Origin of the sequence: Agarivorans sp. Alg241-V36, from assembly GCF_900537085.1 — a bacterium.
Classification (GTDB): domain Bacteria; phylum Pseudomonadota; class Gammaproteobacteria; order Enterobacterales; family Celerinatantimonadaceae; genus Agarivorans.
In genome coordinates, this window is record NZ_UNRE01000001.1 from 865071 (window position 1) to 922181 (window position 57111).

60 protein-coding genes and 1 riboswitch (2 of these 61 running past the window's edge) are annotated in these 57111 nt (G+C 43.7%); of the genes, 36 read left to right on the forward strand and 24 right to left on the reverse strand.

All coding sequences use genetic code 11. From position 1 onward, the window contains the following. The 3 genes from flgN to flgA form a co-directional block, all read right to left on the reverse strand. Positions 1 to 93: the 5' portion of a flagellar export chaperone FlgN gene (flgN, locus tag G6R11_RS04120; RefSeq protein WP_163131716.1), read on the reverse strand. Its footprint begins 327 nt before the window's first position; 93 of the gene's 420 nt are visible here — the first part of the coding sequence; its start codon is at positions 91 to 93; its stop codon lies off the left edge, out of view. Between the two features lie 7 nt (positions 94 to 100). Then, positions 101 to 424 (reverse strand): flagellar biosynthesis anti-sigma factor FlgM, encoded by a 324-nt coding sequence (flgM, locus tag G6R11_RS04125; protein ID WP_016402483.1) that lies wholly within the window; start codon positions 422 to 424, stop codon positions 101 to 103. 77 nt (positions 425 to 501) lie between these two features. Continuing rightward, complete coding sequence (gene flgA / locus G6R11_RS04130) at positions 502 to 1182, reverse strand: flagellar basal body P-ring formation chaperone FlgA (protein WP_163131717.1); 681 nt, start codon at positions 1180 to 1182, stop codon at positions 502 to 504. Positions 1183 to 1350: 168 nt separating this feature from the next. Here flgA and G6R11_RS04135 point away from each other — a divergent pair, with 168 nt between their 5' ends. From G6R11_RS04135 to flgE, 6 genes are all read left to right on the forward strand, one after another. Beyond that, a complete protein-coding gene (locus tag G6R11_RS04135) occupies positions 1351 to 2262 on the forward strand; it encodes a chemotaxis protein CheV (RefSeq protein WP_016402481.1) in 912 nt (303 codons plus the stop codon). Between the two features lie 12 nt (positions 2263 to 2274). Further along, the gene (locus tag G6R11_RS04140; RefSeq protein WP_163131718.1) at positions 2275 to 3099 is read left to right on the forward strand and encodes a protein-glutamate O-methyltransferase CheR; all 825 of its coding nucleotides are present in this window, start codon (positions 2275 to 2277) and stop codon (positions 3097 to 3099) included. Between the two features lie 182 nt (positions 3100 to 3281). Next, entirely contained in the window at positions 3282 to 3680 is a 399-nt protein-coding gene (gene flgB, locus G6R11_RS04145) for a flagellar basal body rod protein FlgB (protein ID WP_163131719.1), read from the forward strand. Continuing rightward, a complete protein-coding gene (flgC, locus tag G6R11_RS04150; RefSeq protein WP_163131720.1) occupies positions 3680 to 4099 on the forward strand; it encodes a flagellar basal body rod protein FlgC in 420 nt (139 codons plus the stop codon). Before flgB ends, flgC begins: the two co-directional genes overlap by 1 nt. A 10-nt stretch (positions 4100 to 4109) precedes the next feature. Then, positions 4110 to 4781: a flagellar hook assembly protein FlgD gene (locus tag G6R11_RS04155; RefSeq protein ID WP_163131722.1), complete on the forward strand. Its 672-nt coding sequence runs from the start codon at positions 4110 to 4112 to the stop codon at positions 4779 to 4781. A 32-nt stretch (positions 4782 to 4813) separates the two neighbouring features. Further along, positions 4814 to 6151, forward strand: coding sequence for a flagellar hook protein FlgE (gene flgE, locus G6R11_RS04160; RefSeq protein WP_163131724.1), 1338 nt, complete (start codon positions 4814 to 4816; stop codon positions 6149 to 6151). Here the strand turns inward: flgE and G6R11_RS04165 are convergent. Continuing rightward, positions 6135 to 6275, reverse strand: coding sequence for a hypothetical protein (locus G6R11_RS04165; RefSeq protein ID WP_163131725.1), 141 nt, complete (start codon positions 6273 to 6275; stop codon positions 6135 to 6137). The genes flgE and G6R11_RS04165 overlap by 17 nt on opposite strands. Before the next feature lie 30 nt (positions 6276 to 6305). Between G6R11_RS04165 and flgF the strand changes: the two genes are divergently transcribed. The 16 genes from flgF to rffA all read left to right on the forward strand — a co-directional run bounded on the left by flgF (position 6306) and on the right by rffA (position 24791). Continuing rightward, positions 6306 to 7052 carry a flagellar basal-body rod protein FlgF gene (gene flgF / locus G6R11_RS04170; protein WP_163131726.1) on the forward strand — a complete coding sequence of 249 codons (747 nt, stop codon included), beginning with the start codon at positions 6306 to 6308 and terminating at the stop codon, positions 7050 to 7052. A gap of 16 nt (positions 7053 to 7068) precedes the next feature. Further along, on the forward strand, positions 7069 to 7857 hold the full coding sequence (flgG, locus tag G6R11_RS04175) for a flagellar basal-body rod protein FlgG (protein ID WP_163131728.1): 789 nt from the start codon (positions 7069 to 7071) through the stop codon (positions 7855 to 7857). Positions 7858 to 7883: 26 nt separating this feature from the next. Next, positions 7884 to 8558, forward strand: a complete 675-nt coding sequence (gene flgH, locus G6R11_RS04180) for a flagellar basal body L-ring protein FlgH (protein ID WP_163131730.1) — start codon at positions 7884 to 7886, stop codon at positions 8556 to 8558. 24 nt (positions 8559 to 8582) lie between these two features. Next, positions 8583 to 9683: a flagellar basal body P-ring protein FlgI gene (locus tag G6R11_RS04185; protein WP_163131732.1), complete on the forward strand. Its 1101-nt coding sequence runs from the start codon at positions 8583 to 8585 to the stop codon at positions 9681 to 9683. A gap of 7 nt (positions 9684 to 9690) precedes the next feature. Beyond that, positions 9691 to 10695, forward strand: coding sequence for a flagellar assembly peptidoglycan hydrolase FlgJ (flgJ, locus tag G6R11_RS04190; protein ID WP_163131734.1), 1005 nt, complete (start codon positions 9691 to 9693; stop codon positions 10693 to 10695). A gap of 7 nt (positions 10696 to 10702) precedes the next feature. Beyond that, positions 10703 to 12676 (forward strand): flagellar hook-associated protein FlgK, encoded by a 1974-nt coding sequence (flgK, locus tag G6R11_RS04195; RefSeq protein WP_163131736.1) that lies wholly within the window; start codon positions 10703 to 10705, stop codon positions 12674 to 12676. 6 nt (positions 12677 to 12682) lie between these two features. Continuing rightward, complete coding sequence (gene flgL, locus G6R11_RS04200; protein WP_240352395.1) at positions 12683 to 13897, forward strand: flagellar hook-associated protein FlgL; 1215 nt, start codon at positions 12683 to 12685, stop codon at positions 13895 to 13897. A 215-nt stretch (positions 13898 to 14112) separates the two neighbouring features. Then, complete coding sequence (locus G6R11_RS04205; RefSeq protein WP_163131739.1) at positions 14113 to 14931, forward strand: flagellin; 819 nt, start codon at positions 14113 to 14115, stop codon at positions 14929 to 14931. Between the two features lie 558 nt (positions 14932 to 15489). Continuing rightward, positions 15490 to 16305 (forward strand): flagellin, encoded by an 816-nt coding sequence (locus G6R11_RS04210; RefSeq protein ID WP_163131740.1) that lies wholly within the window; start codon positions 15490 to 15492, stop codon positions 16303 to 16305. A 78-nt stretch (positions 16306 to 16383) separates the two neighbouring features. Then, positions 16384 to 16806: a flagellar protein FlaG gene (locus G6R11_RS04215; protein WP_163131742.1), complete on the forward strand. Its 423-nt coding sequence runs from the start codon at positions 16384 to 16386 to the stop codon at positions 16804 to 16806. 20 nt (positions 16807 to 16826) lie between these two features. Then, complete coding sequence (fliD, locus tag G6R11_RS04220) at positions 16827 to 18254, forward strand: flagellar filament capping protein FliD (RefSeq protein WP_163131744.1); 1428 nt, start codon at positions 16827 to 16829, stop codon at positions 18252 to 18254. Between the two features lie 20 nt (positions 18255 to 18274). Continuing rightward, positions 18275 to 18682, forward strand: a complete 408-nt coding sequence (gene fliS / locus G6R11_RS04225) for a flagellar export chaperone FliS (RefSeq protein WP_163131745.1) — start codon at positions 18275 to 18277, stop codon at positions 18680 to 18682. Continuing rightward, positions 18679 to 19008, forward strand: a complete 330-nt coding sequence (locus G6R11_RS04230; RefSeq protein WP_163131747.1) for a hypothetical protein — start codon at positions 18679 to 18681, stop codon at positions 19006 to 19008. The genes fliS and G6R11_RS04230 overlap by 4 nt, the downstream gene beginning before the upstream one ends. Before the next feature lie 12 nt (positions 19009 to 19020). Continuing rightward, on the forward strand, positions 19021 to 21894 hold the full coding sequence (locus G6R11_RS04235; RefSeq protein ID WP_163131749.1) for a 6-hydroxymethylpterin diphosphokinase MptE-like protein: 2874 nt from the start codon (positions 19021 to 19023) through the stop codon (positions 21892 to 21894). Positions 21895 to 21954: 60 nt separating this feature from the next. After that, a complete protein-coding gene (locus G6R11_RS04240; RefSeq protein ID WP_163131751.1) occupies positions 21955 to 23640 on the forward strand; it encodes a glycosyltransferase in 1686 nt (561 codons plus the stop codon). Beyond that, positions 23637 to 24791 carry a dTDP-4-amino-4,6-dideoxygalactose transaminase gene (gene rffA / locus G6R11_RS04245; protein ID WP_163131752.1) on the forward strand — a complete coding sequence of 385 codons (1155 nt, stop codon included), beginning with the start codon at positions 23637 to 23639 and terminating at the stop codon, positions 24789 to 24791. The genes G6R11_RS04240 and rffA overlap by 4 nt, the downstream gene beginning before the upstream one ends. Here rffA and G6R11_RS04250 read toward each other — a convergent pair. Genes G6R11_RS04250 through pseB form a run of 10 tightly spaced genes read right to left on the reverse strand, consistent with a single transcriptional unit; the run spans position 24748 to position 33591 of the window. Next, positions 24748 to 25440 (reverse strand): WbqC family protein, encoded by a 693-nt coding sequence (locus tag G6R11_RS04250; RefSeq protein WP_163131754.1) that lies wholly within the window; start codon positions 25438 to 25440, stop codon positions 24748 to 24750. The two genes, rffA and G6R11_RS04250, sit on opposite strands and share 44 nt — an antisense overlap. Further along, on the reverse strand, positions 25437 to 26096 hold the full coding sequence (locus G6R11_RS04255; RefSeq protein ID WP_163131756.1) for a hypothetical protein: 660 nt from the start codon (positions 26094 to 26096) through the stop codon (positions 25437 to 25439). Before G6R11_RS04255 ends, G6R11_RS04250 begins: the two co-directional genes overlap by 4 nt. Before the next feature lie 5 nt (positions 26097 to 26101). After that, positions 26102 to 26866: a phytanoyl-CoA dioxygenase family protein gene (locus G6R11_RS04260; RefSeq protein WP_163131757.1), complete on the reverse strand. Its 765-nt coding sequence runs from the start codon at positions 26864 to 26866 to the stop codon at positions 26102 to 26104. Further along, a complete protein-coding gene (locus G6R11_RS04265) occupies positions 26866 to 27705 on the reverse strand; it encodes a class I SAM-dependent methyltransferase (RefSeq protein ID WP_163131758.1) in 840 nt (279 codons plus the stop codon). The genes G6R11_RS04260 and G6R11_RS04265 overlap by 1 nt, the downstream gene beginning before the upstream one ends. A gap of 43 nt (positions 27706 to 27748) precedes the next feature. Continuing rightward, positions 27749 to 28162: a hypothetical protein gene (locus G6R11_RS04270; RefSeq protein WP_163131760.1), complete on the reverse strand. Its 414-nt coding sequence runs from the start codon at positions 28160 to 28162 to the stop codon at positions 27749 to 27751. A gap of 22 nt (positions 28163 to 28184) precedes the next feature. Then, positions 28185 to 29231, reverse strand: coding sequence for a pseudaminic acid synthase (gene pseI, locus G6R11_RS04275; protein ID WP_163131762.1), 1047 nt, complete (start codon positions 29229 to 29231; stop codon positions 28185 to 28187). A 3-nt stretch (positions 29232 to 29234) separates the two neighbouring features. Further along, positions 29235 to 30752, reverse strand: a complete 1518-nt coding sequence (gene pseG, locus G6R11_RS04280) for a UDP-2,4-diacetamido-2,4,6-trideoxy-beta-L-altropyranose hydrolase (protein WP_163131764.1) — start codon at positions 30750 to 30752, stop codon at positions 29235 to 29237. Next, positions 30753 to 31448 carry a pseudaminic acid cytidylyltransferase gene (pseF, locus tag G6R11_RS04285; protein WP_163131765.1) on the reverse strand — a complete coding sequence of 232 codons (696 nt, stop codon included), beginning with the start codon at positions 31446 to 31448 and terminating at the stop codon, positions 30753 to 30755. Then, positions 31445 to 32593: a UDP-4-amino-4,6-dideoxy-N-acetyl-beta-L-altrosamine transaminase gene (pseC, locus tag G6R11_RS04290; RefSeq protein WP_205472578.1), complete on the reverse strand. Its 1149-nt coding sequence runs from the start codon at positions 32591 to 32593 to the stop codon at positions 31445 to 31447. Before pseC ends, pseF begins: the two co-directional genes overlap by 4 nt. After that, positions 32590 to 33591 (reverse strand): UDP-N-acetylglucosamine 4,6-dehydratase (inverting), encoded by a 1002-nt coding sequence (gene pseB, locus G6R11_RS04295; protein ID WP_163131767.1) that lies wholly within the window; start codon positions 33589 to 33591, stop codon positions 32590 to 32592. The genes pseC and pseB overlap by 4 nt, the downstream gene beginning before the upstream one ends. Before the next feature lie 325 nt (positions 33592 to 33916). On the opposite strand from pseB, the gene G6R11_RS04300 reads away from it, so the two are divergent. The 9 genes from G6R11_RS04300 to pyrF all read left to right on the forward strand — a co-directional run bounded on the left by G6R11_RS04300 (position 33917) and on the right by pyrF (position 43207). Further along, on the forward strand, positions 33917 to 35398 hold the full coding sequence (locus G6R11_RS04300; protein WP_163131768.1) for a sigma-54 dependent transcriptional regulator: 1482 nt from the start codon (positions 33917 to 33919) through the stop codon (positions 35396 to 35398). Positions 35399 to 35503: 105 nt separating this feature from the next. Next, positions 35504 to 36547 (forward strand): PAS domain-containing sensor histidine kinase, encoded by a 1044-nt coding sequence (locus G6R11_RS04305; protein WP_163131770.1) that lies wholly within the window; start codon positions 35504 to 35506, stop codon positions 36545 to 36547. 2 nt (positions 36548 to 36549) lie between these two features. Then, complete coding sequence (locus G6R11_RS04310; protein ID WP_163131772.1) at positions 36550 to 37881, forward strand: sigma-54 dependent transcriptional regulator; 1332 nt, start codon at positions 36550 to 36552, stop codon at positions 37879 to 37881. Positions 37882 to 38094: 213 nt separating this feature from the next. Further along, positions 38095 to 38775 carry a (d)CMP kinase gene (gene cmk / locus G6R11_RS04315; RefSeq protein ID WP_163131774.1) on the forward strand — a complete coding sequence of 227 codons (681 nt, stop codon included), beginning with the start codon at positions 38095 to 38097 and terminating at the stop codon, positions 38773 to 38775. Positions 38776 to 38879: 104 nt separating this feature from the next. After that, positions 38880 to 40553, forward strand: a complete 1674-nt coding sequence (gene rpsA / locus G6R11_RS04320) for a 30S ribosomal protein S1 (RefSeq protein ID WP_163131776.1) — start codon at positions 38880 to 38882, stop codon at positions 40551 to 40553. A gap of 111 nt (positions 40554 to 40664) precedes the next feature. Next, complete coding sequence (locus G6R11_RS04325; protein WP_163131777.1) at positions 40665 to 40949, forward strand: integration host factor subunit beta; 285 nt, start codon at positions 40665 to 40667, stop codon at positions 40947 to 40949. 94 nt (positions 40950 to 41043) lie between these two features. Continuing rightward, positions 41044 to 41334: a LapA family protein gene (locus G6R11_RS04330; RefSeq protein WP_163131778.1), complete on the forward strand. Its 291-nt coding sequence runs from the start codon at positions 41044 to 41046 to the stop codon at positions 41332 to 41334. Continuing rightward, positions 41334 to 42503 carry a lipopolysaccharide assembly protein LapB gene (gene lapB / locus G6R11_RS04335; protein ID WP_163131779.1) on the forward strand — a complete coding sequence of 390 codons (1170 nt, stop codon included), beginning with the start codon at positions 41334 to 41336 and terminating at the stop codon, positions 42501 to 42503. The genes G6R11_RS04330 and lapB overlap by 1 nt, the downstream gene beginning before the upstream one ends. Positions 42504 to 42508: 5 nt before the next feature. Continuing rightward, positions 42509 to 43207, forward strand: coding sequence for an orotidine-5'-phosphate decarboxylase (gene pyrF / locus G6R11_RS04340; RefSeq protein ID WP_163131781.1), 699 nt, complete (start codon positions 42509 to 42511; stop codon positions 43205 to 43207). On the opposite strand, the gene rrtA is transcribed toward pyrF, so the two are convergent. Both rrtA and queC read right to left on the reverse strand, forming a co-directional pair. Continuing rightward, the gene (gene rrtA / locus G6R11_RS04345; protein WP_163131783.1) at positions 43196 to 43774 is read right to left on the reverse strand and encodes a rhombosortase; all 579 of its coding nucleotides are present in this window, start codon (positions 43772 to 43774) and stop codon (positions 43196 to 43198) included. The two genes, pyrF and rrtA, sit on opposite strands and share 12 nt — an antisense overlap. A 2-nt stretch (positions 43775 to 43776) precedes the next feature. Continuing rightward, entirely contained in the window at positions 43777 to 44433 is a 657-nt protein-coding gene (queC, locus tag G6R11_RS04350) for a 7-cyano-7-deazaguanine synthase QueC (RefSeq protein WP_163131784.1), read from the reverse strand. A 66-nt stretch (positions 44434 to 44499) separates the two neighbouring features. Here queC and queE point away from each other — a divergent pair, with 66 nt between their 5' ends. Next, a complete protein-coding gene (gene queE, locus G6R11_RS04355) occupies positions 44500 to 45177 on the forward strand; it encodes a 7-carboxy-7-deazaguanine synthase QueE (RefSeq protein ID WP_163131786.1) in 678 nt (225 codons plus the stop codon). Between the two features lie 46 nt (positions 45178 to 45223). Beyond that, on the forward strand, positions 45224 to 46237 hold the full coding sequence (gene galE / locus G6R11_RS04360) for a UDP-glucose 4-epimerase GalE (RefSeq protein WP_163131788.1): 1014 nt from the start codon (positions 45224 to 45226) through the stop codon (positions 46235 to 46237). A 54-nt stretch (positions 46238 to 46291) separates the two neighbouring features. On the opposite strand, the gene G6R11_RS04365 is transcribed toward galE, so the two are convergent. Then, positions 46292 to 46699: an H-NS family nucleoid-associated regulatory protein gene (locus G6R11_RS04365; RefSeq protein WP_163131789.1), complete on the reverse strand. Its 408-nt coding sequence runs from the start codon at positions 46697 to 46699 to the stop codon at positions 46292 to 46294. Between the two features lie 176 nt (positions 46700 to 46875). Then, a riboswitch (Lysine riboswitch) is annotated at positions 46876 to 47046 on the forward strand. A gap of 56 nt (positions 47047 to 47102) precedes the next feature. Here G6R11_RS04365 and G6R11_RS04370 point away from each other — a divergent pair. Beyond that, the gene (locus tag G6R11_RS04370) at positions 47103 to 48683 is read left to right on the forward strand and encodes a Na+/H+ antiporter NhaC family protein (RefSeq protein ID WP_163131791.1); all 1581 of its coding nucleotides are present in this window, start codon (positions 47103 to 47105) and stop codon (positions 48681 to 48683) included. A gap of 19 nt (positions 48684 to 48702) precedes the next feature. Continuing rightward, entirely contained in the window at positions 48703 to 49287 is a 585-nt protein-coding gene (locus tag G6R11_RS04375) for a thymidine kinase (RefSeq protein ID WP_163131793.1), read from the forward strand. On the opposite strand, the gene G6R11_RS04380 is transcribed toward G6R11_RS04375, so the two are convergent. From G6R11_RS04380 to G6R11_RS04395, 4 genes are all read right to left on the reverse strand, one after another. Further along, a complete protein-coding gene (locus tag G6R11_RS04380) occupies positions 49284 to 49676 on the reverse strand; it encodes a MerR family DNA-binding transcriptional regulator (protein ID WP_163131795.1) in 393 nt (130 codons plus the stop codon). The genes G6R11_RS04375 and G6R11_RS04380 overlap by 4 nt on opposite strands. 93 nt (positions 49677 to 49769) lie before the next feature. Then, positions 49770 to 51041 carry an outer membrane protein transport protein gene (locus tag G6R11_RS04385; protein ID WP_163131797.1) on the reverse strand — a complete coding sequence of 424 codons (1272 nt, stop codon included), beginning with the start codon at positions 51039 to 51041 and terminating at the stop codon, positions 49770 to 49772. A gap of 297 nt (positions 51042 to 51338) precedes the next feature. Continuing rightward, entirely contained in the window at positions 51339 to 52085 is a 747-nt protein-coding gene (locus tag G6R11_RS04390; RefSeq protein ID WP_163131798.1) for a DUF3379 domain-containing protein, read from the reverse strand. Continuing rightward, positions 52054 to 52620, reverse strand: coding sequence for a sigma-70 family RNA polymerase sigma factor (locus G6R11_RS04395; RefSeq protein WP_163131800.1), 567 nt, complete (start codon positions 52618 to 52620; stop codon positions 52054 to 52056). The genes G6R11_RS04390 and G6R11_RS04395 overlap by 32 nt, the downstream gene beginning before the upstream one ends. A 153-nt stretch (positions 52621 to 52773) precedes the next feature. On the opposite strand from G6R11_RS04395, the gene G6R11_RS04400 reads away from it, so the two are divergent. Next, positions 52774 to 53058 (forward strand): DUF406 family protein, encoded by a 285-nt coding sequence (locus G6R11_RS04400; protein WP_163131802.1) that lies wholly within the window; start codon positions 52774 to 52776, stop codon positions 53056 to 53058. A gap of 15 nt (positions 53059 to 53073) precedes the next feature. Here the strand turns inward: G6R11_RS04400 and G6R11_RS04405 are convergent, their stop codons facing one another. The 3 genes in view from G6R11_RS04405 to G6R11_RS04415 are tightly spaced (each overlapping or abutting the next) and all read right to left on the reverse strand, a layout consistent with a single transcriptional unit that may run on beyond the window. Next, entirely contained in the window at positions 53074 to 54666 is a 1593-nt protein-coding gene (locus tag G6R11_RS04405) for a BatD family protein (RefSeq protein WP_163131804.1), read from the reverse strand. Beyond that, entirely contained in the window at positions 54667 to 56409 is a 1743-nt protein-coding gene (locus tag G6R11_RS04410) for a VWA domain-containing protein (protein ID WP_163131805.1), read from the reverse strand. After that, positions 56402 to 57111 carry the 3' portion of a VWA domain-containing protein gene (locus G6R11_RS04415; protein WP_163131807.1) on the reverse strand. The gene runs 295 nt beyond the window's last position, so only the last 710 of its 1005 coding nucleotides appear in the window; its start codon lies off the right edge, out of view; its stop codon occupies positions 56402 to 56404. The genes G6R11_RS04410 and G6R11_RS04415 overlap by 8 nt, the downstream gene beginning before the upstream one ends.

Below are 57111 nucleotides of genomic sequence, written 5' to 3' on the forward strand. Positions count from 1 at the left end.
GTCGTCTTGTTCAAGAGCTACTTTTTCTTGTTCCAAAAGAGAAAGCAGCAAGGTGAGTTGCTGCTCTTGAGTATTCAGTAGTGGGGCGAACATAGGCTAATTATCCAAGTGCTTTATTAAACTCACTTTCAAAGTCACCCATTTTCTGTGCAACTTTATTGGCATCTACTTGATAAGTACCATCGGCCACCGCTTGCTTAATTGATTCGAGCTTCGAGCTTCTGCTATCTGAATCACTGAGCAAATTCTGCTGAATACGGTTTAGTTGTTGTGCTTCGTTTGTAAGCATAACTGAATCCTGGGCTGCAGCAGAACCAGCGGTTGAACGTTGTTCAGCGCTTTCTTTTGTGCCTTTGTCAGCAACTCGATTTGAGTCTAGTTGACTAGGACGGTTTCCACCTAAGTTGTTAATATTTAAAGCCATAATGGCGCCCCACAGTTAATCAATTTTTCGTATTCAATATAGCTATCGGCTTGCTTTGGTAAAACTTTAGAAAAAATTTAAAGTTTTACGTCAACTAATCCAACTGCCTTTACTCGGCCGGTGACCAGACGCTGAGACTGATTATTTCTAACCCGAATGTTATCACCGATAGTGCCGCTAGATAAAGCGGTTCCTTGGGTTGTTACATTCAGTCCACCTGCGTTTGCAGAGATGGTAACAGCATCACCTTTACAAACTATGCAAATATCGCGCCCAGTTATAATTTGGTCTTTACGCATTGCTCGTCTAAGTTTAGCACCAACTAAGGGGCTTAGCTCAGTGAAGTAGCTCCCGCGTAAGCGGTTCTCTGGCAAAAAGGTCATAGTGAGTTGTGAGTTGGTTAAGGCGGCTCCTTCTTGAATTGGAGAGGCCGCAACCACTACAGCTAGCAAGACTTGTTTACGTACTGGGATATATATGCGCCAGTTTGCTTGCTCATCACAAGTGACTAATACACTAGTATTTCGGCGTATTTCACCATTGGCTAAGCTATAACGATAAGGTGTTGAACAATCTGGAATAGCGACCCGATCATCTAACTGATTAGCGGTAAGCTCAATTTTTTGACTCTTGTCGTAAGTTATTTGCGAACGAACAAAATCTACTGCTGCTTTTTCAAGCTGCGAATGCCGCTCGCTAGTGTGAGCAGTAAGACTAAAACAAAATAATAAGAGTGAAGCAGCAATTTTTATCAACATTTCCTATATGATACCGATAAAGCAAAGTAACAATTGGCTTTTTTGTCTATGCTTAACAAGTCGATGTTAAGCCTTTAGGTGTCAAAAATACGACAATCAAGCAAGATTAAGCGATAGTATACAGGGGTTAAGCAAGGTTAATGCCCCTTTCTAAGGAGTGATAATTATATGGCGGGTATTTTAGATTCGGTAAACCAGCGTACGCAACTAGTTGGGCAGAATCGCTTAGAGTTGTTGTTGTTTAGGTTAAATGGGTCTCAGCGCTACGGCATCAATGTATTTAAAGTAAAAGAAGTTTTACAATGTCCGCCTCTTACCGCGTTGCCTAAACTAAATCCTGTTATCCGTGGTGTAGCGCATATTCGCGGTCAAACCATTTCTGTTATCGATTTAAGTTCAGCCACTGGTGGACGTCCAATTGAAGACGTAACCAAGTGTTTTATTATCATTTCTGAGTACAACCGTTCGGTGCAGGGATTTTTAGTGGGCTCGGTGGAGCGCATTGTAAATATGAATTGGGAAGATATTTTACCGCCGCCAAAAGGCGCAGGTAAGTTCAACTACTTAACAGCGGTTACAGAAGTTGAAAAAGAGCTGGTTTCTATTTTAGATGTGGAAAAAATCCTCGATGAAATTTCTCCAGTAGATACCACCGTAAGTAAAGAGATTGTTGAAGAAGCCGCTGCAAACGTTCAAATAGACAAAAAAGTTTTAGTGGTTGATGATTCTTCCGTAGCGCGTAATCAGGTTAAGCGCGCGGTAACATCGCTAGGCGTAGAGGCCTTACTTTGCCAAGACGGGCGTGAAGCACTAGAGCTGTTAACTACCATGGCCAAAGACGGCCCAATCACCGATCAAATTGCGCTGGTGATTTCCGATATTGAAATGCCAGAAATGGATGGATATACCTTAACGGCTGAAGTGCGCTCTCATCCAGATCTAAAAGGCCTACACATAATTTTGCACACCTCTCTAAGCGGTGTATTTAACCAAGCTATGGTAAATAAAGTTGGCGCTAACGCCTTTATTGCTAAATTTAATCCAGATGAATTAGCTGCTGCTGTTCGTCAATCTTTATAGAGTGTGGATGCATTGAGAACCATAACAGATGATGTGTATAAACAGTTTTGCAGCTTTTTAGAAAAGCAGTGCGGAATTGTTTTAGGTGACAACAAGCAATATTTAGTAAAGAGCCGTTTATCGCCATTAATGGCTCAGTACTCTGTTGCAAGTCTTACCGAGTTAGTCCAAAAATCCATGAGCCTGCGTGAACGTGATTTACGTGCTGCGGTGGTTGATGCAATGACCACCAACGAAACTTTGTGGTTTAGGGATACTTACCCATTTCAGTTGCTCGGTGACAAGCTATTGCCGGAATTCACTAAGTTATCGCGGCCAGTTAAAATTTGGTCAGCGGCTAGCTCTTCGGGTCAAGAACCTTATTCCATTATGATGACCTCGCTAGAGTACCAAGCTAAGCGCCCTGGTACCTTACCCATGGGCGTGCAGGTGGTGGGGACAGATATATCGCCCTCAATGCTGGAGCATTGTAAGCGTGGTGAATATGATACTTTGGCTTTAGCCCGTGGTTTATCGCCAGAACGTAAGCGTCAGTTTTTTGAAGCGACGACGGACGGAAGGTTTAGAGTTAATGACAAAGTACGGAAAAACGTTAGTTTCAGGCCGCTTAACCTCTTAGATAGTTATGCCTTAATGGGTAAGTTCGATATCATTTTTTGTCGCAATGTATTGATTTACTTTAATGCCGATGTGAAATCGAAGATCCTTAACCAGTTTGCTCAAGCCTTAAACCCCAATGGCTATTTAATGCTAGGCGCATCTGAGTCTATTACTGGCTTAACCGATCGTTTTAATATGCTACGTTGCCACCCCGGTATCGTTTATCAATTAAAGTAGGCTTTTTATCAGCGGCAGTAAATGGCAATAGTTGCCGCTTTACTTGCCGCTAGCCCCATCTCCCCGCCTAGGTATTTCGTACCAATACAACTAAGTCCTTTAGTTAGCTGAATAAAAAGCGTCAAAAAAACTCTGGCATAGCTTTTGCTAAATATTCTTCGTGGAAGTGTAACGAGGTGTATATGGCAATAACATTTGATAAAGCATTAGGCGTTCATCAGCATACTGTAGGTGTAAGAGCCCGCCGTTCTGAGGTGATTGCAAGTAATATTGCTAATGCCGATACACCTAACTATAAAGCACGAGATATAGATTTTAATAAAGCATTTGCTGCAGCCAAAAGTAAGCAGGGAGGCGGAATGCATATTACTAATGAGCGCCATATAAGCGGCGGTAACAGCCAGTTTGCCGAGTTAGGCTTTCAAGTACCGGACCAGCCAGATACCGGTGATGGTAATACCGTTGATGTACAGAAAGAGAAAGCCGCATTTATGCAAAATGGCTTGGAATACCAAGCAGGCATTGGTTTTCTTTCTAGTAAATTTAGTGGTTTACGTAATGCAATTAAGGGAGGTCAATAATGAGCTTTTTTAATGTTTTTGATATTTCTGCTTCGGCCATGAAAGCGCAATCAGTGCGCTTAAATACTACGGCTAGTAACCTAGCCAATGCCGACAGTATCAGTTCAAGTATTGATCAAACTTATCGAGCCAGAAAACCGGTGTTTGAGGCCGAGTTAAATAGAGCATCTCAAGCACAGGTTGAATCTGCACAAGTTAAAGTAGCAGGCATTGTTGAGTCGGATGCACCGCTGCGCAAAGAGTATTATCCAGAACACCCAATGGCGAATGAAGAAGGTTATATTTTCAAGCCAAACGTCAACGTTATTGAAGAAATGGCCGACATGATGAGTGCATCACGTTCTTATCAGGCAAATGTTCAAGTAACTGAAGCCGCTAAGCAAATGCTAAATAGCACGCTTAATCTGGGTAAAAGTTAAGGAGTAGCCAGTGTCTACTATTGATCCGTTACAAAGTAATTATTGGCAGCCTGAGTCGGTTGTTCCAGAGAGCAATAATAATCAGTCCTTGGGGCAAGAGGACTTTTTCTCATTGCTTACCACTCAGCTGCAGTATCAAGACCCCAGTAAACCGGTTGATAACGCCGAAATGATCGCTCAAATGGCGAGCTTTCAAACTTCTGAGGGTATTGCTGAGCTTGGTACCAAATTTGACACCATGAACTCGATAATGAATTCATCGGCTGCCTTGCAGGCGTCAACCTTAGTAGGGCAAAAAGTGCTGGTGCCTTTAGATTATGGTCATAACGGCGGCGCTGGATTTGACGGCGTAGCGGTAACTGGTGCAGCAACTACTAATGTAAAAGTTTCGGTCGAAAACGCGGCGGGTGAAGTCGTCAAAGTTATCGACTTAGGTGAGGGAAGCGGCAACATGCCATTCTCTTGGGATGGCACCGATTCTAATGGGAATCCGATGCCAGAAGGTAAGTACAACATTAAAGTTAATGGTGTTCAGGGCGGTAAAGAGATCAGTTTACCCACCGCAACATATGCAAGCGTAGGTAGCGTGAGCTTAGCAGGTGGCACATCTGGCGTAGTCGTCAATTTAGAAGGTTTAGGTGGCATTGCAATGAGCGATGTTCTCGAAGTAGCCAAAGCCTAACAAAGAATAGTAAAACGATAGGAGATTGAGAGATGTCATTTAATATCGCTCTAAGCGGCATCAATGCCTCGCAAAAGGATCTTGACGTAACGGCGAACAATATTGCTAACGTCAACACCATTGGTTTTAAAGAGTCGCGTGCTGAGTTTGCCGATGTGTATGCAACATCGATTTTCTCAAATGCTCGTACCGCTGTGGGTAATGGCGTAAAAACTGCCGATGTTGCTCAACAGTTTCACCAAGGTAGTCTTAACTTTACCCAAAATGCCTTAGATATGGCGATAAGTGGCGAAGGCTTTTTTGTTACGGCGTCAGACCTAACCACCCAAACGCGAGAGTTTACTCGTGCCGGTGCTTTTAAGTTAAACGCTGATAACTTTATTGTTAACTCACAAGGTCAGTACCTGCAAGGTTATACGGTAAACAGCAGTGGTACACCTTCTGCTGTAAGTATGGCGGCAACCAGTGCTATTCAAATTAGTGCTGAAGTAGGTAACCCTACGATGACTAGCCAAGTGGATATGAGTTTTAACTTGCCCTCTAGTGGCACCACTCATGATATTGGCGATTTTGATCCAACCGATAGCAATACCTATACTTCTGCCACATCTGTGACGGTGTATGATTCGCAAGGTGGTTCGCATGTTGCCGAGACCTTCTTTATTAAAGATGACACCACAGCAAATACATGGCACAAGTTGATATACATTGACGGACAACCAGTAGATGTTGCAGGCGGTACAGCAAATACCCCTAATCCAGGTAACGCAAACCCTAACATTCCAGCGTCTGCCACACTGACTTTTGATAACACTGGTGCATTGGCCTCTACCGCGCCACTAATCATTGAAACAGTGCCATTAGGTACTGCTCCACCAAGTGGCCCAGGTGGTGTTTGGGATCCTGTGACAGGTTCTGTAGATCCAACACAAACCATTACCTTTAACTTAAATGGCCCAACTCAATACAACTCAGCTTTTGAAGTATCTAGTTTATCGCAGGATGGTTCTACCGTTGGTAAGTTGACAGGTATTGATATTGGTCCAGATGGCTTGGTTGTGGCTTCATACAGTAACGGTGAGACCACTAACATTGCCAAAGTATCGGTAGCAAAATTTGCCAATAACCAAGGTTTGTCGCAAATTGGCGATACCGCATGGCAACAAACCCAGTTAAGTGGTGAGGCCATTGCCGGTGAAGGTAACTCAGGTACATTTGGTAAAATTAACTCGGCTTCTTTGGAGCAAGCCAACGTTAACTTAACCGAGCAGTTAGTGAATTTGATTAGCGCCCAGCGTAACTTCCAAGCTAACTCTCGAGCTTTAGAAGTTAACTCAACACTACAGCAAACCATTATTCAAATCCGTTAATAGCTGGATATGGTTTAGTCAAAAAGGCAGCCTTGGCTGCCTTTTTATTTCTTTGATTTAATTGCCTTTTTTCTTCCTGTTTTTCTTTTTCTACCTTCTGGCATTCTAATTGCTTTGTTTCCATTGAGTCAGCTAATTGACGTAGGAAATAGACATGGACCAACTACTTTATATATCGATGACCGGTGCAAAACAAAATATGCACTCGCTCGCGGTACGTGGTAATAACCTTGCAAATGCAAATACCACAGGCTTTAAAGCCGACCTAGAGAACGCACGCTCAATGCAGGCTTTTGGTCCTGGCATGCCATCCCGGGTATTCGCAATGACCGAGCGCCCAACGCAAAACTTTACCGATGGTCTATTAAAAACCACAGGTCGAGATTTAGACGTGGCGATTAAAGGTGAAGGTTGGCTTTCGGTTCAAGATAAAGATGGCAATGAAGCACTTTCTCGAAACGGTAACTTTACCATTTCAGCAGCGGGTGTCTTACAAACCATGCAAGGGCAGCCGGTATTGGGCAACCAAGACGCGCCAATTATTATTCCCCTACCTGTTGAAAAGCTAGAGATTAACGAAGATGGCACCATTGAAATTCGTCCAGAAGGTGCGCCTGCCGACGCCTTGGAAGAGGTTAACCGAATTAAGCTAAGTAAACCTTTTGCTGGTGAGTTAACGAAAGGCGATGACGGTTTATTCAGAGCCACCAATGGCCAGCCTTATCAACCCGATGCCACCGTTGAATTGGTGAAGGGAGCACTAGAGGGGAGCAACGTGAACCCGGTGCAAGAAATGACACATATGATCAGCATGCAGCGTCAATTTGAAATGCAAATCAAAATGATGAAAACCGCTGAAGAAAACGAAAAAGCCACTAACAGCTTGTTGCGATTAAGCTAGGTATAAGGAGCGTATTATGCATCCCGCATTATGGATCAGTAAAACTGGCTTAGATGCCCAACAAACTAACGTATCGGTTATTTCAAATAACTTAGCCAATGCCAGTACCGTTGGTTACAAAAAAAGCCGAGCGGTTTTTGAAGACTTGCTTTACCAAACCATTAACCAACCGGGTGGTCGTTCTTCACAGAACACCAACATGCCGTCAGGCCTTATGATTGGTGCTGGTGCTAAAGTTGTCGCCACGCAAAAAAATCATGACCAAGGTAATGTTCAAACCACCGATAATGCCTTTGATTTAATGGTAGATGGCCGCGGTTTCTTCGAAATTTTGATGCCAGACGGCACGACTGCTTATACCCGTAACGGCCAATTTGGTCTTAATGACGAAGGTACCATTGTAACCCCAGGTGCGGGTTATCCCTTACAGCCAGAAATTCAAGTACCAGAAGATGCACAGAGCTTTACCGTAGGTGAAGACGGCGAGGTGAGTGTTCGCTTACCCGGGCAAACCGATAACCAAGTTATTGGTCAGATTACCATCACCGACTTTGTTAATCCGTCAGGCTTAGAGCCTCGTGGACAAAACTTGTATTTAGAAACCGGTGCCAGTGGTGCTCCGCAAAATGGTATTGCATCAGAAAATGGTTTAGGCGCAATCCGCCAAGGTTCTTTAGAAACATCAAACGTGAATGTAACTGAAGAGCTAGTTAACTTAATTGAAGCGCAACGTGTTTATGAGATGAATTCAAAAGTGATTTCAACTGTAGACCAAATGTTGACCTTCGCAACGCAACAATTGTAATCAAAGTTTAGAGAGAGGGATTGCTCATGAATAAACTAATGGTAGTAGCAACCTGTATGGCAATGACTGGTTGTGCCAGTGTAAACACGGCAGTCGTGCCAGATGACCCAGAGTTTGCGCCGATATATCCAGAAGATGTGGCAGTAGAAGCGAGAATTACCGGTTCTTTATTCACAGAAAATGGCGCCAATAATCTGTATTCAGATAAAAAGGCACATCGAGTGGGTGACATTATTGTGGTGAACCTAGCAGAAAGCACTCAAGCCAGTAAATCTGCAAGTAATGAACTTGCTAAAGATAAGAACTTAAATCTAAACCAGATCACGGTACCGGGCGGTGTAGCTACAATTAACGGTAATCCAATAGAACTTGGTTTAAGCCAAAGCAGTGACTTTACTGGTGAAGCCGACGCGGCTCAAAGCAATAGCTTGAACGGTAATATTTCGGTGAACGTGGTACAGGTATTAGCCAACGGAAATCTAATTATTAGCGGTGAGAAATGGCTAATGTTAAACAATGGTAATGAATACATTCGTTTAACTGGGATTATTCGTCCAGAAGATGTTGCACCTGATAACTCAATTACCTCGTTACGTATTGCCAATGCGCGTATTCAATACGGCGGCACCGGTGATTTTGCCAATACCACTAATCAGGGGTGGTTATCTAAATTCTTTAATGGCCCAGCTTGGCCATTCTAAGCCCTGAGTTTTAGGAGTAGTCTTATGTTTAAACGTGGCGTTGTATTATTTAGCATTGGTTTGTGTCTAGTTGCAAACTCGGTGAATGCTGCACGTGTGAAAGACGTGGCAAATGTTGCTGGTGTGCGGGCTAACCAATTAACCGGTTACGGTTTGGTGGTGGGCTTACCGGGTACCGGTGAAAAAAACAGTGATTTTGCAAAGCAGTCTTTTGCCACCATGCTACGTAACTTTGGCATTACTGTTCCTCCAGGCACTAACTTAAAGATTAAGAACGTAGCTCCTGTTGCTGTGCATGCCGAGTTACCAGCCTTTGTTAAACCCGGTCAAACCATTGATATTACGGTGTCTGCCATTGGTGAAGCTAAAAGCTTACGTGGTGGTAGCTTAGTGCAAACCTTCTTAAAAGGTGCTGACGGTGAAGTGTATGCGCTAGCCCAAGGCAGCTTAATTGTTGGTGGGTTTGGCGCAGAAGGGGCCGATGGCTCTAAAGTTATTTCAAATACCCCAACCGTTGGTCGTATTCCAAACGGTGCAATTGTAGAGCGCTCGGTACCATCGCCCTTCATGAGTGGTGATACCATCACCTTTAACCTAAAGCGCTCAGATTTCACAACCGCTAAACGTTTAGCCGATACCATTAATAGTTTAGTGGGGCCAAACACGGCAACACCGATGGATGCCGCATCTGTTCAAGTATTTGCGCCACGTGATCCTGGCCAGAGAGTCGCTTATTTATCAACCTTAGAAAACTTAACCTTTGAACCAGCCTCAGAGTCAGCCAAAATCATCGTTAACTCGCGCACCGGTACCATTGTTATTGGTAAAGACGTTCGGCTATTACCAGCTGCAATTACCCATGGTGGTTTAACCGTCAAAATCTCTGAAACACCGCTCATTTCTCAGCCTAATCCCTTTTCTGATGGTGAAACAGTGGAAACCACGGTTAGTACCATTGAAGCGACCGAGGAAGACTCAAGAATGTTTAACTTCGACCCTGGTGCATCGCTTGATGATTTAGTGAGGGCGGTGAATAGAGTAGGGGTTGCGCCGGGTGATTTGGTTTCTATTTTAGAAGCTTTAAAGCAAGCCGGTGCGATTCAAGGCGAGTTGTTGGTGATTTAACATGGCAATGGACGCAGTCAAACAGTCAGCAAACTATCACGATTTAGCCAGTTTAGACGAGCTAAGAAGTGCTGCTCAAAAAGATCCGAACAAGGCGCTCAAACAAGTAGCCAGCCAGTTTGAATCTCTGTTTATGCAGATGTTGATGAAACAGATGCGTAAGAGTAATGAGTTGTTTGAAAGCGATACGCCATTAAATAACCGCCACACCCAAACTTATCGAGACATGCATGATAACCAAATGGCACTGGAATTATCGTCGTCTGGTGCGCTTGGGCTTGCTGATTTAATTGTTGCTCAACTTGATCCTGCCGCCGCCAATGTTACCCCTGCATCTGTATTGCGTGGTGGTCAAAATATTGATCTTCAACAGCGTTCTTTAAATGCATCTGATACAACTGGCAAGAATATTGCTGAATCGACTAGTGTAACGGCCGCAAGTAGCAAAACTTTAGAAAAAGATACCGCGAGCCTTGCAGTTAGTGAAAAAACAGAGGAAGCGGCGGCAATAAGTCGGCAAGGTTTTGCCTCTCCTGGAGAGTTTATACAAGCAATTTTGCCTGTCGCCAAAAAATGGGCCGCTGACAAAGGCATTGAGCCCATGGCGATTGTTGCACAGGCTGCACTTGAATCAGGTTGGGGTAAAAAGGTTATCACTAATAGTGATGGTTCAAGTAGCCACAATCTATTTGGGATAAAAGCGGATAGTCGCTGGCAAGGAGATAAAGCAGTTGTGAACACTTTAGAGTATAGAAATGGGCAAGCCAATCAGGAGCGAGCAGCCTTCCGCTCATATGACTCATTTGAAGAAAGTGTGAAAGACTACTTGTCGTTTGTAGAAGGACCGCGATACCAACAAGCTTTGGCAAATGGCATGGATGCGAAGCAGTATGCTAAAGAGCTACAAGCCGCTGGTTACGCCACCGATCCTCAATACGCCAACAAGATTGGCCAGATTTTAGATGGCAAACATTTTGCGGAATTTAGCCAACAATCGGTTGAAGGGGAGTAATTAAGCTATGGCAATGAATGACCTACTCACTATTGGTTCTTCTGGGGTTGCTGCGCATCAACGTTTATTGATGACAACTGGTAATAACATTGCCAATGTGAATACTCCTGGTTACAGCTTACAGCGCACCTTTTATACAGCCGATACTTTAGGCGGCGTTCGCGAAGGTTACACCGAGCGAGTATTAAATGGTTTTGCCCAAGCGCAAATGTTTCGTGATACTTCTACCTATGCAAACCGCAATGCTTACTTAGAATCGGTAAGCCATATCGATGCAATTCTTAGTGATGACTCACTATCTTTAAGCAGTAAGTTTGACGATACTTTTACCCAGTTACACGCAACAACTGACAACCCAACGGCTCTTTCTACGCGCGAGTTGGCATTGTCTCAGTTTCATGCTTTAACAGATCGTTACCGAACCTTAACTGAACAGTACCAAGTTCAAGAGAAAAACATTAGCCAAGATATTATCGAAAAGGCTGATGAAGCCAATGCACTAATTTCCAACATAGCAGAAATTAACAAAGAAATTATCGCAGCTGGTGGCAGCCCGCTCGATGGCAATAATGCAATTCTGTCTGACAAACGCGATCAGGCCATTAAAGAGCTAGCCGAGTTAATTGATATAAACACCATTGTTCAAGATGATGGTTCAACTCTGGTGTTTATGCGCTCAGGCCAAGCCTTGGTATTGCAAGATGACCATACCAAGTTAGCCATTGTTGATGGCGACCCAGATAGTACTCAAAAAGAAATGACGCTGAGTTTGGCTGGCTCTACTCGCATTATTGGACGTGATGATATCGGCGGTACCATTGGTGGATTGATGGAATACCGTAAAACCACCTTAGATACCAGCCGTAACCAATTGGGTCAGTTGTCGATTGCAATGACAGATGCCTTCAATACTCAAAACCGATTGGGAATGGATTTAAACGGCGATATTGGTGGTGATATTTTCACCTTGCCAACTTTTAACGGAAAAGAATTCTCGACTAATACCACTGCAGGCACCATTAGCGGAAGCTTTATTGCTGGTAGCGGTAGTGAAGTAACGCCTTTTGACTATCGAGTGACTTTTACCTCTGCAACCACTTTTGAAGTACAACGCTATGATGGTGACCAGCCTATTGAGGCGGCAATTGCAGGGACAATTCCACCTACCAACTTTCAGCTTGATGGTATGGATTGGGATTTCTCATCAGGTCCATTTGCGGCTGGTGATAAACACCTTATTCAACCAACACGTGATGCTGCTGCGTCAATGACGGTAAGCATGAGTCAGCCAGAGAAATTAGCCTTAGCGTCACCAATACGTGTTGAACGCGAACTTGATAACCGTGGGAATGCAACGGTTTCCATTGATTCTATTTACGATACTGACCCCGCGACTTCAGATTTCACTTTACCTGGCGGCTATGATGTCAACGGCCCTGCTGAGGTGCGTATAAGCGCAACAGGAGATTATGAAATCTATAACGGCTTAGGCGCGTTAATGGCCACTGCGCCAGCAGCAAGTGCCGGTCAGCAGTTGTTTGCCAATGCTGTGCCAGCTTTAACGCCCGGTTATGAAATTAATATTGATGGTGACGTGCAAGAAGGTGACGTTTTCACTATGGGCTACAACACTGATGGTTTTAACGACAACTACAATGCCCTACGCTTAATTGACTTACAGCAAGAAGATTTAGTACGAAAGAGTTTAGCCACCGGTGGCGACAACAAAATGACGATGAACGATGCTTATTCCAGTGTAGTGAGTTTTGTTGGTGGTAAAACAAGTGAGGCGAGGGTATCGGTATCTGCTGCAAACTCTTTACTTGAGCAAAGTACCCAACGACATAATTCGATTTCTGGCGTCAATCTAGATGAAGAAGCCTCTAACCTGATTCGTTTTCAACAGGCTTATGCTGCATCTGCCCAGGTGATTAGTGCTGCACAAGAAACTTTTCAAACTATATTAAACTCAGTGAGGTAATTGATTATGCGAGTATCCAGTATTAACTTGTATCAAAGCTCACTAAACGGCGTGCTTAATTCTCAGCAACAAGTTGAGAAGATGAACCAACACCTTATTACCAATAAAAAGTTGCTAACTGCTGCCGATGGTCCATCAGACATGAGCAAAACCATGTTTTTGACCACCGAAATCACTTTGACTGAGCAGCATCTTAAAAATGGTACTTTGCTTGAGAACGCACTTAATTTTGAAGAGTCAACCTTAGATGGTATGGTTACCGCGATGCAGCGAGCTCGTGTACTGGGAGTTCAGTCTGGTGATGGTATTAATGGTGAAACTGAGCGTGCTTCGTTAGCACAAGAGTTACGTCAGATCCAAAACCAAGTGCTAGATTTTATGAATAGTCAAAACGCTGATGGTAGCTATGTATTTTCGGGCTTTCAAACTCAAAAGCAACCTTATGTTTATGATGGTGTTGATTATAATTACCAGGGTGATGCGGGAGTTAATGAATTAAAAGTATCTTCATCAGTATATATTCAAAGTAATGATACAGGGCAGGAAGTTTTTGATAATGTGTTTAAACGTTTTAAAACTAATGACCTTACTCCAAACGTTACCTCTATAGTTAATGACCAAAGAGCTTATGATAGCTTTCACAAATTAAGTTATGACCCTATCACTCCGGTTAACAATATTTATCAAGTACAAACTACCGCTGGTGTCCCAGATACTTATGAAATTTTAGATAATGGTGGCGCGTCTTTAGTTCCTCCAGTTACCGGAAACTATGTACCCAATGAACCTATAAACTTCAATGGGCTTGAAATTACCGTTACAACCGCAGCAGGTAGTGCCAACGAATCATTTGAATTAGCTCCACCAGAAAAAGACAATGTTTTAAATATGTTGTCAGATTTTATTATTGCCTTAGAAGACCCTAGTTTAGTGGAAAGTGAATTTATTGAGGCTCAGTCTGATTTCTTGGTAGGTATAGATAACTCGTTGGAAAGTGTTAACCTTACTTTAGGATCCCTTGGTGCGAGGGGGAATTCTTTGGACTCAGTTCGCTCAGCTGCAGCTTCTATGGACGTGATTAATCAGCAATCAAGAGCAAGCCTCAGCGAGGTTGATTTCGCTGAGGCAGTAAGCAACCTACAAAAAGCAGAGCTAGCGTTAAACACCTCATATTCTTCTTATAGTCGCATTAGCCAACTATCGTTATTTAATTACTTATAAAGCGTTAAAGTTTATTTCAACTCGGCCGTTATAAAGGTTGCTTCAATATTGAAGCAACCTTTTTTGTTTTAAATGTTTAGGGTGTCTAAATAAAATTAAAATAAATGCTAAAGAATATTGAAGTGCTGCCGTTATATAGGGTAAGTCAGAAACAAAAAAATAACTGACAACTAATAAAACCTATAAATGGTTAATATATAGATAGGAGAAATATCATGGCTTTATACGTAAACACTAATGTGTCATCAATTAACGCACAGCGTCAACTTTACAACTCAGGTATTGGTCTAGATACATCGTTTCAGCGTTTATCATCAGGTTTGCGTATTAATAGCGCCAAGGATGATGCGGCAGGCCTACAAATATCAAACCGCTTTACCACCCAAATTCAGGGTCTGGACCGTGCGGTAATGAACGCCCAAGATGGGATTTCAGTTGCGCAAACTGCTGAAGGTGCGATGGATGAAGTAACCAACATGCTACAACGTATGCGCGTACTGGCAATCCAATCACAAGACGGTGTTAACAACTCCGACGACCGCACAGCTTTGCAAGCGGAAGTAAGCCAGCTTAAAGCTGAGATCAGTCGGGTTGGTACAACTACTAAGTTTGGTGGAATTCAATTGCTTGATGGTTCTTACAGTGCAAACTTCTTGGTAGGTGCAAATGCTGGTGAGAATATCCAAGTCTCTATTGCGACTTCAGTAACTCAAACTGGTCTTGGTATTGCGGCTATCTCTGTAACCTCCGCTGCCGGGGCAAGTGGTTCCATGGCAGCTATTGACTCTGCTCTTAAAGTCATTGATGAAGAGCGGGCAAACCTTGGTGCGGTGCAAAACCGTTTCCAATCTACCATTCGCAACTTGTCTAATATTTCTGAAAATGTAACCGCAGCACGTTCGCGTATTAAAGATACGGACTTTGCCAAAGAAACTGCTGAATTGACGCGTAACCAGATTCTACAGCAGACTTCGACAACTATTTTGGCTCAAGCCAACCAGCGTCCTCAGGCTGCACTATCTCTACTTGGATAATATAAAAAAAGAAAGGACGGTGGGGGTTCAATCCACCGTCCTCAGACTGCAGTAGCGCTATTAGTACTCTTAGGAGGCTCAATTCCATACCAATAATAAGTAGCGCTTTAGTTTCGCTCTCAATCTCCTATCGTTTCGAGCGATACGGTCAAGTGATGCATACTCACTTGGCCTTTTTTTCGCAGCGGTTCAGACTGCAAGGGTAATAAAGCAATGTACGTGCCAAAAATTAACAGCAATAATTTGACGTTCAATTATTGCTCAATGATTACAAATGTATCGTTTTTTAGCTGAGTTTAGAAGTTTTTTCTGGTCCCTGAAGCCCGTGTTTACAAGGCTTGCCGTAAATGCGGCAAAAAAATTCCGATTTTTTCCTCTTTTTTTCTAAAGCTTTCCCCCCCCTTGCCGCTAACAAATATGAAGTTAATAAAACTTTGGTCCATTTTTAAGTTGTCTTGATTTACGGTTCATGAATCAGGGGTTCAACAACTAACAAATGGTTTAGGTCGTCCTGACACAGTTCAATCAGGATGAGCGATTTCTTAGGAGGCTCAAATTATGGCATTAGTTGTCAACACCAATGTGTCGTCATTGAACGCACAGCGCCAGTTATACAATTCTGGTAATTCTTTAGATACTGCCTATCAGCGTTTAAGTTCTGGTTTCAGAATTAACAGTGCAAAAGATGATGCAGCAGGTCTACAAATTTCTAATCGCATGACATCGCAAATCCAAGGTTTGGATCGTGCGGTTATGAATGCACAAGACGGTATCTCTGTTGCACAAACTGCTGAAGGCGCAATGGATGAAGTAACCAATATGCTTCAACGTATGCGCGTTCTCGCTGTTCAATCACAAGATGGTGTAAACAACAGTGATGATCGCGCAGCACTTCAATCTGAAGTGAGTCAATTAAAAGCAGAAATCACTCGTGTTGGTGATACCACCAACTTTGGGGGAACTAAGCTTCTAGATGGTGCCTACAGTGCTGACTTCTTGGTAGGTGCGAATGCTGGTGAGAAAATCAATGTAGCGATCAATACCACTATTACTGCCGGTGGACTAGGCGTAAGCGGTATCAGCGTATCTTCTGCTGGTGGTGCTTCTGCAGCGATGGCCGCAATTGACTCTGCTTTGAAGTCGGTGGATTCGGAACGTGCTAACTTAGGTGCATTGCAAAACCGTTTCCAATCTACGATTCGCAACTTGTCGAACATTTCAGAGAATGTTAGCGGTGCACGCTCGCGAATTAAAGATACTGACTTTGCTAAAGAAACCGCTGAGTTAACGAAATCTCAGATTCTTCAACAAACCAGTACTTCGATTCTTGCTCAAGCAAACCAACGCCCACAGGCTGCGTTAGCTCTAGTTTAATCGTTAATAATAGTGAAGAAAGACGCAGCCACACTTATACTAATAAGTGTGGCTTGCTTTGTTTAAGGAGTCTGGTTTATGGATAGCAATGTTAGCTCAATAGCTGCTTCTAACCTCACAACTAGTTTATCTGGTGGTCAGAAGCAAAAAGTAAGTGCCGCTGACAAGATGGAAGTGGCACAGTTATCGCTTCAAAAAGAACAAGAAAAGATCAAAGCTGAGCAAGAAGCTAAGCAGCAAGAACGACAAACCGAAGACAAGTCTCAGGTGGAAGATGTTGTTGCATCGCTTAACCAATTGCTCGAAGTTCAAGATCGCGATGTAAAGTTTGTTGTGGATGAGCGTGACGGTCAATTTTTTACTTCAGTGCTTAACAGAAGCACAGATGAGTTGATTAGAGAAATTCCTACGGAAGAGTACCGTCAACTGGAAGAGAGATTAAAAAAGTTTCAGGATGCGATAGGGCAAACAACAGGTTTGTTTGTTGATCAAATAGTTTAGTGTTGAGTGAGTAATAGATTATGACAGGCATTACAGCGGCGGGTATTGGTAGTGGCTTGGATTTAGAGGCCTTAATTGAAGTCTCTATTGATGCAATGAAAGTACCTCAAGAAGCGCGACTTCAGGAGCGGCGTGAATCGCTCGATGTGACTCTTTCAGCTGTTGGCTCGATTAAGTCAGCTATGAGTTCGTTTCTTGGTATTTTGGACAAAGCCAAGGAGCCCACCACATTTTTCCCTCGCTCCGCTTTTGTCGGCGGGAGTAATGTAAGTGGAGAGAGTTATAGTGGACCATTCGGAGTAACGGTTGGGGATGATGCTACAAATGGCAGTTATGACGTTGAGGTGCTATCTCTTGCATCTGGTTCAAGAGTAGCCACTCAAAATGAATATGCGTCTAGTTCTACAGTTATTGCTAACACTGAGGGTGAATTAACTTTTGCGGCGGGCTCTGGTGCCGATGAAGAAACGTTCACGGTTGAAGTTACCGCTGGCATGACCTTGTCACAATTACGGGAGGCGGTAAATGAAGCAGGCGAAAACTTTGGCGTAAGCGCGAACTTAATCAACACTGGTACTGGTACTCAACTGGTGTTCGACTCCTCAAAGTCGGGCGCTGACGATGATGCTGATCCTGCTAATGGTAACCCAAATGACTTGCGGATAATCTCAAGTGGTGCCGCTAATGGCGACTTGGATGCTTTAATTGGTAATACTCAAGTAACTAAAAGCGCTTCGGAAGCGCGCATATCAGTAAATGGTATTGAGGCTACTAGCAATACTAATACTTTCAGCGACGTTATTTCTGGAGTGACTTTAGACGTCAATACTTTGACTAGCTCCTCTACGATACTCGAAATTAAACCTGACGATGACGCGGCAGTTGAAAGTGTTCGTAGTTTTATTGACGCATACAACAAAATAATCTCAGAAATCGACAAATACAGTAAGCCAGATAAGGTACTAGAAGGCGAAGACAGTAGTCGTAAAGAGCTTAGTGGTGATGCCATGTTCCGCTCAATGAAGTACAGTTTAGGTAAAATGAGCACTACTGGCTTTGAGGACCCAAGTCAGCCAGGACGTGTCACTACCCTTTATGCTCTTGGTATTGAGATGGATGACAGTGGTCAATTAACGCTTGATGAAGGTCAATTGAAAGAGTGGGTAAATGGTGATTTAGATAAACTTGGTGAGATTTTTGCAGGAGAGAATGGCATAGTCGATACATTTTACGACTTTACCAAAAGTTATGAGCAAACTGGCGGGGTGTTAGCCTCGCGCGAAGATACAACTCGCTCACAACTTAAAGATCTTGACTACGCTGACCTTGCTTTGAAAGAGCGAATGGCTGAGTATGAGTCAACGTTAAGAGCTAAATACACCGCATTCGACCAAACCATGGGTGCGCTTAATAGCCAGATGTCCTATATAATGGGCCAGCTTGGCTAATAATTTATAGGATGTAATGCATGTACAAACATGGAATTAATCAATATCGACAAGTAGGAATTAAAGATCAAATAGCTACTGCCGACCCACATCAGATTACTCAGCTCTTAATGCAAACTGCATTAGAAAATCTGTCAGTTGCTAAAGGTTGTATAGAGCGTAATGATATCTCTAGCAAAGCTAAACCAATTGCTAAGGCAACTTCCATCATTACTTCTCTTAGAGATACATTGGATCATGAGAAAGGTGGTGAAATAGCTACCAATTTACAAGATTTGTATAACTTTATGCTCGAACGTTTGTCTGAAGCTAGCATCAACAATGATGCAACGATTATTGCTGAGGTGATGGAAGTATTCCTACCAATTAAATCGGCATGGGATCAAATTCCAGAGTCAGCAAAAACTGAAGCTTATAACCAACGATGAGTGACCGCTCTCTCAATCTACTGCAAGCTCAAATTGAACAAGCAAGTGTGTTGTTGGTTAAGTTAAAAGAAGATCTTTTAGAAGGCCTCATAGATCAAGAAGAAATCTTAGCAAGGCTAGAATCGCACGCACAACAAGTCGAATCGTTTTTTAGCACTGGCACAGAAGACATGCCTAGCGAGCATAAGCAGCTTATTGTTGATTATGTGGCTCAAATGAAACAAGTATTTGAAGCCTTAGCGCTGGAAAAACAACAGACAAGTGAACAGCTTGGAAAAATGCGTAGAGGGAGGAAGGTTAGCTCGGCGTACAATCAAAATACCTAGTCTGAGGTCTGCATGCTATTTAACGTCAATTTTCAGATTCATACTGACGAAGAGACTCAATCTAAGCTAGAAGCCAATATGGGCGCTTACACTAAGCGTCGTTTTGCTCAAAACTTCAAAGCTTTTTCTACGCTTTTCCCTTCATTATCTGAGCAGGTCGGCGCTTATATTCTTAAGCAATATGCTCCTTTTGTGACCCGAACCAAGCACCTAAATGTCAGTAACAATTACAAAGGGAGGGCGCTGTATCACGTTAATCCTTCTCTTCATGTAGAGCAGCAAGTCACTAGTTTTTCTAAACAAGCTTTGCAAGCTCAACGTCAGCTTAGTCAGACTCCTAATCCGACATTTGATGCCGCTCCAGGGGCCAAACTTGACAGTTATTTTCCCGGCTTGTCAGATAATTATCAGCCTTTGTCAGAGACTTGCGACAGCCTTATTGTATTAGGTTGTGGCTTGGGGCTGCATATTGATAAGTTGTTATCACTAAAGCCTTGGAAGCGTTTGCTTATAGTTGAGCCATCACTCGAACTTTTGCATATTTCTTTGTACAGTGCGAACTGGATGTCGGTGTTACGTTATGCCAGCCAGAATGGCTGCGAAGTAGCCATGGTTGGCGGGGTTGAAGGTAGAGAGAGTTTCTCTCACATTGATGAGTGGGTTAAACAGCATCAGCTTGTAGAGTGTTGCCTACAACGCCATTATAGCTATAGCGAGTTTAACCAACTTGAACTAGCTGTTGCAAAAGGTGAAGTGGGCTTAGCTAATTTTTCTAGCTTTGCGCCTAAAGCAATCAGTCGTGACCGTCAGTATGAGTGCACTTTACCGTTGATTAATTGGTACTCTAAATCTGAAACATCTAGTAAGAGTGTTAATGAAGAGGCCTTAGTCTCTAGTCGTTTTCAACGAAATTTTGCCGCATTAGAAAAGCGTTTTCCTGATATTGCCGAAGCATTTAAAAATTATGAGTTGAGCCAGTGGAAACTGTTTAGCATGCCAGATGGTGAGCTTAATTTATTCCATGCGGTGAGTGGTGATGTTTTGTTCCAACGTTCGCCCAAAGAAGAGTCTGAGCAGTTCTTTGAGCACTACCTGAAATCACCAAGAATAGAAACGCTTGATGCTCGTTATATTCTGCGAAAGCCAAGTCCATTTTTACATTACAAATACTCCGATGAGCTTCGCGCTCTAGTTCAGAAGCTTCCTAGTGATAGCCGACAGTTGCCAGAGAAGATCCCTTCATTCATTATGTATGGCTGTGGTTTGGGCTACCAAGTATCACAACTACTGCTTCAGCACAAAGTTGATAACTTCATTCTTTATGAACCTAGCTGGGACTTCTTCTATGCGTCTTTATTTACGATAGACTGGGCCGAAATACTCCGTGTTGCGGATGAAGAAGAGCGCCATATTTACCTTAATATCGGTGATGATGGCAGTAATATGTTTAATGACATCCATCTGCGGATGCATGTTCAAGGCATCAATATTCTCTCATATACTTTTTTCTTCACGAGCTATTTTGATGAGGAGTTAGATAAGAGTATTCGAGCCACTCGTGAGCAATTTCAGATCCTCACCAATATCATGGAGTACTATGATCATTCACTGTTCAATATTACTCATACTAACCATCTATTAAAGCAAAGTTCGACGCACGTTTTACTCAAAGATAAGCCAGAGGATATTACTCAAGAGTTAGCTGAAACGCCGGTTTTTATCATAGGTAATGGGCCGTCTCTCGACTCTTGCGTAGAGGTGATCAAAGAAAACCGTGATAAAGCGATCCTTGTGTCTTGTGGAACAAGCTTAAAGGCGCTGTATGAGTTGGGTATCCAACCCGATTTCCATGCGGAAGTTGAGCAAACCAATGCAACAACACTGTGGATTTCTCAAGTCCCTGATAAGCAATGGTTAAAGCAGATCTCTTTATTATCGGTTTGTGGTGTCCATCCTAATGTTGCTGCCATGTTTAAAGATTGCTTCTTGGGTATGAAGTTGGGAGAGGCCTCCACTGTGGCATACGGCCGTATGGACGAAAGTTTTGCGGAATACCAAGGTATACTTTATTCCTATCCAACAGTGTCTAATTGCGCTATTTCTTCCCTGCTTAAACTAGGGTTTAAACAACTTTATCTGTTTGGTGTTGACCTAGGCTTTAAGGACTTGGCGAAGCACCACAGTGTTCACTCTGCTTACTATAAGAAGGATGGAGAGCAACTATACGATTATGGCCGTCATGGTATTGGGTTTAGAGTGAAGGGAAATTTTGAAAGCGAGGTTTATACCAAGCATGAATTTAAATTTTCCGCAGAGATTATTGCAACCTCGCTGGCGGAGTTTCCTAGAGTTGAGTGCTATAACACTAGTGATGGAGCGTATATAGAAGGAACCATGCCGCTACAACCTGACTCAGTGCTGTTGTTAAATAATGCATTAGATAAGACGGGATTTAAGCATCGACTTTCCAGTAAAGCTTATCGAAGTGAGCTTGGTTCTTGTGTTGAAGATTTTGAAGGTTTTTATCGTAAAGATAACTTCATTGATAGTTTTGAACCGATACGGGCCTTGTGGGATGAGCCATGCATTAGCTGGGAGCAAACACTCGAAATGATGGCAGAGCAGGGAAGATTGTTTAAGCAGGCGTCCGAAGACCCCCATTCTTTGTTTTATTTTTTACTTCGAGGTAGCGGTGCGTTTTGTCTCACATATATGACTCGCTTGGCGTTTTCTGATGAAGATGAAGTGCTGTGTATGTCTCGTTTGGCCGAAGCGATTGAAGTTTGGAAGAATTACTTAGACGATGCGAAAGACTTTTATCTTGAGCATTACGGTGAATTTGATCAAACGGCAGCACCATTGGCTGGTGCTAGCTTTAGTGATTAGGTGTTAGTGTGAGCCAATTTGGGTGTGAGCCCTTTTAAAACCTACGGAGATGAGCCCTACATGAATTTGAGCACTTTGATTGAGCAGAGTGAAGTTCTAAAGCAAATAATGGCTAGTGTATCGGGGCCAGTGACTGCGAATCGAGTGGCTAAAACCTTACAGGCCTTTTTGGCTCAGCTAGATGAGCAGTCAAGCCAAACAAATGATGAGTCGAATCGGATTTTTGGCCTTGTACTGTCCGAGGTTGAACGTTTGTCCAATCAGTCTGAGGATTTCTATCTTTGTTTACTATCCATCCACTTACTCTATGGTGACCGAAAACAAGCAGTAGAGGGGATAGTAGAGTACCTCAGTAGAGCAGAGCTATCTGTTCAGAAACATTGGTTTCTGTATTGGCAGTTATGCAGATTCTTTTTTGTAAACCGGGTTATGTTTTCAGAAGAGTTCAAATATCACTGTCTAGATCGCGTATATAAGAAAGTTTTTTCCAAGTATTACGCAGAGCTTAATCGACACAGCAAGCGCAATGATGCGTTAATGGGGGCGATTAATCAGCCAGCAATCCAGCCCCGAGAAACTCAAAGTTCAAACCAGCGAATTGTCTTAGTTACTAATCAGCTCCTTGGCTTGAAGCACGCGCCGACTTTGTTGGCTCTGAATATGGCCAAAACGTATATTCAGTTGGGTTTTGAGGTCAGTATTGTTAACTTAGCTGCTCTACCATCAGAGCAAGCTGATGTGATGTTTGTAGGGGCGGTGGGCTTTAATCAGCTTGAAGAATACAATGGGGCAGGGATCGACGTGACTCTTTTACCAGAAAAAAGAGTCGTCACCAGGAATAGCTTGCCCTTAAATCGAATTATTTATTCCGGTGTTGAGATTCCATTCTATCAATTGACTGAAGAGCAACAGCAGTTCACCCTAGCTAGCAAGCTGGTGGAAACCCCGCCTAAGCTTTTGATGTCAGTCTCTGATAGCAACCTTTTCGCTGATGCTGTGGCAAGAATGGCAGGAGAAAGTTTCCCGGTAATTACCCACCCCACCTCTTCGGGAAGCCCGCTGACTTTATTTACCCAACCATTGTATCTAAACCACCCGGTGGACGGTCACGTGGATTCGCGCGGGGAAAATGCACTGGAGCTTTCTAGATCTTACCCTAAGCCTTTTTCTTATAAAGCATTAGAACGAATTAGTGTGGGCTTTCCTGAAGGTAAATTCTTAATCAGCTTGGTTGGCTTGAGGATAAGTGAGGAAGTGGATCAGAGCTTCCTTGATTTGCTGCACAATTTGCTGAGTAGTAACTCTCAGATAGATGTGGTGGTGATTGGTGCTGACGCCGAGCAATTTGCTGAGTATCAAATTGGCATGCCTGAACGCTTTCATTTTGTCTCTTTTACATCGGATTTAGCGTCTTTAATTGCTAGTACTGACTTGTTTCTTAACCCCGATCGCATGGGGGGGGGAACTGGCGCCGTCATGGCTATGGGAGCCGGCGTTCCCGTTGCGGCTTTGGCAAGAGCCTATAGCGATGTGGCATGGTGGGTACAGGATAAATTTTCTTTGGCTTCTATTGAGGAGTTGTTTGAGTACACCAAAAGATGTGCCTCGGACAGGGAGTTCTATGCTAGTCAACAGCAACTAGCACGGGAAGAGTACCAGCAAATCACTACGCGAGAGTGCTCTTTTAAGCAAATCCTTATCGACTGCGAGCTAATAGAAGCTAACCAGCGCGAGGTATGTGAATGATTCCTTTTAATCAACCAGCACGTGTTGGGAGTGAGCTAGAGTTTGTTGAACAGGTCTTCAATGGAGAGAAAATGTCCGGCGACGGACCGTTTTCCAAGAGGTGTGAAGAATGGTTTGAACAGGAGCTTGGCTGTCATAGAGCCCTGCTAACTCCGAGCTGCACCCACGCCTTGGAAATGGCCGCTTTATTGTTGGACATTCGCCCGGGAGATGAGGTGATCATGCCATCATTCACTTTTGTGTCCACGGCAAATGCGTTTGTATTACGCGGTGCCAAAGTGTTGTTTGTTGATATTCGACCAGATACTTTAAACCTCGATGAAGCGAAAGTTGAGCAAGCCATTACTCCAAAGACGCGTGCCATTGTAGCAGTTCATTATGCAGGTGTTTGTTGTCACATGGAGCGATTGCTTGAGCTAGCGTCAAAACATCAGCTCTACTTAATTGAAGATGCCGCGCAATCATTGGGGAGTCGTTACCAAGGTCGCCCAAGTGGAACAATCGGGCATCTCGCAGCTTTCAGCTTTCATGAAACCAAAAACTACACAAGTGGAGGGGAAGGCGGTTTGTTATTGGTCAATGACCCGTCACTGTCCGAACGCGCTGAGATCTTAAGAGAGAAAGGGACTAATCGAAGCAGCTTTCTTCGTGGTGACGTAGCGAAGTACACTTGGGTTGATTTGGGGAGCAGCTATTTGCCTTGTGAGTTGCAAGCCGCCTACCTTTGGGGACAATTGCAATTCTTTGAGCAAGTGCGGGCTCGTAGACTAGCAATCTGGCAGGCTTATGACCAGGCTTTTCGCCCCTTCAGTCAGCGTTGGCAAATTACTCTGCCAAGTATTCCCGAACAATGCCAGCATAACGCCCATATTTACCACTTGAGGGTGCAATCAAAGCCTTTACGAGATGAGCTGATTGGTTATCTAAAACAGCGGGGAATTGCAGCCGTATTTCACTATGTTCCGCTGCATAGCTCTCCAGCCGGACTTAAATACGGCGAGTTTTTCGGAATTGACCAGCACACTAGTCAGGTTAGTGATACCTTGGTTAGATTGCCATTGTTTTACAATATGGAGCAGCAGCAGATAGAGCAAGTTATTGCTCAGGTTAGCGCATTTTTTGAGACGAATGCTCAGCGAGTAGCTGTCTAGCTTGTCCTAAATTGTTGAATATGGTGTGAAGAATGGAGAAATTTTCACTGTTAGCAGGGCAAAGCGGTGCCAAGGGAGAGTAATCTACCCAATCTAGTTGCACTTGCTGCTCGTGAAACCGCTGCGGCTCAATATAGTTCTTCGCCGCTGGCCCTGAAAGGTAATTGCTTGCTTTTAGCTTAATGCAAATATCTACCAGTTTTTCGTTCCTATCCCCGTTGGGCTGTAACTCTCTCGCATTGATAATCGTGGTTGAGATGCCTAAGCAGTCGCAAGCTTCCCTAATAAGTGCCTGATTTAGTTCAGTTAAGTGCTCCCAATGCTGGTTGTATATTTGCTTAAAGCCGGCGTGACACTGTTCGAAGAAGGGCGATTTTCGGTAATTTTGCTCAATGCTTCTCCAATGTTTCTTTGCCCACTGGGGCTTAGCTATGGTCACTGAATCAATAGCTTGTTCTAAGTTTGAATGCGCTACAGGTACGGTCAGCCATTGAGGGCCACTACTGCTTAGAATACGGTTTCTGTTCCGCCAATCATTTTTTGTGTATTGGACGATGTCATAGAGAACAAAAACATCTGCTTGGGAGATAATGTAGAAGTAGCCCAGCCACGGGATGTAGTTGGACTGGAGGATCGCTACCGTCTTCATACAGTTATGCCTGTCTGTTTGTGACTCTTTATGGCTTTTGCTGGGAGGCCAAGGTACTGAGTATGTTTTTGGCTGGAGTTTACTAGTATACCTCCCGCACCAAGTAGGGTTTCGTCTGCGACGTCTAGTTCCTGGAGCACGCTTGAGTTGAAACCGAGAAAGCAGCCGTTACCGACTGTTACTTTTCCACCAACAAGCACTTTCGCAGCAAAAAAGTTATGACTACCGATGTGGCTGTCGTGGCAAATATGAGATTGATTCCACATAATGTTGTTGTCGCCAATCCTAACAAACGGCTCAACGTGCGCACCTGGAAAAACAATGTTGTTGTTTCCTATAGTAGTTGTTGGGTCAACAGTTGCATTGCTGCTGATAAAGTTTGCCAGTGGGTAGCCATCGCCCTTAACTCTTTCAAATACACAAGCTTTGGCGCGTAAGCTTTGATATCCCACAGCAACCAGTACTTTGAAATCGCTATCTGGAAAGTGGGCTCGTAAATTTTGATATGCGATCAGTGGTTTATTGGCAAAGTCGTCGCTTAAGCAGTACTGCTGGTCTGCGGTATAGGCGATTAAATCGTAGGCTTGCTCTTGCTGAACGTAGTGACTTAGTAGTCTAGCCAAATCACCTATACCAAAAATTACTAGCTTTACCATTACCTTTAACCCTGATTTGCACGGTAGAGTCGTTGTTCTTCGGGGAGGTAAAACTCTTCCAAAGAACTGGGCATTCTTACATTCATACCGATTAATTGCTTGCCCCTGTCGCCTAGAGTGTCTATTAGCTCAGTTGGCATAAGTCGAGGAAAGTCAAAGCGTTGGCGCATATAGGAACGGCAGAAATTGATTGTTAGCGCACAGCGTTCCTGCTCGGTATCATTGGCACCTGCCGCATGTACTAAGCGGGCATTGAACAGTATCAAGTCTCCTTTACGACATACTGCTCTTTGTGCTTGCTGGTAAAAATTGTCTTCACTTGGAATGTTTTCGCTTAAATGGGAGCCGGGTAGGTAGTAGGTCGCGCCATTATCTAGAGTAAAATCATCGAGCGGCAGTATAAGTCCGAGGTTAGTCATATAGTTTGGTATGAATCGTGGACAATCAACATGAACTCGAGTTCCGTAGTTACTACTCTTAGCCATCAGTGTGGAAGCCTGGTAAGCATAGATAATGGCGCAAGGATCAAGCAGTGTGGTGACACAGTTGTAGACCTTGGGATTATCCAGTAGTGCCAACATGTGCCTACCTCTCAGCATGCAATTGTGCACCATTCCTTTATCAAAATGTTTGACTGGATCGGTGTAATCTTCGAGAGTTGCCGCTAGCAGCTCTGTTTTGAGCGCTGCCACTTCAGTATCGGAAAAGACAGATGGAATTAGCACCATTCCTTCTTGGTTGAAGCGCTCTTGTAAGTTTTTATCGATCATTACTTAGTTAACACAATTCGGATGTATTTGAATAAATGTGCCGACATGGGAAGAATTGAGCGCAGGTAGCTATCTATTTCTTCAGCCGCTTGAATAGAGTGTTGATGAATGATGGTACCTTGGTCGACGTACCAATCTAGTTCAATGCGGCAATCGCTAAAGCCAACTTTTTTTGCCACTCTAGTAATGTCTTTAGCTAAAAAGCCTTTTTCCACTGTTTTAATTGGCTCTGCACATTCTAAGGTTTCCGGGTCGATTCCATACTCTTGGGCATAGTGTTCTCCATTGTGCAAAGCCGCTTTGATCTCTCGTTGCATCAACGGGGATGTGGCTTCTTCATTGGCTTCGAGCTGGCTCATGGTCTGTATGAACTCACGATTGGGGTTTAGGTCTGAATAGAACACCCCTCCTTTTTGCAGCACTCGATAAACCTCAACTAAGAAGTTCTCTAGGTCTTCAAGGTGGTCCATGAAAGAATAGGCGGTAGCAAATTCAAAATACTCGTTTGGGTAGGGGGTCTGCTCAGCCGTGGACTCTGTCAAGATTACGTTGTTGCTTGAGGTGTCAATTAGCGCCATCATTTCCGGCGTTATATCAACGCCATGTACTTCATCAAACAGGTCTTTGCTCAAGTTAATGATGAAGCCGGTACCACAACCAAAGTCAACCATTCTAATGGTGCTAGGCAAACTACCAGCTAGCTTTTTTAAGATGGAGCGGACCTTTGTCTGGTTTTCCTCTTTGAAGTGGGGGCTCTGTTGGTAGTCTCCGCTCTTAACCAGCAGTGAGTGTACCTTTTGATTTGATTCTAAGATTTTGTCTCGAGAGATTGATTTCATGCTATGACCCTATACGCCTTGTGTGATATGCCAGCTGGGGTGACTATTGTGTGCTACTTTTTTTATGGCTCACGACAAGCTCAGCAAAGTACTCATCCAAAGCTTGGTCTTCCGTACCCATCAGTAAGTGGTACACCTTGCTAGGAAATGCGATGGTGTTTTCGTTAATTTTGACAAAGGTTTGTGGCGGTTCATCCTCTGTTTCCTCTTGAAATAGCCACGCACCACCTACCTGTTTGATGAAGACTTCGCCCACGTAAGCGCCAAATATGTAGGATAGCGTGAAAAGATCTTTGTCATCAATTGAGAGTGCGTCTATGCCACTTATGATGTTATTCACCAGCGTGACGCTAGAATCAGAAAAATCTAAATCGTAGTTGTAGCGTTCTTTTGCAAAGCTAACTGCGTCTTGGGATGAGTCTTGCATTATCTGCTGTATGTTGATTTGTTCTGACATATCCATTCCTTTTATATAAATTCTAATTAACCAAATCCCAAGAGGTCGGGGTTCCCTTCACTACATCTTGGGTTACCGTCTTGCCAATCAATTGATCAAATGCCTTGGGGGGAAGACCAAAACCAGGTCTGATTCTACGTAAATGTTTAGATTCAATTACTGTGCCAGCATCTAGGTCTTCAACAAAATAGACTGAGCGTCTAAAGCGCAGGTTTTCTTGCTCGCTTTTTTGTATTTCTAATCTGGTTTCACCTAATGAGGCGTGGGCTTGTTTGCTTAGTTGAATCAGTTGGCTTAATTCTAAAGGCTCCAAAGAGAATGATGAGTCTGGACCTCCATCGTTACGATCTAGTGTTACATGCTTTTCAATTACACTGGCACCTAACGCCGTTGCACAAACTGCCGCAGTATGACCAATGCTGTGGTCTGATAAGCCAACTAAGCAATCGAATTTCTGGGCAAGTCCTTGTAAACTGCTTAGGTTCGCTTGCTCAATGGGCGAGGGATAGGCGCTAATGCAATGTAGCAATACCAGTTCATCGCAGCCGTTGTCGCGTGCACAAGCGACGGCTTCGGATATTTCTTCTAAGCTTGCCATGCCGGTTGACATAATCATGGGTTTACCGGTTTTTGCGACGTAGCTAATCAGCGGTAGGTCGACCAGTTCGAAGGAAGCAATCTTATAAGCTGGGCATGCAAGTGATTCGAGCAAGTCCACCGCACTTTCATCAAAGGGAGAGGAAAACAGTGTAATGCCAAGTTGTTTTGCTTTATCAAATAATGCTTGATGCCACTCAAAAGGAGTATAGGCCTTGGAATACAATTGATAGAGGCTTTGGCCTTTCCATAAACCGTTTTCAATAAGGAAACCTGGCATCTCGCTATCTATCGTCATTGTGTCAGGAGTGTAGCTTTGGATTTTGATTGCATCCGCGCCGGCATTTTTTATCGCAACCATGGTATCCAAAGCTTTTTCCAAAGAACCATTATGGTTTGCTGACAGTTCCGCAATAATATAGGGCGGAAAAGACTGACCTAGTTGACGACCCTCAATCGAAAATTCGTTCATTTATTATCTTTGCTCCTGGACCCAGTAATCGGGTTTAATTTGTTGAAAACCTGACTTCTTGAATAGTTTTTGTGAGGCGTGGTTTTCTATTTTGACCTGCGCCTCAAGTTTTACGGTTGGGAAACACATTCTTATTAGCCTTAGCATCGCATAGGCGTTGCCTTGGCGATAGTGAGCAGGGGCGCAGTAAATGGAAATCAACATACTTTTATTAGCTTGTTGAGTGAGTCGTACACTGCCCAAGTCAACGTTACCCGACTTGGCTAGGAAAATGTATTCGTCTGAACTGTCTAAGGCTTGCTCAAACCAACTAAGGTGCTCTTGCCAAAGAGGCGCTTCAGGTGAGTTTGCATATTGTCTGGTTTGAGGCAGTGATTGCCATTGAAACAATTGTTCTGCGTCGCCACGAGCTGCTCGCTGGAGGTAGATTGCTCGACCCAGATTATTCGAGGTTGTTAAGGAAGCAAACGCTATGCGTTCTGTTCCATGCCCATCGATTAAAGCTTGCGCTGCAGCCGATAAATTTTGGTAGCGTTCATCTACTTTGACTAAGGCTTGGTCGAGCTCTTGTTGAGTAAGCTCAGGAATGACAACTGCAACTGCGTGAGCATCCATAGCAGCCGTATTATCCCGTTGGTTCTCTACCATGCAATAGCAAATAGTTGGTAAACCAAGGTAGCAGCGCTCCCATGCCGATCCGCCAGCCGCACCAATAGCAAGATCGGCAGCTAGTTGGCGCTGCGGCATATCTTTTACTGCTTGATTTACTTCTATCTGGAATCGACTTAATTGGGCTGCGAGCTGTAAACTGTCGAGCTGTTGGTAAGCAGCACCCACTACTACATCCAAAATCACCACATCGGCTAGTTGAGAGTTTTCTAATAGCTGCAAGCTTTTAAGGGTTAAATTGTCTTGGTCACTACCACCAAAGTTGAGCAGTAGCCGTTTTAGCGAAGAGTATGCTTGGCGCTTGAATGACGCTCGCTGTCGATACCCTAAGTAAGAGGGATTTAGTATGCTGAAATAATTACCCAGTAACAGTTGGCATTTTGGTTTAACTAAATTTTGGTAGTCAGCTTCACCACGCATTGGAGACTGGTCAACGAGGATGTCACAGTTGTGATGGCGATTGGCCAGATCGTCTATAACCATGATTTTCTCAACATGAGCGCTGATTGGGGTTTCCCAGTCTTTATTTAAGCTATAGTGATCGACAATCAGTAGATCAGGCTTGTGGCTCAAACTGTGAATAAATTGGCGAGTTTGTTTGAGGTCATCTTCTTGCGTACCTCCGAGCCAATGTGAGTATCCAGTTTGCGCGGATGATGTTTTTGAAATGGAGAGACGCTCAACTGGGTAGCCAAGTGTTTCTAGTTTAGTGATGAGGTTGCCTGTAAAGTCTTTACAAATAAACCTAACATCGGCGCCTAGAGATTTATAGAGCTCGGCAAGGCTTAGGCAGCGCATTACATGGCCAGTACCTATTGTGGATGATGCGTCAGCGCGAATAAGCACAAGCACTTAGCTTTCCTCTAATATTCGATGCTGATAGATCAACTCGGCCAGTCGCCAATCATCTGGGTCATCAATGTCTACCACCGAACCTTTTGGTAAAACTAACGGACTGGCTAAAGAGCTTAAAATGGGTTTGGCTGCGATAAAGGCATTGCGGGTGCCCCAATAAAACTGCCCAGTATCGTAATAATGCGCTTGTAAATCTTGTGAGCGAGTGGCGACTGCCTCAGGTTTGGCCATCGCGATGTGCCCATTATTATCCACCGCTAATGCTCGCTGGATTGGGCTTGGGTATTCACATACTGGATAACAATATTCGCTATCTTGCTGGATTAGCAATTCTAAGCCTTTGCGTAGATGAGAAGCCTGCACAAATGGAGCGGTTGCGTATATGCAACAAACGTAATCAAGCTCTTGTTCAATCGACGGTTGCTTAAGTGCATGCTGAATGACTTCAACTGTGCCGGCAAAGTCATTACTGAGATTTGCTGGCCTAAGAAAAGGAACGGAAGCGCCATAGCTTTCGGCAATGGACGCTATCTCTGTTGAATCAGTGGAGACAATGACTTGATCAAAACAATCAGACTCTAAAGCGCTCTGAATGCTATAAGCGATTATTGGTTGGCCGCGAAACTGGCGAATGTTTTTTTTGGGGATCCGCTTACTGCCACCACGAGCAGGAATAATCGCAATACGTTTCATCGTAGCCCCTCGGCCAAACAGTGCATAACATAATCTTGTTGTGAGTCAGATAAGCCTGGGTATAGCGGTAGGCTTATTGCCCGATGGTAGTAGTTTTCAGCTACCGGAAAGTCACCAACTTGGAAGCCAAGTGCCTGATAATAGGGGTGTAGATGAACGGGAATATAATGAACATTAACGTTGATTTTATTTTGCCTTAAATGAGCAAAAAGCTGCTTTCGTTTGCTGGCGTCATGCAAGCGGATAACATATAGGTGCCAAGCAGAACTCGCTTCTTCCAATTCGAAGGGAAAATCTAAGGGCAACTGACTCAAACCTGTTGTATAGCGTTGTGCTAACTTTTGGCGCTGTTCAATCCAAGGGCTGATTTTTCGTAATTGTGAAGTACCTAGCGCAGCTTGAAGGTCGGTCATTCGGTAATTGAAGCCTAGATCCACTTGTTGGTAATACCAATCGCCATCGGGGGCTTGGTCCATCAATTGTGGGTCTCGGGTCACTCCATGACTGCGTAGCAAGAGCATTTTTTTATGTAGTTCGGGGGCATTGGTTAGTGCTGCGCCTCCTTCGCCAGTAGTGATGATCTTCACTGGATGAAAGCTAAATACAGTGATATCACTATGATTACAGTTGCCAATGTTTTCGTTTAGATAACGTCCGCCGATAGCATGAGAAGCGTCTTCGATAATTTTGAAGTTATATTGTTTACCAAGTGCTGAAATAGCTTGCATATCACAAGGTTGACCACACATGTGCACTGCTATTAAGACCTTTGGCAGCTTCCCTTGTCGTTTTGCTTGTTCTAGCTTTTGTTCCAAAGCCTTAGGGCACAAGTTAAAGGTATCGGGATTAATATCGACAAAATCAACTTTAGCACCACAATACAGTGCGCAGTTTGCTGAGGCCACAAACGTAATTGGACTAGTCCAAACAATGTCACCATTTCCCACCTCGAGCGCTTTACACGCTATATGTAAAGCGCTGGTCGCTGAGTTTGTGGCAAGAGCGTATTCGGCTCTGCTTAACTCACACAGAGCTTTCTCAAACTCTGGAACGCAAGGTCCTTGGGTTAAGTAATCAGAGCGCAGCACCTCAACAACAGCTTCAATGTCTTGCTCAGAAATATTCTGTTTTCCGTAAGGAATCATATCTCTGCCAATTGATCAAAAGACAAAATTTGCTCGGAGCTTAAAAAATCTGGGTTGGTTTCTGAGTGGTACTCAAATCCAGCTTCAACTTGCTTACCCACTTCATCTATTAAGTTTCTCGAGTAATTATGCTCGTCATTGTAGAACTTGATACTAGGGCAAATGACATAGTGGTCACCAAATTCAATGGTGAGGTGAGAGTCATCTCCTGGGCACATTATTTCGTGTAGCTTTTCTCCAGGGCGAATACCAATAATTTTGATCGGTAAATCTGGTGCGTAGGTTTTGGCTAAGTCTACGATTCGAACCGATGGTATTTTAGGAATGAATATTTCACCGCCATACATTCGACTAAAATTTTTAAGGACAAAATCAACGCCTTGTTGAAGAGTAATCCAAAAGCGGGTCATATCTTCATGGGTGATCGGTAAGTGGTCGCTGCCGTTAGCAATTAGCTGTTTGAAAAACGGAACAACCGATCCCCGAGAGCCGACAACATTGCCATAACGTACAACCGCAAATCGCGTTTGTCCTTGGCCAACCATGTTATTTGCAGCAACAAATAGTTTGTCTGACGCGAGCTTGGTTGCACCATACAAATTAATTGGAGATGCGGCTTTATCTGTCGAAAGCGCTATTACTTTAGTTACGTTGTTTTCAATAGCGGCTTTAATTACGTTTTCAGCGCCATGAATATTGGTTTTGATACATTCCATGGGGTTGTATTCTGCAGCTGGCACTTGTTTTAGTGCTGCAGCGTGAATAACGTAATCTACATCGTTCATCGCCTGTATCAGGCGTTCTCGATCTCTTACATCACCAATGAAATATCGCATACATGGATCGTTAAACTGCTGCTGCATCTCATATTGCTTTAACTCATCACGAGAATAAATAATGAGGCGTTTAGGCTTATAGCGCTCAAGAATGGTCTTTGTGTACTTTTTACCAAAAGAACCTGTGCCACCAGTAATTAAAATAGACTTATTATCAAACATAACGATTCCATATATTCGTTAGCAATAGGACGCTTAGATAAATCATAAACTTCCGTTACTGTTACGATAAGCAATAAATGCTCCATTTATGAACTTGGCTATAAAAATCACCGTACTTTGTTAGTAGTAGCCTATTAATTCTACACAACATCTACAATCTCAGGAGTTATCAAGCCTTTGCGTATTCTGTAAATCAAAGATGCGTCATATTCTTGTCGCTTTTACTGCTTATGTCTTGCGTATTTTTGACGCCTGTTTACAATTAATTCTTAGGGTAACTAAATTAAGCGTATCGCAAGGTAGCTTATTTTTGCAGGGGAAAGGGATGCAAGCATCCAATAGCGTTTTAGTTTGTGAAAGTGACCAAGAGAGAGCTAAACAACTAGAAACGGTACTTGGTTTTATTGGCCAACAATTTAACGTGTGCAATACCGACGAGCTTAGTGCTTTGGCGAATAATGCAGACAAGGTCGTTCTAATCAGTAAGCAGTTGGAGGATGTAAAGAGCGTTATAGCTAAGCATCCTCATTGTCCATTCTTAACGGTAGGCGAGGGCAGCAACTTTGAGGTCTTACCTAACCTTATAGGCCATTTAGATCTTCCTTTTAGTTATGAGCAGCTTACTCAGCTGCTCCATCACTGTGATGCATACTTAACCCACCTTCCAGGAAAAGCTAGCCCGGCTAAGAGCGAACGTTTACGCCAAAATTTGATTGGCAAAGGTATCGCTATTCAGGAAGTACGTCACTTAATCGAACAGGTGGCGACTAAAGAAGCTAACGTGCTTATCCTTGGTGAATCAGGTACTGGTAAAGAAGTAGTAGCCAAAGCCATTCATGATCACTCGGTGCGCAGCCAAGGCCCGTTTGTGCCGATTAACTGTGGTGCAATTCCACCTGATTTACTCGAAAGCGAGTTATTTGGTCATGAGAAGGGCGCGTTTACTGGTGCTTTTGCTATGCGCAAAGGGCGCTTTGAATTGGCCGAAGGTGGAACGCTGTTCCTAGACGAAATTGGCGACATGCCGATGCCTATGCAGGTTAAATTGCTACGGGTGCTGCAAGAACGTCAATTTGAACGTGTAGGGGGTAGCAAGGCGATAACGGCTAACGTAAGAGTAGTGGCAGCTACACACCGCCAATTAGAGCGAATGATTGAGCAAGAGAAGTTTCGGGAAGATTTATACTATCGCTTGAACGTATTTCCTATTGAAATGCCGTCGTTGCGAGAGCGTCAAGATGATATTCCTCTGCTACTTCAAGAATTGGTTAATCGCCATGAAGACGAGCATTCGGCTGTGGTTAGGTTTACCCAACGCGCGGTTGAATCCTTAATGCAGCATCAATGGCCAGGTAATGTACGTGAGCTATCTAATTTAGTTGAGCGCTTGCTTATTTTGCACCCTGACCAAATTGTCGACGTAAATGATTTGCCGCCGAAGTATCGACATATTGATGCCGAAACCTTTGAGCCGAATTACAGCCCTGAACTGGCTGAGCGCGATGCGCTGTTGGCTATTTTTAGTGATGAGGATGCCTCGGTATTTTCTGACCCAAGCCCTGAGGCGTTATTTCCTGATGGGGAGCAAGATCAGGAGCTTGATGAAGAGGGTTGGGGAGCGGTACAACAACTTCCAGACGAAGGCGTTAACTTAAAAGAGCTATTGGCTGACTTAGAGATTGACCTCATTCGCCAAGCGCTTGAGCAGCAAGACGGTGTTGTTGCTAGAGCGGCAGAACAACTGGGGATGCGGCGAACAACCTTGGTTGAAAAAATGCGTAAGTATGGATTGAATAAAGATAGCTAAACGCAACAACCCTATCATAAGGCTCTGAATACAGAGCCTTTTTTATATGGCACGAATATTGATTGATAAGCACTGTTAACGGTTTTATGACGCGGAGCTTATTTCATGCCCTCAGTGCAACTTCAACAACAGCCAGCCAGCTTATCTGAGCATAACTTGTCGCAGATTTTCGACGTTATGCCATCAGGTTTGGTATTGCTTGATAATAAAGGTTTTGTCTCTAGGGCAAACCCGGTGGCCAAGCAATTACTGGGTGGAGATATTGAGCAACAACGCTGGTTAGAGGCAGTGCCAAGACTGTTCTCACCAAAAGCCGATGATGGACACGAGCTCTCATTAGTCGACGGTAGGCGGGTAAAGTTAAGCCTCTCGCCTTTGCAAGATACTCAAGGTCAGCTGATCGTGTTGACTGATATGACACACACTCGTCAACTACAAGCTAATGTTGCCAAGTTACAGCGCATGTCTGCCTTAGGAAATATGGTGGCCTCGCTAGCCCATCAAATTAGAACGCCACTTTCTGCAGCCATGCTGTACGGCTCTAATTTATCGAATAAAACCTTGTCGGATAATGCCCGCGACAATTTTCAGAATAAAATGATGGACCGCCTTAATGATTTAGAAACGCAAGTGAACGATATGCTGTTGTTTGCTAAAAGTGGCGAAAAAATGGTGGTTAATCAGGTCAGTGCTCAGGACATCGTAGAGCAATTACAAGCTGCTACCGAGGCTTGCGTGCGTCAGCATCAGGTTAAATTCTCCAGTGTAGTTAGTGCACCCCATGTAGAGGTTTTAGTGAATGCTAATGCCTTGGTGTCTGCCTTGTCTAATTTGGTTGAAAATGCCGCACAGTTAAGCGCGAAGGGAAGTGAAATCAAAGTACAACTTAGCTGCACTGCTGAAGAGCTGCTGATTAGCATCGAAGACCAAGCGGGTGGTATAGATGAAGCGAGCAAACAAAAGATATTTGAACCTTTTTATACCACTAAGCAAAACGGAACAGGTTTAGGTTTGGCGGTAGTGAAGTCGGTAGTCAAGGCGCATCACGGAAGCATTGAGCTTGAATCTAATTCGAAAGGCTCGCGCTTTAAGGTGCGTTTACCACTTGCCGAAGCGCAACATCATGATCTTGCTGTAGGAGGGCAATAACCATGAGTCAATCTACGATTCTTATTGTTGAAGATGATGCCGGTTTGCGTGAAGCATTGGTAGATACCTTGCAATTAGCTGGTTATCACTGTGAACAAGCTGATAGTGCAGAGTCTGCACTAATTGCCTTAGCGGAAGCTCCTGTCGATTTGGTGGTGAGTGACGTGCAAATGAGTGGCATGGATGGTTTAAGCCTACTTAAAAATATCAAACAAAAATGGCCGCAAACGCCAGTATTGTTGATGACAGCTTACGCCAAGATTGATGATGCGGTATCGGCTATGCGTGATGGCGCCATTGATTACCTGTCAAAACCTTTTTCTCCAGAAGTACTACTCAACCAAGTTGGCCGTTATGCGCCGTCAATTAAAGTTGAAAAACGAGAGCCTATTTATGGCGATGCTTCGACAGAAGCGTTACTAAAATTGAGTCAAAAAGTTGCAGCATCTGAAGCATCAGTATTAATTAGCGGACCAAGTGGTGCGGGTAAAGAGGTACTGTCTCGCTACATTCACGATTGTTCGCAGCGTAAGGACCAAGAATTTGTTGCAATTAACTGTGCGGCAATTCCTGAGAACATGCTTGAAGCCACTCTATTTGGCTATGAGAAAGGCGCGTTTACCGGTGCGATAAAAGCGTGTCCGGGTAAGTTTGAGCAGGCTCAAGGTGGAACTATTTTGCTAGACGAAATCAGTGAAATGGACCTTGGTTTGCAAGCTAAGTTATTGCGAGTGTTGCAGGAGCGAGAAGTTGAGCGCTTGGGTAGTCGCAAAATGATTAAACTTGATGTTCGCGTGATTGCTACCAGCAACCGAAATATGCGAGAGATAGTTAAGATGGGTCAGTTTAGAGAGGATTTGTATTATCGCCTCAATGTATTCCCACTAAACTGGCTACCATTAGACCAGCGTAAAGGTGATGTATTGCCATTAGCAACACACCTGCTCAATCGCCATAGTGCGCAAAACTACGAGTTGAGTCTAAGTGCACAGCATAAATTACTAAACCATTCTTGGCCTGGAAATGTGCGCGAGCTAGACAATGTAATGCAAAGGGCGCTTATTCTAGCCAATGGTAATGTCATTGATAATGACTGCCTGGTTATTGAAAACCAGCTAGAGCCTTTACAGGTTGAGCCAGTGTTTGAGTCATCACCAGCAAATGAACCCTTAGGTAATGAATTGCGCCAACAAGAGCAACAAATCATTTTAGATACGCTTAAAGCGTGTAATGGCAAACGTAAAGATGTTGCAGAAAAGTTAGGTATTAGCCCTAGAACACTTCGTTACAAATTGGCACGCATCAAAGATTCTGGTGTAGAGCTACCTGCCTAATAATTAGCAGACACTATTAATAAAAAGCAGTATATCCAGATGATATACTGCTTTTTGTTTAAAAGTGGGATAAGCATTCGGTTTATTTTGTTTCTTGTTAATAAATTAGTGAGGCTTATTGCGAGCTTTTCGCGTATAATGCCGCCGAATTTTTAGTTCTTATCTATCTCCAGATAAGAACTCGCATTTTGCTTTGGACATTATGGAGGACTCATGACTCAAAACGTTCCAGTGGTGACAATTGACGGGCCTAGTGGTTCTGGTAAAGGTACCTTGTGCCAAAAACTAGCTCAGCATTATCAATGGCAACTTCTGGATAGCGGAGCCATTTATCGAGTCTTAGCCTTAGCTGCTTTGCATCATGAAGTAGCCTTAGACAATGAAGAAGCCTTAAGTCTTTTAGCCGCTCATCTTGATGTACGATTTGAAGCTAAAGACGGCAATACCTTAGTCATTCTAGAAGGTGAAGATGTTTCCCTTGAAATTCGCAAAGAAACAGCCGGGAACGCCGCTTCCAAAGTTGCTGCATTTCCGCGAGTGCGAGAAGCCTTGTTAAGACGTCAGCGAGCATTTCGTGAAGCACCTGGTTTAATTGCTGATGGGCGAGACATGGGAACAGTTGTTTTTGTTGACGCTCCAGCCAAGATATTTTTAGACGCAAGTGCAGCAGAACGCGCGCAGCGGCGCTATAATCAGTTGCAAGAAAAAGGCTTTAGTGTTAGTTTTGACCACCTTTTGAGCGAAATTGAAGAGCGTGATCACCGCGATAGGAATCGTAGTGTTGCACCTTTAGTTCCTGCTCAAGATGCGTTAGTTATTGATTCTACATCACTTTCTATTGAGGAAGTGGTGAAAATGTCGATAGATTATATCGACAGTAAATTAACCCAGTAATTTCTGGGATTTGGCGCACCTATACCAAGGATGAATTAGGTGTTTATTATTAACCCCATTTAGCCGGATTGCTGAGTGGACGTTCTTATATGTGTAATTAAATAATGACTGAATCTTTTGCTCAACTCTTTGAAGAGTCACTTCAAGACCTAGAATTTCGTTCTGGTTCGATTGTTAAAGGTACTGTAGTAGGTATCGAAAACGGTATGGTACTAGTAGACGCTGGCCTTAAGTCAGAATCTGCTATCCCTGCAGAACAGTTCAAAAACTCTGCTGGCGAACTAGAAATTGAAGTAGGCGCGGAAGTAGACGTAGCGTTAGACGCTGTAGAAGATGGTTTCGGTGAAACTGTTCTTTCTCGCGAAAAAGCGAAACGTCACGAAGCGTGGATCCAACTTGAAAGTGCTTACGAAGAGCAAGCAACGGTTGTTGGTATCATCAATGGTAAAGTTAAAGGTGGCTTTACAGTTGAAGTTAACACCATCCGTGCATTCTTGCCTGGTTCTCTAGTTGACGTTCGCCCTGTGCGCGATACTGCTCACCTAGAAGGTAAAGAGCTTGAATTTAAAGTTATCAAACTTGATCAAAAACGCAACAACGTAGTTGTTTCTCGTCGTGCTGTTATCGAAACTGAAAACAGTGTTGAACGTGATCAACTTCTTGAGAACCTACAAGAAGGTCAAGAAGTTAAAGGTATCGTTAAGAACCTTACTGACTACGGTGCATTCGTTGATCTTGGCGGTGTTGACGGTCTTCTACACATCACTGACATGGCTTGGAAACGCGTTAAGCACCCAAGCGAAATTGTTAATGTTGGCGATGAAATCAACGTTAAAGTTCTTAAGTTTGACCGTGAGCGCACTCGTGTATCTCTAGGTCTTAAGCAACTGGGTGAAGATCCATGGGTAGCAATTGCTAACCGTTACCCAGAAGGCGCTCGTCTTGAAGGTCGCGTAACTAACCTAACTGACTACGGTTGCTTTGTTGAAATCGAAGACGGTGTTGAAGGTCTAGTTCACGTTTCTGAAATGGATTGGACTAACAAAAACATTCACCCATCTAAAGTTGTTAACGTGGGTGACCTTGTTGAAGTTATGGTATTGGATATCGACGAAGAACGTCGTCGTATCTCACTTGGTTTGAAACAGTGTAAAGTTAACCCATGGGAGCTATTCGCTAGCACTCATGATAAGAACGACAAAGTTTCAGGTAAGATCAAGTCTATCACTGACTTCGGTATCTTCATCGGCCTTGACGGCGGTATTGACGGTCTTGTTCACCTATCTGACATCTCTTGGGATGCTCAAGGTGAAGAAGCGGTTCGCGACTTTAAGAAAGGCGACGAAATCGAAGCTGTTGTACTACAAGTTGACGCAGAGCGTGAGCGTATTAGCCTAGGTGTTAAGCAGCTTGCTGAAGATCCGTTCAACAACTACCTAGCTGACCTTAAGAAAGGTGCTTTAGTTAACGGTACCGTTACTGAAGTTGACGCTAAAGGTGCAACTGTTGAGCTAGCAAGTGGCGTTGAAGGTTACTTACGTGCTGGTGACGTTAGCCGTGACCGTGTTGAAGATGCATCACTAGTTCTTTCTGTTGGCGACAAGCTTGAAGCTAAGTTTGTTGGTGTTGACCGTAAGAACCGCGTAATCAGCCTTTCTATCCGTGCTAAAGACGAAGCGGACGAGAAAGAAGCAATGGCTACTCTGAACAAGAAAGAAGATGCTCAGATTGGTAACGCTATGGCAGATGCATTCAAATCTGCACTTAAAGGCGAATAATCTTTAAATCTTTTTTAGATTTATGTGATTGAATATTGGGGGGGACTTGTTCCCCCCCATTTCTTTATCTACACTGGTATTAGTTCCCTTTATCAATGGCTTGGAGAATCCATGACTAAATCTGATTTGATTGAAATACTCGCTAGTAAACATATTCAATTTACCAGTAAAGAAATTGAGTCGGCAATTAAAGAAATTCTTGAGCAAATGACCTGTTCACTACAGGAAGGCGACAGAATTGAAATTCGTGGTTTTGGTAGCTTCTCACTGCACTTCCGTGCACCAAGAGTAGGCCGAAATCCAAAAACAGGTGAAAAGGTAGAGTTGTCTGGGAAGCATGTTCCCCACTTTAAACCTGGTAAAGAATTGCGAGAACGCGTAAACGCTAGCCTATAGTATTGTTTCTTTTACAATTAGGTGATCTTGGCTGGTTAAATTAACGTGATTGCTGCATAATTTCCCTAGCTTTTGTTTGGCTCTGGGAGGTTATGTGAAAGCAATATTCTCGACACTGTTATTAGTTGTACTGTTTGTTACCGCACTTGCTGTGGGCGCGCAAAATGATCAAGTAGTAAGTGTTAACTACCTTATTGCAGAGTCAGACATGCGTTTGTCATGGCTTATGGCCGGCTTATTCGTGGCTGGCTTCATTACTTGTCTCCTATTTTTGTTAGCTTTTTATACTCGTATCCGCTTAGAAAGTGCCGGCCTAAAACGTCGTTTGGCTAAGCAGCAAAAACAGCTGAATAAGTTACAAGACGAGACGGTCAAGGATAGTTAATGCTAGGCTTGTTGTTTTTGCTCCTACCAGTTGCTGCCGCTTATGGGTGGTATATGGGGCAGCGCAGTGTTAGACAAAATCAGCAACAGCAAGCGAATCACGTATCTAAGCAATATGTAGAAGGTTTAAATCTTCTTTTATCCAACCAATCAGATAAAGCCGTAGACCTCTTTGTCGAATTACTGCAAGTAGACTCCGAAACCATCGATACCCACCTCGCGTTGGGCAATTTGTTCCGACAACGCGGAGAAGTGGATAGAGCCATTCGCATTCACCAAAACTTGATTGCCCGCGAAGGCATCGATATTGATCAAAAAAACTTAGCGTTACATCAATTGGCCAAAGACTACTTGGCCGCGGGTTTGTTTGATAGAGCCGAAGCCTTACTGATAGAGCTGCAAGAAGAACCTGATTACCGCCAGCTCGCATTAAAGCAGTTACTAAGTATTTATCAGCAAACCCGAGAATGGCCACAAGCCATTGCGGTAGCTAAAAAAATTGATCCTAAAGAGCTCAGTGACGTTAATCGCCAGATAGCGCATTTTTATTGCGAGCAAGCTCAAGAGCTCGAAACGGCGGGTAAACTTTCGAAGAGCCAAGGCTTACTGAAAAAAGCCCTTAGTGCTGACAAGAAATGTGTAAGAGCCAGTTTGCACCTTGCTCAAATCCAAAATGCCGAAGGCGACTACAAAGCCGCCCTTAAAAATTTGAATAGAATCCCAGAGCAAGATATCGATTTTGCTTCCGATGCTTTATCACTTTACAAAACCTGCAGCGATAATTTAGCAAAGCCAGAATATTACCAGCAGTTTTTAGAGTATTGCCTTTCAATAAAGAGCATTGCAAGTGTGGTGGTAGAGCTTTCGATTATTTATCGTGAGGCGCATGGCGCTGAGCAAGCACAGGAACTATTGGTGGATGAGCTTAAGCGCAACCCTACCATGAAAGGATTTCACCATTTAATGGGCCTTCATTTAGCATCTGCTGAAGAGGGCCAAGCTAAACAAAGCCTGCAAGTTCTGCGAGGCTTGGTTACCCAACAATTAAAGATTAAACCTCACTATCAGTGTCGACGCTGCGGCTTCTCATCTCACTCTATATATTGGCATTGTCCATCATGTAAGAGCTGGGGCACAGTTAAACCAATAGTGGGCTTAGACGGAGAGTAGTAACAATGCAAGACCCCAAGGTATTAGTTGCCCTTGATTATGCAGATATTAATCAATGTATGGCATTTGTAGAGCAATTAGAGCCGGGCTCATGTCGTCTAAAAGTGGGTAAAGAAATGTTCACTTTGTTCGGCCCTCAATTAGTGAAAGAGCTTCATAGTAAAGGCTTTGAAGTTTTCCTCGATCTAAAGTTTCACGATATTCCAAATACGGTAGCTAAAGCTGTTACTGCTGCAGCTGAATTGGGTGTGTGGATGGTTAATGTGCATGCCAGTGGCGGCCGTAGAATGATGGAAGCTGCTAAAGCTGCTTTAGAACCCTATGGAGACAAGCGTCCTAAACTGATAGCGGTGACGGTATTAACCAGCATGGATCAATCTGACTTGTTGGAGTTAGGTATAGAACTTAGCCCGCTGCAACAAGTAGAGCGTTTAGCCAAGTTAACTCAGCAATCTGGTTTAGACGGAGTGGTGTGCTCGGCCCACGAAGCTAAACTGCTAAAATCTCAACTTGGTGAAGATTTCGCTTTAGTGACTCCTGGCATAAGACCCACCGGGAGTGCGCAAGGCGACCAACGTCGAATTATGACACCCGTTGAAGCAGTTACTGCAGGCTCAGATTATCTAGTGATAGGCAGACCAATCACTCAAGCTAGCTCTCCTGCAGAAGTATTAAGCTCTATTAATGCTGAGTTAAGTGCCTAGTTGGTAATTGCGCCATAACGGCCACCATAACAACAAAGCAAAGCTAATTCCGAGTACTGCAAACAATAAATGGGCATCGATGGCAACGTCGATGCCAATTAAGTCGGTGACCCATGGGTCACCACCGTATAGTTGCTCCATGAGTAGCTTTGCACTTAAACCCGCCAGAACTATGCTTCCCACACGCTTTTTGTCGGTTAATAAATCAACCATTGCTGCGTAGGCAATTAAGCCATGGATAAGACCAGATAGCCCTACATACTCATCATATCGAGCAAACCATAGCAGTCCACCACCCACAATGCATAAGCTAATACTAAGCAACATAAAGTGTTTATTTGATAATCGGTCATCGAAAACAAAATAAACCAGTACTAAGGTGGCTACGTTCATCAACCAATGGATAAGGTTATTGTGGCTAACATTACCCGTCATAATTCGCCAATATTCGCCTTCAGCTATCAACTGTTTATTCCAGCTCATAAGCTCGGTGTGAGCTAGGGTAAACCACGAGCAGGTGATGATTATAAGTAAAAACCAAAAGCGGCCGACAAAATACTTGAGCATATTTATTCGTAGCTTAGAGGGTCTGTAACGGCGTTTAGTTTAAATGCTTCTAAACGCTCTTGGCAGGCGCCACACTTACCACAGGCATGCTCTCGACCGTTATAACAGGTCCAGGTTTTGCCATAATCTAAACCCATAGCTAATCCATCGCTTAAAATGTCTATTTTAGATTGCTCAAGGTAGGGGCTTATTACTTCTACAGCATCATAGTTAGCGATAAGGCTCACATCGTTCATTTTCTTTACGAATTCTGGGCGACAATCGGGGTAGATAGCGTGGTCGCCAGAGTGAGCGCCATAGAAGACTTTTTTAGCACCAATCGATACCGCGTAACCAATAGCCAAAGATAGCAAAATCATATTGCGGTTCGGCACTACCGTAGATTTCATTGACTCTTCTTGATAGTCCCCTTCGGGAATATCTATGTCAGAGGTGAGTGAAGAACCAGCCAGTAATTGATTGATTGCAGTAATATCTACGATTTTATGCTTGATACCAAGTTCTTCAGTTACCTTTTGAGCGTATTCCAATTCTTTTACATGGCGTTGGCCATAATTAAAGCTAAGAGCATAAGGTTGTAGGCCCAATTGCAGGGTTTTATGCAGAACAGTGAATGAGTCCATTCCACCTGAATAAATCACTACCGCTTTTTCTTTCATTATTTGCTCTTTAAAATGTGTTTTAATACTGCACTAGATTTTCGCTTATTATGATCTGGGATACAAATGGCATCTTTTGCTTTACCTGTTAACGAAGTGTTTGAAACCATCCAAGGGGAGGGTTTTCATACTGGTGTACCTGCAATATTTGTCCGGTTACAGGGCTGTGATGTAGGTTGTTCATGGTGTGATACTAAACATACCTGGCAGGTACTAGATTCCGACAAAGTAGAGCCAGAGCTAATAATTGGTGCTAGTGGCGATACCGCGCGCTGGGCGCATTTAACCGCGGTTCAATTGCTTGAGCAGTTTCAAACTCTGTATAAAGCAAAACATGTGGTTATCACCGGTGGTGAGCCATGCATGTATGATTTGACGGAACTAAGCAAAACGCTAATTGAAGCCGGTTATTCGGTACAAATTGAAACCAGTGGCACTTATCCAGTAAAAGTTGCCAACAAAGCTTGGGTAACCGTATCGCCTAAAGTAGAGATGAAAGGCGGAAAAGTCGTTATTGAGCAAGCTTTACATCGGGCCAACGAAATAAAACATCCTGTGGCTCGAGAGCGAGATTTAACTAATTTAAAGAATCTATTAGCTGGTATGACTAAAAACCTAGATGTATTGGTGTGTTTACAACCAATTAGCCAGCAGCAAAGAGCGACTGACTTATGTATTGAAGCTTGTATAGAAAACAACTGGCGCTTATCTTTACAAACTCATAAATTTATTGGCATTGAATAGCGGCCCCATCGATGGAGCCAAACGTATTACTTTATAAAGGATTGTTATGACTATTTTAGTAACCGGTGGAGCAGGCTATATTGGCAGCCACACTGTGGTTGAGTTATTAAACCAGGGAGAAGAAGTGGTTATTGTTGATAACCTTTGTAACTCTCATGCAGCCTCAATTGATAGAATTGAGGAAATTTGTCAAAAGCGCCCAGCGTTTTATCAAGTTGATATTCGAGACAAAGCAGAGCTTAACACTGTTTTTAGTCAGCATAACTTTACTTCCGTTATTCATTTTGCGGGTTTAAAAGCAGTCGGAGAATCAACAACTATCCCATTACATTATTATCAAAATAATGTCTCTGGTACTTTAAGCTTATGCGAAGTGATGGCTGAGCATAATGTAAAAAATTTAGTCTTTAGTTCGTCGGCTACAGTATATGGCGACCCACATACTGTTCCAATTTTAGAAAGCTTTCCAACTGGCGCTACTAACCCTTACGGGCGCTCTAAGTTGATCGTTGAAGATATGCTTAGCGACTTATATAAATCGGATGACAGTTGGAACATAGCTTTACTGCGTTATTTCAATCCGGTTGGTGCCCATAAGTCTGGTTTAATTGGTGAAGATCCTAACGGTATTCCTAACAACTTAGTGCCTTATATTACTCAGGTTGCGGTAGGTCGATTAGCTCAATTAAGTGTGTTTGGCGATGATTACAACACCGTAGATGGCACCGGTGTGCGAGACTACATTCACGTAGTGGATTTAGCTAAAGGCCATTTAAAGGCTTTAAACAAATTAGCGGCTAATTCAGGTTTGGTCACCTACAACTTAGGCACCGGACAAGGTTACAGCGTATTAGAAATGCTCGCTGCGTTTGAAAAGGTGTCGGGTAAGTCAATTGCTTATCAAATTGCTCCACGTCGCCCAGGTGATATTGCTGCATGTTATTCTGATCCGAGTCTCGCTAAAGCAGAATTAGATTGGCAGGCAGAGTTAAACTTAGATGATATGGCTGAGGATTCTTGGCGTTGGCAACAAGGCAACCCAAATGGCTTTGCCTCTTAGTCGTTGTGGAATAAAAAAGGAGCCTTAAGGCTCCTTTTTTATATTGGCAATAAACTAGATAAGAAAATCTTCTTTAGTTTTACCTTCATTCTTTATTGCACGTTGGATAGGAGAAGGTGTTCTGCCTTGGCCTGTCCAGGTTTTTTCTTCACCATTTTCGTCAATAAACTTGTATTTAGCTGGCAGTGGTTGGCGTTTTTTACGCTCTTTAACTGGCGCGTCACCAATCATTGATAGTAATTCACTTGGGTCAATACCATCTTGCTCGAGTAGGGCTTTATATTTTTCTAACTTCTCGCGTTTTTCTTGCTGTTGTTTTTCTTCTTCAGCTTGTTGAGCGAAACGTTCATCTAAAATGACTTTAAGTTTATTGTAGCTATCTTCTAATTGCTCAATTGATAATTCTTTTGTTGCAGCTTTAAGACTTCTTGCGTTTAAAAATACCTTAACGAAATCGCTCATGTTAATCCTATATATTTATTAGTATTGGTTAATCTACACTAAAATATTAATTACTAAATAAAACTTGTCAATAAACTAAACTTAAATAAGCAATATAGTTTGTGATTCACTACTTGAGATTGCAGTCTGTTTTGGTTGAATGCTCTGTGTGTTTAAGTATAATGCAGCGCTTAACGCTATATTGTAGAGGAGCGCTGGTCAAAAGTAGTGCAGAGTGGGGTGATTCCAATGATTCTGTATGAAAGGGGCCCGCGCCGAAGTAACTAGCCTTATCAAGGTTAATTACTGGTGTCGGATTTAATAAATACGATACTGTCATAGTCCAACTATGGAGAGCTACAGAGTGAAAGCCTTTCGGCTTCTGGTCACTCAATTTGCTCTCTGAATTAAAAACAGAGAAAACATGCAAACCATTGCTTATACCGATTCATTTTTATCTATTCTTCCACCAGTGATTGCGCTGTTGGTTGCCCTAGCAACAAGACGGGTGATTATTGCGCTTAGCTGTGGCATCGTCACCGGTGCTCTATTACTTAGTAACTTTTCTTTTGTAGATTCTGGTATTTATTTGTCGCAGCTAGCAGCAGGCTTAGCTTGGGATGACGGTGCACCAAATTGGTGGAATCTACAAATCATTATCTTCTTGCTGCTACTAGGCGCGATGACCAGCTTAATGACCGCTACCGGGGCAACATCTGCCTTTGCTGAGTGGGCTAAGAAACGGATTAAAACTAAACGTCACGCTACAGTAACCACTGCCTTGTTAAGTTTTGTGGTTTTTGTGGATGACTACTTCCACAGTTTGGCGGTGGGCAGTGTTGCACGACCGCTTACAGACCAAGTGGGAGTATCACGCGCTAAGCTAGCTTACTTGCTTGACTCAACAGCTGCGCCAATGTGTGTGCTTATGCCTTTATCTAGTTGGGGCGCTTACATTATTGCCTTGGTTGGCGGCTTATTGGTAACTCATAACATTACCGATATCACGCCGCTGGCTGCGTTTGCCACCATGATCCCACTAAACTTCTATGCCATTTTTGCCTTGTTAATGGCCTTAGTGGTTGCTTATTTTAATATCAATATTGGTCCAATGAAGCAGCACGAGAAAAATGCTGCGCAGGGGCAATTGTTTGATGAGAAAAAAGGTATTCCTGCAGGTAGCGTTAATCATGACTTTGAAGCTGACAATGGCTCACCGCTTGGTTTAGTACTACCCATCGTAATTTTAACTTTGGTTACTTTTGCTAGCTTTGTGGTAACTGGAGCGGCTGCCTTAGAAGAAGGACAAGCATTTAGCTTATTAGCCGCGCTCGAAAATACCGACGTGACTTTATCCTTGGTTACCGGTGGTGTTGTTGGTTTATTGATTAGCCTTGGTTTTGCCCTTAAACAACAACTGAGCTTGGCACAACTTGGCCATGCCATTTGGGTTGGCGTAAAAGCAATGAGCCCGGCGATTCTGATTTTGTTTTTTGCATGGTCAATTAGTGGCGTTATTGGCGACATGGAAACGGGCAAATACCTTGCCTCTAAGTTAGACGGCGCCATTAGCCCAAGCATGATGCCGGTATTGGTGTTTGCACTGGCTGGTTTAATGGCATTTGCTACTGGTACTAGCTGGGGAACCTTTGGCATTATGCTGCCAATTGCTGCTGATATGTCTGTGGCTAGTGACGTAAGTTTAATCTTGCCTATGTTGTCTGCAGTATTAGCTGGTGCGGTATTTGGTGACCATTGTTCACCTATCTCAGATACCACGATTTTGTCGTCGACCGGCGCTGCTTGTCATCATATCGACCACGTTGCAACTCAGCTTCCTTATGCTTTACTGGTGGCAAAAATAAGTATTGCTTGTTACTTAGTGATGGGGTCAACCGGAAGTGTGATCGCCTCATTAGCCGTTGGTCTGTTATTGTTTGCCATTACTATCGCAACTTTGTACCATCGCCAGCAAAATTCAGCTTTGGCACTAAGCAGTAAATAAACAAGGAACAGCGCTGTAAATGGCTTCATTACATTTTAAATATGCCGCGATGAACTCGGGGAAATCTACCCAGCTTATTCAGGCGCATTTTAACTACCAAGAGCGTGGCATGAACCCTTTGGCGCTTATTCCGGCAATGGATACCCGCGATGGCGTGGGTACAATTAAAGCACGAGTCGGTTTATCTTTAGCTGCAGAGACATTTTGCAAGCAGCAAGACTTGTTCGAGTTGGTTGCAGCTAAAAATCAGCAACATAAACAAGATGTAGTGATTGTTGATGAAGGGCAGTTTCTTAGCAAAGCTCAAGTCTATCAACTGGCTAAGGTAGTGGATGATTTGCATATTCCAGTGATGGTTTATGGTTTGAAAACTGACTTTATGGGTGAGCTGTTTGAAGGTGCTTATCATTTACTGTGTTTAGCCGACAAACTAGAAGAGCTTAAAACCATTTGCTGGTGTGGTAATAAAGGGCATTTTAATGCGCGCATTGATCAAAATGGTCAAGTTGTCAGTGAAGGGCAGCAAATAGAGATTGGCGGTAACGAGCGCTATGTATCTTTATGTCGTAAGCACTTTATTCAAGGCAATGCTGGCGAGCATTAATCTTTGTTGAGGTGTTTCAGAGCGTCGTTACAGCGGCGCTCTGCTGACTTAAGCTCCATTAATACCACCTGAATGTCCTCTAGCTGTTGCAACAAGCTCAACTTGCGTAGTTTTATATTGCCAATTAAACCTTCTACTTCTTTTCCGCTGCTTAACTTCGCGTCATATAAATCGAACAACTCTTTTATTTCTTTTAAAGAAAAGCCTAAACGCTTGCCACGTAGTATTAGTTTTAGCCGAAGTTTGTCGTGTTTTGAGAAAAGGCGTTTGCTGCCATCGCGAACCGGTTGCAATAAACCTTGGTCTTCGTAATAACGAATGCTGCGAGTGCTTATGGTAAATTCTTGCGCTAAATCGCTAATGGCGTAGGGGGTAGGGTTATTTACCATGGCAGCCCTCGGTATGTGAATGGATACCTGAAGCGTGGGTTAATCTTATGCTTAGGTCAAGCAACCGGCACTTTGCCGGTTGCTAAACAAGATCTAGAAGCTGTGGTTGTATTGAATCGCAGCGATGTAAGCATCACCTTTCGATACAAACGGTATAGAAATGTCTTCGTTTAGCTCCTCTTCGAAGGCGCCTTCTTTACCTTGGATGTACGTAAAGCCTACATCTAAGTTACCTTTGTCACTTAGGTGGTAGGTAAAGCCAATGCCGTAGTTGTAGCGGTCATTATCGGGGATACTAATGGTTTTATGGGTGCGAGATGGGCTTTGGTCAAAGGCCATACCAGCGCGAAGTTCCCAAGCTTGGTTTAGATACCAAGTACCACCAAATGATACGCGATAAGAATCACTAAACTTCTCAGGCTTATTTAATACACTACCAATGCCTTCTGATGTGGCGTTAATTTCTTGGAAGGTACTCCAGCCAGTCCATACATAGCTGTAGTGCACGGCAAAGGCATCATTTAAGCGGTTGTAGCCAGATACTTCAAAAATGTCAGGAAGGTTTAGGGTTAGCTCGCCACCAATGGTTTTTCCGCCGGTTCCGTATGGGTTGTCACTTAAGCTTTCTGGAATGTCAGAGTGGTAGTCACCTTTAAAGTCTAAATCGACTTTAGAGCGGTAACTAATACCAAAGCGGTGATCTTCATTCACTTCCCACATACCGCCAATGTTCCAACCAAAGCCCCAACCATCACCTTCCAATGAAGCGGCAGTACCGCTTTCAGGAAAGCCTGAGTTATTAGTTCCAAAATTACGCACTAATTTAGCAGTACCGTAAACGGCGTTTACACCGGCACCAACACTAAATTGGTCATTAATGCGGTACGAGACATTAGGATTTAAATTAAGAGTGATTAGTTCAGTTTGGCCAGCAAGAGAGCCTGCGGGGTAGTCTTCAGGGTAGTCGGTAGATAAGCCAAAGTTCGAGAACATACCTACACCCCAAGCCCACTTATCGCTAAGTGGCTGGATAAAGTAACCTGCAGGTACTGCCGCACCGGGTACTACATCGTTGTTGGTTAAGGCTTCATCTATTCCGCTGTTACCTGTGTTGCCTCTTACGTAAACGTCAGGGGCGATATAACTCAAGGCTCCAGATACTGCAATGGTATCGAACATCGACATTGCGGCAGGGTTGCGTGCCATAACGGCTGCGTTATCGGCAATAGCGGCTTCACCGGCAAACGAGCGGCCTAGCCCCGAAGCAGAGTGTTCTACTAATTGAAAACCGGCGGCGTTTACATGGGCGGCAGTGAATGTAGCTGACGCGGCAAGAAGCGCGAGTGGCAATTTCCTTATCTTCATCGTTCCCTCTCTAATTACGGGGTTAAACGTTTAGTTATGTATGGTCTTAGTAAGAGCGCTGACCTCTGACCAGATTAAGAGTTAAAATAATAATTGTTAAGCGTTTGTTAATGATTTATGTCAAAAGTTGGAGCTGCTGCACAAAAGTTAAACACTTGTTTGATCGTGGTGAATTAAGAAATATAAATGATTACTTAGAAACATCAAGCGGGAATTTTGAGCTTTATTACTAGTTTACAAACAAAAAAATCAACGCCCATTGATAAGACAATAGGCGTTGACTTTTAATTAATTAAATCAAATAGATTGGTTTAAATCTGCAGTAAGTGTACGGAGCGCTTTTTCTATCGGTTCATTGCGTTCGCCCACTACCACAAGGTTGGCATTAGATAGTTTGGAGACCATCCCGTGCATCTTTTTATCGGCAAAGCTTTCCACTGCTTGTAGCTCGGTGGACTTGGGCACTACAAAGACGTTAATGTTTGAGCCCATTTCACCTTTCATAATCATATGAAATGCTGGAGCGCCGGCATATGCACAGTGGTTAACATAAACTACCTCGCCAGGCAGCTGCTCAAAATTTGCCCCATAACGCGCTAACTTGGCATTAATGGTTTGCAAGTTAGGTTGCTCATCGACACCGCTGGTGAAGGGCATTTCATGATAGACATGCTCTAGAGCCACTTGTCCCATATCTGTATGGCCTGCGGGTAGTTGCCAATTAACTAAGCTAAAGCTTAAACCCACCACAAAGGCAATTGATGCTGCCATGGCAATATGCACTCGCGTTTTACGGCGATATTCTAACTGCGAATCATCAAAGCTTTGGCTGAGAATTAATCGCTCTGCTAGGGCGTCGGGCACATCTACATCAAGTGCTTGCTCTAGCTTAGATTCAAACTGCTGCATCTCGTCATACAGCTTTTTATTTTTAGGCGTGCGGGTTGCTTCCTGTATAAGCGTATCGCTACGCTCTCGAGGATTGGTATACAACTGGCGGCGAAATTCTAGCTCATCCATTGCTTTGTCCTCGTTCTTGGTCATTATCTAAGGCTTCTTTGAGCTGATTTCTTGCTCTAAAAAGCCGCGTCATTACAGTATTCTTATTTAGCTCTAACATCTCGGCAATCTCATCGCCGCTAAATCCACCTATCACTTGGAGTAGCAGCGGTTCTTTATATTCAGGTGCCAGTTTATCTATTTGGCGTCGTAACCATTCGTTTTCAATTTGTTGCTCGGTAGATGTAGCGTTTACATCGGCAACAGAGTGGTCCTCGATATCGACCAAGTTAAACTGTTTTCGCTCGAAGCGACGGGCATTTTCTCGGCGAAGAATGGTAATTAACCATGCTTTAGCTGCCTTTTCATCTTTAAGGCTGTCGAGTGAACGCCAAGCTCTAAGAAAAGTTTCTTGAACTATGTCTTCGGCGACATGCTTATCCTTTACTAGCCAGTAGGCGTAACGGTAAACATCCTTATTGTAAGCCTGTACTAGGGCTTCATAACGTTTTTGTTTTGCTTCCATATCCGACATGACCGAGTCGGTTTGGTTTTTCTTTCGAAAAAAATCAACAACCATGTAATTTCCTAGATAAAACGTAGAAGGCTAATCTGTTATGATACGCATCAAAGAGACCGTACTTGGTCTATGGTACACACTATACACCTGATTTCGCTTTGGTTTAGATTGATGAGTTATAACTAAGGCCTGTTGTAAATGAAAGGAAAATAGATGAAAACTAAGTTAGAAGAATCTAAAACTTGTTGTTGTGTTGATGTTGGTGCCGTTATCGACGGTGAAGAGTGTACAGCACAAGTTGAAGAAGTGTTTGCCGAGCAACAACAAGCCGAAACCCGTTTGAACCTGTTGGTAGAAAAAGCGCGTAAAGCTGAATCTGATCCTTGTGAGATTAGCAGCGAGATTAGCGCTGTAGAAGGCGGCGTTAAGCTGGCTGCTTCGTTTACTTTTTGTTGCCAAGCAGAAAGCCTAATTTTCCAATTAGGCTTAAACCGCTAAACACGCTGTTGTAAGTTATGGATTGAGCGAGGAGAGCGCTGCTTCTCCTTGCTCTTTTTTGTTCTGATGCTGCTTCTTTAAAGCTTGGCATTGTTGAAAAAATGCGACCAAATCGAAATCTTCTTTTGCCTCGCTAGCCCAATTTGCGGTACTAATTTCTTTATGTAAGCTGGCAAAACTACTGTTTAGCTCTTGCTTAGCTATCCACTTCCCTAATGCTTGTTCTGCTTGATGCATTTGACCGCTTTTACATGCGGCTGAAAATTGCGCCCAATAGTCATCATCTAATGCAGTTGTATACTCGCTTTGTTCAAGCGCTGTCTCCGCAGTTGTAGCAACTTTTTTGCGTTTAATTATCCAAACCAATAGCGCCATTGTGATTAGCCACGCTAAGGCGAAAAACCAGGTCCATAAAGAGGTGCTCGGCTTTTCTATCACTTCAGGAGCAATATTCTGATTACTGCTGAGTGTTTGCAGTTGCTGATTAACCGGTGCAGCCACCACGGTAATAGTGCGCGGCGCAATATCTGCACTGGCTTGTTGGTCTTTAGCTAAATCCCACCATGGTAGCGACCAGCCGGGCAGAGTGAGTTCGCCTTCGTTTACTGGAATGAGCGCTACATTAAGGGTGCGCTGCGCAAATACAATGCCGTCTTTAACGATGGTGCGGTCTTGGTAAGCTTCTGGGTAAACGCGAAAATCCTCGCCGTAATCTATATCTATTTCAGGTAGCTGATCTTCGGTAATACCGGCAATGGTTAGGTTGATGATTCTGGTAAATGCTTGACCTTGCTGGTAGTCACTTTGCAAAGGTTGAATTTCTTCATATAGCAAAAGGTCGTTAGACGGCAGCCAGGTACCTGGGAAACTCGCAGGTGGGGCTTTTACTTCTAAAGACAGAGTTTGCGCGGCAATGTCTACCGGTCGAGCGCGGCGGTTGATGTCGTTAGCTAAACCGCTAAGTCGCGGACCCCTTACTTCAAATTCACCGGCTTTTTCTGGCGTAAGTAACCAATGGCGGGTGAGGGTGCGATATCGCTTGCCGTCAATCACTTCTAAGTCTTGTTTGTCGTCACCCAACTTTTCGATTTTGGCGCCCAACATGCTGGGCGCGATAATGTTAGCTTGGTCTAAGCTGTTCGCAACCCAAATTTTGGCGGTGTAGGTGACCGGCTGACCAATGTAAACCTCGGCGTTATCAAGGCTTACTTCCATGCGAACTTGATCTTTACTTGGCTCAATCGCAGCGATGACTTTAGCTTTTAGTTGAATAGGTGTGGTGTTTTGCCCGCCAATATTAAAGCTCGGAATCAGGTAGTTGCCTTCTTCACGGACTAACAAAGTGGTGGTCCAGCGGGTCTGAGTTGATGATTCACCATTAATGCTGGTGTGTTGGCGGCTGGTTGAGGTACTGCCCACTACAAATTTTTGCCTTAACAATACCGATGAATCAAACTCGCTGGCCGCTAAGGTATCGTCTGCCACTATCTCCAGGGTGAAAGCCTGACCTACCGCCACGGGGTTTTGACTCACCGAGGCGGTCACTTTAGTGGTGGCATAACCATTAAAGCTAAGTAAAAGAATAAAAATTACACTAAGCGCTTTCACTTACCAGTTCTCCTGATTACTTGGCTGACGACGTCGTTTTTGATATTCAAGGTACATTTTATTTCGGAGCAATAAACTTGGGTCATTGGGCAGTTCGTCGAGCCACTTTTGTAATTCTTCTTCGTCACTTGGCTCTCCTTGTGTGCTGTTCGCTTGAGTAGTTTGCTCAGGCTCTTGTTCATCACTTGCTTGTTCATCCTCGGCTTGAGCTTGTTGTTGCTCTGCCTCGGATTCTTGCTCTGACTCTTGCTCTGACTCTTGCTCAGACGGTGAGCTCTCTTCTTGCTGGTCTTCGCCGCCTTGTGGTTGCGGGTTTTGCTGCTGGGAAGAATCCGATTCTGATTGCTCAGAATCCTCAGAGTCTTGCTGCTGATCCGACTGCTGCTGGCTTTGCTGTTGTTGCTGTTGGTTTAGTAGCTCTTCAACTAGATTTTTATTGTGTTGTGCAGCGGGGAAGTCACCTTTTAGCTCAAGTGCTTGGTCGTAAGCTTCTAGGGCTTTTTGATAATCACCAAGTTGGCTATGGGTGTTTCCTTGGTTAAACCATCCATTGGCGCTGCTGTCTTGAGTAAACAATTGTTGCGCTTCTTGGTATTTGCCTGCTTTGTAAAGGGCAGAGGCTTTCCACTTAGGATCTTTAAATAGCTCGGCTGCTTCAGCAAAACGCTCTTCTTCAAAAGCCTGTTGGGCCTGCTGGGTTTGGTTTTTCCAAACAGAGTTAGCCAGAGCTGGCTTGGGCAGAGCAAAGATGCTCACACACAAGCTTACTAGCAATAGCTCTGCGCGACGCACGCTGTTGAGTAGCATTAACAAAATAAAAGGTAAGAGGTAAAAGCCGATGTCTTTTCTTACCTGAGCTTGTTGATTGCTTTGTTGCTCGCTATCAAAATCGCGGCTGCGCAGTGAGCTTAGTTTTTCGATGTCGCTATTGTCGGCACTGATTAGCTGACAAATGCCACCAGTCTTTTGGCAAAGTGGTAGGAAGTTATCTGCTTCCAATTTGGCGATAACAATGCTGCCAGATTGGTCTTTGAGCATGCTGCCATCTTCTAAAGGGATCGGCGCGCCATCTTTGGTGCCTAATGCCAACATCGAGAACCGTAGTTTGTGTTGCTGCAAACTGCTTAGGCTAAGTTGCATTTGTTGCTCACTGAGCCCATCGCCAATCACTACAACATCACCTTGGGCGTAGCCTGCTTGTTTAATTAACTCGGCGGCTTGCTCAATGGCGAGGTTAAGTGCTGAGCCATGCGCTGGCATCAACTCGGGCTTTAGGTGGGGAACCAGGTTAGCGAGGGTATTGGTATCGCTGCTCAATGGGCTAAGTACAAAGGCATCGCCGGCATAAGCAATAAGGGCCGTTTCTCCGTCTTTCCATTGGTCTAGTAGGTCTAGCGCTTTGTATTTTGCCAGTTCTACTCGGTCGGGCTTTACGTCGCGTGCGCGCATCGAATAAGACATGTCCATGATGAGCACTCGGGCCGAGCCTTCGCGATAGATCGGCACATTATCACTAATAATACTGGGGCCGCTTAGGGCGATTAAAATCAAGGCAAATAAAGCCGCGAGCGACCATTGTGATTGCTTGTTTTGTTTTTGTGTTTCAACCAAGTATTTTGCAATGCCTGGGCTAAGTAACTTGCTCCAAGCCGATTGTTCACGCTGCTGTTTTTTCATCAATAACAGCAAGAGTAGCGGACTTAGCAGCAGCCACTCGGGGCGAAGGAAGCTTATATCAAACATCGCTGGCCTCCCGATCAAAGCGGCGCATTAATAGCGGGCTGGCTAAACTGGCCATTAACAATAGGCAGGCTAGGGCTAGTGGCCAAAAATAAAGCTCGTATTGTGGTCGGTAAAATTGTTGGGCCTCGGAGATAGGGTTTAAGGCGTTTATTTCCTGATAAATTTGCGATAATTCCTCGGTGCTGCGAGCACGGTAGTATTGCCCACCAGTCATTTCTGCAATGCGAATTAGCGCACCCTCATCTAAGTCTTGCGAGGGGTTTATTTTGCGAGAGCCAAATAGTGTTTGCTGGTAAAGCTCGTCGGCACCTACACCAATGGTATAAATGACCACTTGGTTTATAGCTGCCATTTCAGCGGCTTGCATTGGGTCTACCGAGCCTGAGGTATTTTGACCATCGGTAAGCAATATTAAGATACGTTGTTCTGCAGGGTGGTTCATTAGCTGTTTTATGCCCAGACCAATGCCTTCACCTATAGCGGTTCTATCACCCACTAAACCATGTACCAGTTCGTTTACTTGAATCAGTAAACTGTCTAAATCAAAGCTTAATGGGCTGGACAAATAGGCATGGTCGGCAAATAAAATCATGCCTAAGCGGTCGCCGCGGCGCTGTTCAATAAATTCACTGAGCAAAAACTTGAGAGCGGTGAGACGGTCAACCGCTTCTCCGTCAAGCTGCATGTCTTTGATCTGCATAC

Bases quoted from the DNA above. Each gene is read 5' to 3' on its own strand.
- queC (WP_163131784.1), bottom strand. From the start codon at position 44,433: ATGAAAGAAAAAGCGGTAGTGATTTATTCAGGTGGAATGGACTCATTC.
- flgL (WP_240352395.1), top strand. From the start codon at position 12,683: ATGCGAGTATCCAGTATTAACTTGTATCAAAGCTCACTAAACGGCGTG.
- G6R11_RS04310 (WP_163131772.1), top strand. From the start codon at position 36,550: ATGAGTCAATCTACGATTCTTATTGTTGAAGATGATGCCGGTTTGCGT.
- flgM (WP_016402483.1), bottom strand. From the start codon at position 424: ATGGCTTTAAATATTAACAACTTAGGTGGAAACCGTCCTAGTCAACTA.
- flgF (WP_163131726.1), top strand. From the start codon at position 6,306: ATGGACCAACTACTTTATATATCGATGACCGGTGCAAAACAAAATATG.
- pseI (WP_163131762.1), bottom strand. From the start codon at position 29,231: ATGAACGAATTTTCGATTGAGGGTCGTCAACTAGGTCAGTCTTTTCCG.
- G6R11_RS04400 (WP_163131802.1), top strand. From the start codon at position 52,774: ATGAAAACTAAGTTAGAAGAATCTAAAACTTGTTGTTGTGTTGATGTT.
- galE (WP_163131788.1), top strand. From the start codon at position 45,224: ATGACTATTTTAGTAACCGGTGGAGCAGGCTATATTGGCAGCCACACT.
- rrtA (WP_163131783.1), bottom strand. From the start codon at position 43,774: ATGCTCAAGTATTTTGTCGGCCGCTTTTGGTTTTTACTTATAATCATC.
- pseC (WP_205472578.1), bottom strand. From the start codon at position 32,593: ATGATTCCTTACGGAAAACAGAATATTTCTGAGCAAGACATTGAAGCT.
- G6R11_RS04260 (WP_163131757.1), bottom strand. From the start codon at position 26,866: ATGATCGATAAAAACTTACAAGAGCGCTTCAACCAAGAAGGAATGGTG.
- flgE (WP_163131724.1), top strand. From the start codon at position 4,814: ATGTCATTTAATATCGCTCTAAGCGGCATCAATGCCTCGCAAAAGGAT.
- G6R11_RS04300 (WP_163131768.1), top strand. From the start codon at position 33,917: ATGCAAGCATCCAATAGCGTTTTAGTTTGTGAAAGTGACCAAGAGAGA.
- G6R11_RS04205 (WP_163131739.1), top strand. From the start codon at position 14,113: ATGGCTTTATACGTAAACACTAATGTGTCATCAATTAACGCACAGCGT.
- G6R11_RS04270 (WP_163131760.1), bottom strand. From the start codon at position 28,162: ATGTCAGAACAAATCAACATACAGCAGATAATGCAAGACTCATCCCAA.
- G6R11_RS04255 (WP_163131756.1), bottom strand. From the start codon at position 26,096: ATGGTAAAGCTAGTAATTTTTGGTATAGGTGATTTGGCTAGACTACTA.
- rpsA (WP_163131776.1), top strand. From the start codon at position 38,880: ATGACTGAATCTTTTGCTCAACTCTTTGAAGAGTCACTTCAAGACCTA.
- G6R11_RS04395 (WP_163131800.1), bottom strand. From the start codon at position 52,620: ATGGTTGTTGATTTTTTTCGAAAGAAAAACCAAACCGACTCGGTCATG.
- G6R11_RS04165 (WP_163131725.1), bottom strand. From the start codon at position 6,275: ATGGAAACAAAGCAATTAGAATGCCAGAAGGTAGAAAAAGAAAAACAG.
- queE (WP_163131786.1), top strand. From the start codon at position 44,500: ATGGCATCTTTTGCTTTACCTGTTAACGAAGTGTTTGAAACCATCCAA.
- flgA (WP_163131717.1), bottom strand. From the start codon at position 1,182: ATGTTGATAAAAATTGCTGCTTCACTCTTATTATTTTGTTTTAGTCTT.
- cmk (WP_163131774.1), top strand. From the start codon at position 38,095: ATGACTCAAAACGTTCCAGTGGTGACAATTGACGGGCCTAGTGGTTCT.
- G6R11_RS04305 (WP_163131770.1), top strand. From the start codon at position 35,504: ATGCCCTCAGTGCAACTTCAACAACAGCCAGCCAGCTTATCTGAGCAT.
- fliD (WP_163131744.1), top strand. From the start codon at position 16,827: ATGACAGGCATTACAGCGGCGGGTATTGGTAGTGGCTTGGATTTAGAG.
- G6R11_RS04215 (WP_163131742.1), top strand. From the start codon at position 16,384: ATGGATAGCAATGTTAGCTCAATAGCTGCTTCTAACCTCACAACTAGT.
- G6R11_RS04230 (WP_163131747.1), top strand. From the start codon at position 18,679: ATGAGTGACCGCTCTCTCAATCTACTGCAAGCTCAAATTGAACAAGCA.
- G6R11_RS04380 (WP_163131795.1), bottom strand. From the start codon at position 49,676: ATGGTAAATAACCCTACCCCCTACGCCATTAGCGATTTAGCGCAAGAA.
- flgB (WP_163131719.1), top strand. From the start codon at position 3,282: ATGGCAATAACATTTGATAAAGCATTAGGCGTTCATCAGCATACTGTA.
- G6R11_RS04235 (WP_163131749.1), top strand. From the start codon at position 19,021: ATGCTATTTAACGTCAATTTTCAGATTCATACTGACGAAGAGACTCAA.
- G6R11_RS04240 (WP_163131751.1), top strand. From the start codon at position 21,955: ATGAATTTGAGCACTTTGATTGAGCAGAGTGAAGTTCTAAAGCAAATA.
- G6R11_RS04185 (WP_163131732.1), top strand. From the start codon at position 8,583: ATGTTTAAACGTGGCGTTGTATTATTTAGCATTGGTTTGTGTCTAGTT.
- fliS (WP_163131745.1), top strand. From the start codon at position 18,275: ATGTACAAACATGGAATTAATCAATATCGACAAGTAGGAATTAAAGAT.
- flgJ (WP_163131734.1), top strand. From the start codon at position 9,691: ATGGACGCAGTCAAACAGTCAGCAAACTATCACGATTTAGCCAGTTTA.
- G6R11_RS04410 (WP_163131805.1), bottom strand. From the start codon at position 56,409: ATGTTTGATATAAGCTTCCTTCGCCCCGAGTGGCTGCTGCTAAGTCCG.
- G6R11_RS04325 (WP_163131777.1), top strand. From the start codon at position 40,665: ATGACTAAATCTGATTTGATTGAAATACTCGCTAGTAAACATATTCAA.
- pseB (WP_163131767.1), bottom strand. From the start codon at position 33,591: ATGTTTGATAATAAGTCTATTTTAATTACTGGTGGCACAGGTTCTTTT.
- G6R11_RS04265 (WP_163131758.1), bottom strand. From the start codon at position 27,705: ATGAAATCAATCTCTCGAGACAAAATCTTAGAATCAAATCAAAAGGTA.
- G6R11_RS04390 (WP_163131798.1), bottom strand. From the start codon at position 52,085: ATGACCAAGAACGAGGACAAAGCAATGGATGAGCTAGAATTTCGCCGC.
- G6R11_RS04370 (WP_163131791.1), top strand. From the start codon at position 47,103: ATGCAAACCATTGCTTATACCGATTCATTTTTATCTATTCTTCCACCA.
- flgC (WP_163131720.1), top strand. From the start codon at position 3,680: ATGAGCTTTTTTAATGTTTTTGATATTTCTGCTTCGGCCATGAAAGCG.
- flgG (WP_163131728.1), top strand. From the start codon at position 7,069: ATGCATCCCGCATTATGGATCAGTAAAACTGGCTTAGATGCCCAACAA.
- G6R11_RS04210 (WP_163131740.1), top strand. From the start codon at position 15,490: ATGGCATTAGTTGTCAACACCAATGTGTCGTCATTGAACGCACAGCGC.
- rffA (WP_163131752.1), top strand. From the start codon at position 23,637: ATGATTCCTTTTAATCAACCAGCACGTGTTGGGAGTGAGCTAGAGTTT.
- G6R11_RS04135 (WP_016402481.1), top strand. From the start codon at position 1,351: ATGGCGGGTATTTTAGATTCGGTAAACCAGCGTACGCAACTAGTTGGG.
- flgK (WP_163131736.1), top strand. From the start codon at position 10,703: ATGGCAATGAATGACCTACTCACTATTGGTTCTTCTGGGGTTGCTGCG.
- lapB (WP_163131779.1), top strand. From the start codon at position 41,334: ATGCTAGGCTTGTTGTTTTTGCTCCTACCAGTTGCTGCCGCTTATGGG.
- G6R11_RS04250 (WP_163131754.1), bottom strand. From the start codon at position 25,440: ATGAAGACGGTAGCGATCCTCCAGTCCAACTACATCCCGTGGCTGGGC.
- G6R11_RS04365 (WP_163131789.1), bottom strand. From the start codon at position 46,699: ATGAGCGATTTCGTTAAGGTATTTTTAAACGCAAGAAGTCTTAAAGCT.
- pyrF (WP_163131781.1), top strand. From the start codon at position 42,509: ATGCAAGACCCCAAGGTATTAGTTGCCCTTGATTATGCAGATATTAAT.
- flgH (WP_163131730.1), top strand. From the start codon at position 7,884: ATGAATAAACTAATGGTAGTAGCAACCTGTATGGCAATGACTGGTTGT.
- G6R11_RS04375 (WP_163131793.1), top strand. From the start codon at position 48,703: ATGGCTTCATTACATTTTAAATATGCCGCGATGAACTCGGGGAAATCT.
- G6R11_RS04385 (WP_163131797.1), bottom strand. From the start codon at position 51,041: ATGAAGATAAGGAAATTGCCACTCGCGCTTCTTGCCGCGTCAGCTACA.
- pseF (WP_163131765.1), bottom strand. From the start codon at position 31,448: ATGAAACGTATTGCGATTATTCCTGCTCGTGGTGGCAGTAAGCGGATC.